General features: G+C 69.2%; 56 protein-coding genes (2 of these 56 only partly in view). 25 read left to right on the forward strand and 31 right to left on the reverse strand.

The genetic code is table 11. From position 1 onward, the window contains the following. Positions 1-1,830: the 5' portion of a DNA polymerase I gene (polA, locus tag ACTWQD_RS11440; protein WP_443196417.1), read on the reverse strand. It extends 810 nt beyond the left edge of the window; only the first 1,830 of its 2,640 coding nucleotides appear in the window; its start codon is at positions 1,828-1,830; its stop codon lies beyond the left edge, outside the window. Between the two features lie 241 nt (positions 1,831-2,071). On the opposite strand from polA, the gene ACTWQD_RS11445 reads away from it, so the two are divergent. Further along, positions 2,072-2,536 carry a hotdog fold thioesterase gene (locus ACTWQD_RS11445; RefSeq protein WP_443196246.1) on the forward strand — a complete coding sequence of 155 codons (465 nt, stop codon included), beginning with the start codon at positions 2,072-2,074 and terminating at the stop codon, positions 2,534-2,536. Positions 2,537-2,562: 26 nt separating this feature from the next. Here ACTWQD_RS11445 and ACTWQD_RS11450 read toward each other — a convergent pair whose 3' ends face one another. From ACTWQD_RS11450 to ACTWQD_RS11470, 5 genes are all read right to left on the reverse strand, one after another. Further along, positions 2,563-3,114 carry a dihydrofolate reductase family protein gene (locus ACTWQD_RS11450; RefSeq protein ID WP_443196247.1) on the reverse strand — a complete coding sequence of 184 codons (552 nt, stop codon included), beginning with the start codon at positions 3,112-3,114 and terminating at the stop codon, positions 2,563-2,565. An 18-nt stretch (positions 3,115-3,132) separates the two neighbouring features. Beyond that, positions 3,133-3,354, reverse strand: a complete 222-nt coding sequence (locus ACTWQD_RS11455; protein WP_443196248.1) for a hypothetical protein — start codon at positions 3,352-3,354, stop codon at positions 3,133-3,135. Further along, on the reverse strand, positions 3,354-4,568 hold the full coding sequence (locus ACTWQD_RS11460) for an inorganic phosphate transporter (protein WP_443196249.1): 1,215 nt from the start codon (positions 4,566-4,568) through the stop codon (positions 3,354-3,356). Before ACTWQD_RS11460 ends, ACTWQD_RS11455 begins: the two co-directional genes overlap by 1 nt. A gap of 207 nt (positions 4,569-4,775) precedes the next feature. Then, on the reverse strand, positions 4,776-5,456 hold the full coding sequence (locus ACTWQD_RS11465) for a hypothetical protein (protein WP_443196250.1): 681 nt from the start codon (positions 5,454-5,456) through the stop codon (positions 4,776-4,778). A 145-nt stretch (positions 5,457-5,601) separates the two neighbouring features. Further along, a complete protein-coding gene (locus ACTWQD_RS11470; protein WP_443196251.1) occupies positions 5,602-6,471 on the reverse strand; it encodes a universal stress protein in 870 nt (289 codons plus the stop codon). Positions 6,472-6,672: 201 nt separating this feature from the next. Here ACTWQD_RS11470 and ACTWQD_RS11475 point away from each other — a divergent pair, with 201 nt between their 5' ends. Beyond that, on the forward strand, positions 6,673-7,413 hold the full coding sequence (locus ACTWQD_RS11475; RefSeq protein ID WP_443196252.1) for a hypothetical protein: 741 nt from the start codon (positions 6,673-6,675) through the stop codon (positions 7,411-7,413). Here the strand turns inward: ACTWQD_RS11475 and ACTWQD_RS11480 are convergent. Together ACTWQD_RS11480 and ACTWQD_RS11485 are read right to left on the reverse strand one after the other, a co-directional pair. Continuing rightward, positions 7,410-8,723 (reverse strand): erythromycin esterase family protein, encoded by a 1,314-nt coding sequence (locus ACTWQD_RS11480; RefSeq protein WP_443196253.1) that lies wholly within the window; start codon positions 8,721-8,723, stop codon positions 7,410-7,412. The genes ACTWQD_RS11475 and ACTWQD_RS11480 overlap by 4 nt on opposite strands. Next, a complete protein-coding gene (locus ACTWQD_RS11485) occupies positions 8,720-10,102 on the reverse strand; it encodes an MBL fold metallo-hydrolase RNA specificity domain-containing protein (RefSeq protein WP_443196254.1) in 1,383 nt (460 codons plus the stop codon). The genes ACTWQD_RS11480 and ACTWQD_RS11485 overlap by 4 nt, the downstream gene beginning before the upstream one ends. Positions 10,103-10,363: 261 nt before the next feature. Between ACTWQD_RS11485 and ACTWQD_RS11490 the strand changes: the two genes are divergently transcribed. Continuing rightward, entirely contained in the window at positions 10,364-12,139 is a 1,776-nt protein-coding gene (locus tag ACTWQD_RS11490) for a long-chain-fatty-acid--CoA ligase (protein WP_443196255.1), read from the forward strand. 64 nt (positions 12,140-12,203) lie between these two features. Here the strand turns inward: ACTWQD_RS11490 and ACTWQD_RS11495 are convergent, their stop codons facing one another. Together ACTWQD_RS11495 and ACTWQD_RS11500 are read right to left on the reverse strand one after the other, a co-directional pair. Continuing rightward, positions 12,204-12,710, reverse strand: coding sequence for a TspO/MBR family protein (locus ACTWQD_RS11495; RefSeq protein ID WP_443196256.1), 507 nt, complete (start codon positions 12,708-12,710; stop codon positions 12,204-12,206). After that, positions 12,707-13,534 carry a dienelactone hydrolase family protein gene (locus ACTWQD_RS11500; protein WP_443196257.1) on the reverse strand — a complete coding sequence of 276 codons (828 nt, stop codon included), beginning with the start codon at positions 13,532-13,534 and terminating at the stop codon, positions 12,707-12,709. Before ACTWQD_RS11500 ends, ACTWQD_RS11495 begins: the two co-directional genes overlap by 4 nt. A 258-nt stretch (positions 13,535-13,792) precedes the next feature. Here ACTWQD_RS11500 and ACTWQD_RS11505 point away from each other — a divergent pair, with 258 nt between their 5' ends. Beyond that, positions 13,793-16,144: an FdhF/YdeP family oxidoreductase gene (locus ACTWQD_RS11505; protein WP_443196258.1), complete on the forward strand. Its 2,352-nt coding sequence runs from the start codon at positions 13,793-13,795 to the stop codon at positions 16,142-16,144. Between the two features lie 180 nt (positions 16,145-16,324). On the opposite strand, the gene ACTWQD_RS11510 is transcribed toward ACTWQD_RS11505, so the two are convergent. Beyond that, complete coding sequence (locus ACTWQD_RS11510; protein WP_443196259.1) at positions 16,325-16,642, reverse strand: DUF6457 domain-containing protein; 318 nt, start codon at positions 16,640-16,642, stop codon at positions 16,325-16,327. A 121-nt stretch (positions 16,643-16,763) separates the two neighbouring features. Then, positions 16,764-17,744, reverse strand: coding sequence for a LysR family transcriptional regulator (locus ACTWQD_RS11515; RefSeq protein ID WP_443196260.1), 981 nt, complete (start codon positions 17,742-17,744; stop codon positions 16,764-16,766). A 120-nt stretch (positions 17,745-17,864) separates the two neighbouring features. Between ACTWQD_RS11515 and ACTWQD_RS11520 the strand changes: the two genes are divergently transcribed. From ACTWQD_RS11520 to ACTWQD_RS11565, 10 genes are all read left to right on the forward strand, one after another. Beyond that, positions 17,865-18,755, forward strand: coding sequence for an FAD binding domain-containing protein (locus ACTWQD_RS11520; protein WP_443196261.1), 891 nt, complete (start codon positions 17,865-17,867; stop codon positions 18,753-18,755). A gap of 4 nt (positions 18,756-18,759) precedes the next feature. Continuing rightward, on the forward strand, positions 18,760-19,320 hold the full coding sequence (locus ACTWQD_RS11525; RefSeq protein ID WP_443196262.1) for a (2Fe-2S)-binding protein: 561 nt from the start codon (positions 18,760-18,762) through the stop codon (positions 19,318-19,320). Further along, positions 19,317-21,710, forward strand: a complete 2,394-nt coding sequence (locus ACTWQD_RS11530) for an aerobic carbon-monoxide dehydrogenase large subunit (RefSeq protein ID WP_443196263.1) — start codon at positions 19,317-19,319, stop codon at positions 21,708-21,710. Before ACTWQD_RS11525 ends, ACTWQD_RS11530 begins: the two co-directional genes overlap by 4 nt. A gap of 1 nt (position 21,711) precedes the next feature. Continuing rightward, a complete protein-coding gene (locus ACTWQD_RS11535) occupies positions 21,712-22,659 on the forward strand; it encodes an XdhC family protein (RefSeq protein ID WP_443196264.1) in 948 nt (315 codons plus the stop codon). After that, complete coding sequence (locus ACTWQD_RS11540; RefSeq protein ID WP_443196265.1) at positions 22,643-23,293, forward strand: nucleotidyltransferase family protein; 651 nt, start codon at positions 22,643-22,645, stop codon at positions 23,291-23,293. The genes ACTWQD_RS11535 and ACTWQD_RS11540 overlap by 17 nt, the downstream gene beginning before the upstream one ends. Next, positions 23,290-24,213 (forward strand): AAA family ATPase, encoded by a 924-nt coding sequence (locus ACTWQD_RS11545; protein WP_443196266.1) that lies wholly within the window; start codon positions 23,290-23,292, stop codon positions 24,211-24,213. The genes ACTWQD_RS11540 and ACTWQD_RS11545 overlap by 4 nt, the downstream gene beginning before the upstream one ends. A 7-nt stretch (positions 24,214-24,220) precedes the next feature. Continuing rightward, on the forward strand, positions 24,221-25,486 hold the full coding sequence (locus ACTWQD_RS11550; RefSeq protein WP_443196267.1) for a vWA domain-containing protein: 1,266 nt from the start codon (positions 24,221-24,223) through the stop codon (positions 25,484-25,486). Beyond that, positions 25,477-26,328, forward strand: coding sequence for an SRPBCC family protein (locus ACTWQD_RS11555; RefSeq protein WP_443196268.1), 852 nt, complete (start codon positions 25,477-25,479; stop codon positions 26,326-26,328). Before ACTWQD_RS11550 ends, ACTWQD_RS11555 begins: the two co-directional genes overlap by 10 nt. Further along, positions 26,321-27,448: an XdhC family protein gene (locus ACTWQD_RS11560; RefSeq protein ID WP_443196269.1), complete on the forward strand. Its 1,128-nt coding sequence runs from the start codon at positions 26,321-26,323 to the stop codon at positions 27,446-27,448. Before ACTWQD_RS11555 ends, ACTWQD_RS11560 begins: the two co-directional genes overlap by 8 nt. Positions 27,449-27,542: 94 nt before the next feature. Next, on the forward strand, positions 27,543-28,163 hold the full coding sequence (locus tag ACTWQD_RS11565) for an L-threonylcarbamoyladenylate synthase (protein ID WP_443196270.1): 621 nt from the start codon (positions 27,543-27,545) through the stop codon (positions 28,161-28,163). 15 nt (positions 28,164-28,178) lie between these two features. Here ACTWQD_RS11565 and ACTWQD_RS11570 read toward each other — a convergent pair whose 3' ends face one another. The 4 genes from ACTWQD_RS11570 to ACTWQD_RS11585 form a co-directional block, all read right to left on the reverse strand. Continuing rightward, positions 28,179-28,475 carry a hypothetical protein gene (locus ACTWQD_RS11570; protein ID WP_443196271.1) on the reverse strand — a complete coding sequence of 99 codons (297 nt, stop codon included), beginning with the start codon at positions 28,473-28,475 and terminating at the stop codon, positions 28,179-28,181. 217 nt (positions 28,476-28,692) lie between these two features. Then, positions 28,693-28,848: a hypothetical protein gene (locus ACTWQD_RS11575; RefSeq protein ID WP_443196272.1), complete on the reverse strand. Its 156-nt coding sequence runs from the start codon at positions 28,846-28,848 to the stop codon at positions 28,693-28,695. Position 28,849: 1 nt separating this feature from the next. Then, on the reverse strand, positions 28,850-29,323 hold the full coding sequence (locus ACTWQD_RS11580) for a DUF6325 family protein (RefSeq protein WP_443196273.1): 474 nt from the start codon (positions 29,321-29,323) through the stop codon (positions 28,850-28,852). A gap of 124 nt (positions 29,324-29,447) precedes the next feature. Next, complete coding sequence (locus tag ACTWQD_RS11585) at positions 29,448-30,521, reverse strand: DNA polymerase IV (protein WP_443196274.1); 1,074 nt, start codon at positions 30,519-30,521, stop codon at positions 29,448-29,450. Positions 30,522-30,694: 173 nt separating this feature from the next. Here ACTWQD_RS11585 and ACTWQD_RS11590 point away from each other — a divergent pair, with 173 nt between their 5' ends. Then, positions 30,695-31,126, forward strand: coding sequence for a LexA family protein (locus ACTWQD_RS11590; RefSeq protein WP_443196275.1), 432 nt, complete (start codon positions 30,695-30,697; stop codon positions 31,124-31,126). Next, positions 31,119-32,456, forward strand: a complete 1,338-nt coding sequence (locus ACTWQD_RS11595) for a Y-family DNA polymerase (RefSeq protein WP_443196276.1) — start codon at positions 31,119-31,121, stop codon at positions 32,454-32,456. The genes ACTWQD_RS11590 and ACTWQD_RS11595 overlap by 8 nt, the downstream gene beginning before the upstream one ends. Before the next feature lie 7 nt (positions 32,457-32,463). On the opposite strand, the gene ACTWQD_RS11600 is transcribed toward ACTWQD_RS11595, so the two are convergent. Beyond that, complete coding sequence (locus ACTWQD_RS11600; protein ID WP_443196277.1) at positions 32,464-33,387, reverse strand: AfsR/SARP family transcriptional regulator; 924 nt, start codon at positions 33,385-33,387, stop codon at positions 32,464-32,466. A 723-nt stretch (positions 33,388-34,110) separates the two neighbouring features. Between ACTWQD_RS11600 and ACTWQD_RS11605 the strand changes: the two genes are divergently transcribed. Beyond that, positions 34,111-34,608 carry an HtaA domain-containing protein gene (locus tag ACTWQD_RS11605; RefSeq protein WP_443196278.1) on the forward strand — a complete coding sequence of 166 codons (498 nt, stop codon included), beginning with the start codon at positions 34,111-34,113 and terminating at the stop codon, positions 34,606-34,608. Positions 34,609-34,641: 33 nt separating this feature from the next. Here the strand turns inward: ACTWQD_RS11605 and ACTWQD_RS11610 are convergent, their stop codons facing one another. Further along, positions 34,642-34,920 carry a hypothetical protein gene (locus ACTWQD_RS11610; RefSeq protein ID WP_443196279.1) on the reverse strand — a complete coding sequence of 93 codons (279 nt, stop codon included), beginning with the start codon at positions 34,918-34,920 and terminating at the stop codon, positions 34,642-34,644. Between the two features lie 224 nt (positions 34,921-35,144). Between ACTWQD_RS11610 and ACTWQD_RS11615 the strand changes: the two genes are divergently transcribed. Then, positions 35,145-35,447, forward strand: a complete 303-nt coding sequence (locus tag ACTWQD_RS11615; RefSeq protein WP_443196280.1) for a DUF4193 domain-containing protein — start codon at positions 35,145-35,147, stop codon at positions 35,445-35,447. A gap of 22 nt (positions 35,448-35,469) precedes the next feature. Here ACTWQD_RS11615 and ACTWQD_RS11620 read toward each other — a convergent pair whose 3' ends face one another. Further along, on the reverse strand, positions 35,470-36,468 hold the full coding sequence (locus ACTWQD_RS11620) for a pirin family protein (RefSeq protein ID WP_443196281.1): 999 nt from the start codon (positions 36,466-36,468) through the stop codon (positions 35,470-35,472). 70 nt (positions 36,469-36,538) lie between these two features. On the opposite strand from ACTWQD_RS11620, the gene ACTWQD_RS11625 reads away from it, so the two are divergent. Next, positions 36,539-37,210 (forward strand): alpha/beta hydrolase family protein, encoded by a 672-nt coding sequence (locus ACTWQD_RS11625; RefSeq protein ID WP_443196282.1) that lies wholly within the window; start codon positions 36,539-36,541, stop codon positions 37,208-37,210. Between the two features lie 13 nt (positions 37,211-37,223). Here the strand turns inward: ACTWQD_RS11625 and ACTWQD_RS11630 are convergent, their stop codons facing one another. Beyond that, positions 37,224-38,507 (reverse strand): class I SAM-dependent methyltransferase, encoded by a 1,284-nt coding sequence (locus tag ACTWQD_RS11630; protein WP_443196418.1) that lies wholly within the window; start codon positions 38,505-38,507, stop codon positions 37,224-37,226. A 140-nt stretch (positions 38,508-38,647) separates the two neighbouring features. Between ACTWQD_RS11630 and ACTWQD_RS11635 the strand changes: the two genes are divergently transcribed. Beyond that, positions 38,648-38,998 (forward strand): spore germination protein GerW family protein, encoded by a 351-nt coding sequence (locus ACTWQD_RS11635; protein ID WP_443196283.1) that lies wholly within the window; start codon positions 38,648-38,650, stop codon positions 38,996-38,998. A 38-nt stretch (positions 38,999-39,036) separates the two neighbouring features. Beyond that, positions 39,037-39,927 carry an amidohydrolase family protein gene (locus ACTWQD_RS11640; RefSeq protein WP_443196419.1) on the forward strand — a complete coding sequence of 297 codons (891 nt, stop codon included), beginning with the start codon at positions 39,037-39,039 and terminating at the stop codon, positions 39,925-39,927. A gap of 17 nt (positions 39,928-39,944) precedes the next feature. On the opposite strand, the gene ligD is transcribed toward ACTWQD_RS11640, so the two are convergent. The 4 genes from ligD to hrpB all read right to left on the reverse strand — a co-directional run bounded on the left by ligD (position 39,945) and on the right by hrpB (position 44,475). After that, positions 39,945-40,967, reverse strand: coding sequence for a non-homologous end-joining DNA ligase (gene ligD / locus ACTWQD_RS11645; protein WP_443196284.1), 1,023 nt, complete (start codon positions 40,965-40,967; stop codon positions 39,945-39,947). Positions 40,968-41,118: 151 nt separating this feature from the next. Next, a complete protein-coding gene (locus ACTWQD_RS11650) occupies positions 41,119-41,439 on the reverse strand; it encodes a hypothetical protein (protein WP_443196285.1) in 321 nt (106 codons plus the stop codon). After that, positions 41,436-41,708 (reverse strand): hypothetical protein, encoded by a 273-nt coding sequence (locus ACTWQD_RS11655; protein ID WP_443196286.1) that lies wholly within the window; start codon positions 41,706-41,708, stop codon positions 41,436-41,438. Before ACTWQD_RS11655 ends, ACTWQD_RS11650 begins: the two co-directional genes overlap by 4 nt. Before the next feature lie 103 nt (positions 41,709-41,811). Then, positions 41,812-44,475 (reverse strand): ATP-dependent helicase HrpB, encoded by a 2,664-nt coding sequence (gene hrpB / locus ACTWQD_RS11660; protein WP_443196287.1) that lies wholly within the window; start codon positions 44,473-44,475, stop codon positions 41,812-41,814. Positions 44,476-44,565: 90 nt separating this feature from the next. On the opposite strand from hrpB, the gene ACTWQD_RS11665 reads away from it, so the two are divergent. Further along, a complete protein-coding gene (locus ACTWQD_RS11665; RefSeq protein WP_443196288.1) occupies positions 44,566-46,080 on the forward strand; it encodes a CYTH and CHAD domain-containing protein in 1,515 nt (504 codons plus the stop codon). 59 nt (positions 46,081-46,139) lie between these two features. Here ACTWQD_RS11665 and ACTWQD_RS11670 read toward each other — a convergent pair whose 3' ends face one another. The 4 genes from ACTWQD_RS11670 to ACTWQD_RS11685 all read right to left on the reverse strand — a co-directional run bounded on the left by ACTWQD_RS11670 (position 46,140) and on the right by ACTWQD_RS11685 (position 49,425). Then, positions 46,140-46,331, reverse strand: coding sequence for a hypothetical protein (locus tag ACTWQD_RS11670; protein ID WP_443196289.1), 192 nt, complete (start codon positions 46,329-46,331; stop codon positions 46,140-46,142). Then, entirely contained in the window at positions 46,265-47,626 is a 1,362-nt protein-coding gene (locus tag ACTWQD_RS11675) for a DUF222 domain-containing protein (RefSeq protein WP_443196290.1), read from the reverse strand. The genes ACTWQD_RS11670 and ACTWQD_RS11675 overlap by 67 nt, the downstream gene beginning before the upstream one ends. Before the next feature lie 415 nt (positions 47,627-48,041). Beyond that, on the reverse strand, positions 48,042-48,323 hold the full coding sequence (locus tag ACTWQD_RS11680; RefSeq protein ID WP_443196291.1) for a hypothetical protein: 282 nt from the start codon (positions 48,321-48,323) through the stop codon (positions 48,042-48,044). An 88-nt stretch (positions 48,324-48,411) separates the two neighbouring features. Next, entirely contained in the window at positions 48,412-49,425 is a 1,014-nt protein-coding gene (locus ACTWQD_RS11685; RefSeq protein WP_443196292.1) for an isopenicillin N synthase family dioxygenase, read from the reverse strand. Positions 49,426-49,722: 297 nt separating this feature from the next. Between ACTWQD_RS11685 and ACTWQD_RS11690 the strand changes: the two genes are divergently transcribed. Beyond that, positions 49,723-50,694, forward strand: coding sequence for a dienelactone hydrolase family protein (locus tag ACTWQD_RS11690; protein ID WP_443196293.1), 972 nt, complete (start codon positions 49,723-49,725; stop codon positions 50,692-50,694). 103 nt (positions 50,695-50,797) lie between these two features. On the opposite strand, the gene ACTWQD_RS11695 is transcribed toward ACTWQD_RS11690, so the two are convergent. After that, the gene (locus ACTWQD_RS11695) at positions 50,798-51,751 is read right to left on the reverse strand and encodes a hypothetical protein (protein WP_443196294.1); all 954 of its coding nucleotides are present in this window, start codon (positions 51,749-51,751) and stop codon (positions 50,798-50,800) included. A gap of 55 nt (positions 51,752-51,806) precedes the next feature. Then, on the reverse strand, positions 51,807-52,109 hold the full coding sequence (locus ACTWQD_RS11700) for a DUF4193 domain-containing protein (protein ID WP_443196295.1): 303 nt from the start codon (positions 52,107-52,109) through the stop codon (positions 51,807-51,809). Between the two features lie 433 nt (positions 52,110-52,542). Between ACTWQD_RS11700 and ACTWQD_RS11705 the strand changes: the two genes are divergently transcribed. Together ACTWQD_RS11705 and ACTWQD_RS11710 are read left to right on the forward strand one after the other, a co-directional pair. Continuing rightward, on the forward strand, positions 52,543-52,881 hold the full coding sequence (locus tag ACTWQD_RS11705; RefSeq protein WP_443196296.1) for a YnfA family protein: 339 nt from the start codon (positions 52,543-52,545) through the stop codon (positions 52,879-52,881). Between the two features lie 78 nt (positions 52,882-52,959). Next, positions 52,960-53,655, forward strand: a complete 696-nt coding sequence (locus ACTWQD_RS11710) for a DsbA family protein (protein WP_443196297.1) — start codon at positions 52,960-52,962, stop codon at positions 53,653-53,655. Between the two features lie 3 nt (positions 53,656-53,658). Here the strand turns inward: ACTWQD_RS11710 and cls are convergent, their stop codons facing one another. Beyond that, a protein-coding gene (cls, locus tag ACTWQD_RS11715; protein ID WP_443196298.1) for a cardiolipin synthase crosses the window boundary here: on the reverse strand, positions 53,659-54,583 show its 3' portion. Its footprint extends 542 nt past the window's final position; 925 of the gene's 1,467 nt are visible here — the last part of the coding sequence; the start codon falls outside the window, past its right edge; the stop codon is at positions 53,659-53,661.

Raw genomic sequence — 54,583 nt, forward strand, 5'->3', positions numbered from 1 at the left:
CTGCGCGTACGTGGTGTGGATGCGGCCGTCCTCGGCGACAGATTTTTTCAGTGACTCCAGCATCTGCCGCAGCTTGGAGGACTCACGGTGGGCCATGAGCTGGACCAGGAACTCGTGCCCGGTCTTCTCCAGCAGGTTCTTGAGCGACGCGGCGTCGGTGGTGTAGCCGGACTTGATCTTCTTGGTCTTGGGGAGCCCCAGCTCCTCAAAAAGCACGGTCTGCAGCTGCTTGGGCGACCCGAGGTTCACCTCGTGGCCGATGGCCGCGAAGGCCAGCTCCTGGGCGTTGTCGATCACCTTGGCCAGATCCGCCAGCTGCTCGTCCATCCGCTGCATGTCGATGGCGATTCCCGCGAGTTCCATGTCGGCGAGGACGCGGCTGACGGGCAGCTCCAGGGTGGTCAGCAGGTCCTGGGCCTTGCGCTCGGCCAGTTCCGTCTCGAAGTACCGGCTCAGGGCCTGCACGACGGCGGCGACGTGCACCAGCGCGCCCGCGGCGGCCGCGTCATCGCCGTCGAACGCCAGCTCCAGCTGGCCGGCCTTGGCCGCCTCGGTGGAGACGCTGATGTTGAGGTGGTGCTGGGCCAGCTCGGCGAGTTCGTAGCTGCGGCGGTCCGGCTGGATCAGGTAGCCGGAGATGGAGGTGTCATCCACCACGCCCTCCAGGCCCAGGCCCCGGCTGGAGAGCGCCTTGAGGGCGGCTTTGTAGCCGTGCATGACTTTGGCCGCACCCGCGTCCTTCAGCCAGTCGGCCAGGACGTTCTCGGCGGCGGCGTCCTGGCTGGCGAGGTCGATGTAGGCGGCCCCCTTGTCGTGGACGATGGCCACGGCCGCGGCGTCTTCACCGATGCGGCCCGGCACAACGTCGACGGCGACGGCCGCGCGGGTGCCGGCGCCGGCTGCCAGGAAGTCGGACAGCTCGGCAGCGCCTGACGGGGTCACGAAGTCCGGGGTGTCCAGGCTTTCCCGCTCAGCCTCGGTGACTTCGCTGCCGTAGAGCGCGAAGAGCCGGGTGCGGATTGTCTTGAATTCGAGCGCGTCGAACAACTCCTCGAGGGCAGCCTGGTCCGGCCGCGGGTCCGCGAGATCCTCCAGTGCCACCGGAAGCTCAAGGTCCGTGTGGAGCCGGTTCAGCCGCCGGTTGCGCTTGACGTCCTCCACGTTCTCGCGCAGGGCATCGCCCACTTTGCCGCCGATCGAGTCGAGGTTCTCCAGGACGCCTTCCAGCCCGCCGTACAGGTTGATCCACTTCGCCGCCGTCTTGGGCCCGACGCCGGGGACGCCAGGGAGGTTGTCTGCCGACTCCCCCACCAGGGCGGCGAGGTCCGAATACTGCGCGGGGCTGACAAAGTACTTGTCCTGGATGGCGTCGGCATCCATTTTGGGAATGTCGCTGACGCCCTTGCGCGGGTACAGGACAAAGACGTTGTCCGTGATGAGCTGGAAGGCGTCGCGGTCGCCCGAGACGAGGAGCACCTCGAAGCCCGCCTTTTCCCCCATGGCGGCGAGGGTGGCCAGGATGTCGTCGGCCTCATAGCCGGGCATTTTGATGGTCTTGATGCCCCAGGCGCCCATGACCTTGTCGATGAGGTCGATCTGGCCGCTCATCTCGCGGGGGGTCTCGTTGCGGCCGCCCTTGTACTCGCTGTACTCGGCCTTGCGGTGGGTGGTGTCGTCCGAGACGTCGAAGGCGACGGCGACGTGCGTCGGCTTCTGCTCCTTGATCAGGTTGATGAGCATGGACGTGAACCCGTGGATCGCGTTGGTGTGCTGCCCGGTGGAGGTGGAGAACTTGTCCGCGGGCAAGGCGAAGAATGCCCGGAACGCCATGGAGTGCCCGTCCAGGACCAGGAGGCGGGGCTGGTCCGTCAGGGGAATCACGGGCGCCTCGGTGGCGGAAACCGGTTCCGCTGCCCGGGCGGACTTCCGGGCGGGCTTGCCTGCACCCGCTGGCGCAGCCGCCGGTGCCGGGAAAATGTCCGCTGCAGTGTCGGCGGACCCCGCAGTGTCGGCAGGCAGGGTGGAAAGGGCCGGTTTGGTAGTTTCGCTCACAGGTGCCAGCCTAGTTGCCATGACGGACAATTTCACGCCGGGCCCGTACGCGGCCGAGCTGGCGGCCGCCGGGATTCCCGAGCACATGCACGATTGGCTGGGACAGTACGGCGTGGGCGCCCTGGTGGTGAAGATGGGCATCCATTTCCTGGAGATGAGTCCCGAACGGACGGTCGGCACCATGCCCGTGGAGGGCAACACGCAGGTGGCCGGCATCCTGCACGGCGGCGCGCACGTGGTCCTCGCCGAAACGCTGGGTTCCTTTGCCGCCGGAATGCACGCCGGGCCCAAGCGGCAGGCGCTGGGGATCGACGTCAGCGCAACGCATCACCGCGCCGTCACCGCGGGCACCGTGACCGGCACCTGCACGGCCATCCACCTCGGCCGCACCCTCACCACCCATGAAATTGTGATGACGGACGAGCGGGGCCGCCGGCTGTCCACGGCGCGGATCACGAACCTGATCCGCGACATCGCGCCCTAGCCACGCGCGCCCCAGTCACGCCGGCGCTACGCCGGGCCGGACCCCAAGCGGTAGCGGAGCTCCACGATGCCGCGGCCCATGGTGTGTGAAGAGACCAGCTCCAGCGGCGCCGTCGGGCCGGCCAGCGGCAGTACCGCTTTGCCGCGGCCCAGCACCACGGGAATGATCGAGATGATGATCTCGTCCAGGGCGGACGCGTCCGCGAACTGGGCTGCGAGGACGCCGCCGCCGACGATCCAGACGTTCCGGCCCTTCGCGGCGGATCTCAGGTCCTCCACGAATTCGGCCACCGGCCCGCGGACAAAGGTTACGTCCGCGCCCCGGGGCACCGAGTACTCATGGTGGGTGAACACCCAGCACGGCGTCGCCGGATACGGCCAGGAATCCGGTTCGTGTTTCCGCAGCCAGGCGTAGGTGTCACCGCCCATGACGATGCAGCCGACGTCGGCCATAAAGGCGTTGTAGCTCTCCTGTCCGCCGGAGAACCCGTCAAACTGGAGCAGCCAGTCGAGATTGTCATCACCCGTGGCGATGAACCCGTCCAGCGAGGACGCGACAAAATACTGGAATCCGGCCATGGCCCCAGCGTACGCCGGTTACCCGCTGAAGTACGGAATGATCAGGTACAGCCCGAACAGCACGGCGGCACCGCACAGGCCGAAGCACACGTAGGCGAGGGGCCGCAGCCAGGACGGCTTTTGTTCACTCACGTCGCCGGCGATGGCGGTCAGGCGGACCCCCAGGGAGTACAGGACCACAACGGTCACTGCCGCGACGAGCGTTGCGCCCGCCACCTGCACCAGTTCCAGCCACTTCATTACAGTTCGTCCTTCGGCTCGTCGTTGGCCGTGCTCGCAGACATGGCTTTTTTCTTTTTCCGGAAACGCACAGCCTGGCCGGCTTCCTCGACCTCGACGGCGTTGTGGTGCCCCACATGGGACTTCTTCGAATGCAGGAACATGTACAGCACAGCCGCTGTCCCGGCCACCGCGGCGATGATGACGCCCACGACGCCGGTCATCACCAGCAGGGCGGTGAGTGCACCCACGATGCCGGCGGCAGGGAGGGTGAAGAGCCAGCCAATCGCGATCCGTCCGGCGGTTCCCCAGCGGACGCTGGTGCCGCGCCGGCCCATGCCCGAGCCAATGACGGAGCCGGAGGCCACCTGCGTCGTGGACAGGGCGAAACCGAGGTGCGAGGAGGCGAGGATGGCGGAGGCGGTGCTGGATTCGGCGGCGAAGCCCTGGGCCGGCTTGACTTCAGTCAGGCCGGAACCCATGGTGCGGATGATCCGCCAGCCGCCGGAGTACGTGCCGATGGCAATCGCGAAGGCGCACGAGGCGATGACCCAGAACTGCGGTCCGGTCCCGGGTGCCTGGGTGCCCGCGGCGATCAGCACGAGCGTGATGATGCCCATCGTCTTCTGCGCGTCGTTGGTCCCGTGGGCCAGGGCTACCAGGCTGGAGGTGAAGATCTGGCCGGTGCGGAAGCCGCCGCGCTTCTGGGTGAGCTTGGTGCCCGATTCCGGGTCGTGGCGGGCCGTCAGCGCGTAGGCCAGTTTGGTACACAGGTACGCCACGCCGCCGGCGATGATCGGGGCGAAAATCGCGGGGAGGATCACCTTCTGCATGAGGCTTTCGAAGTTGATCGAGTGGATTCCGATGCCGGCAATGGCGGCGCCGATCAGCCCGCCGAAGAGCGCGTGCGAGGAACTCGACGGCAGGCCCTTCAGCCAGGTGATCATGTTCCAGAGGATGGCGCCCATCAGCCCGGCGAAGATGATGTCCGGGGTGATCTGGACCCCGTCCGATCCTTCCTTGATGATGCCGCCCGACACCGTCTTGGCCACCTCCGTGGAGAGGAAGGCGCCCACCAAGTTCAGCACTGCCGCGAGGGCGACTGCCGTTTTCGGTTTGATGGCGCCGGTCGCGATGGGCGTGGCCATCGCGTTGGCGGTGTCGTGGAATCCGTTGGTGAAGTCAAAGAAAAGTGCCAGCGCTATTACCAGCGCCACCATGATGGTGATTTCCACCTGTTGCCCAATCTGCAGAGTTGACGGTCAGCGGTCTCGTTCCCCGTTGCCGGCGATGGTCATCCAGAATTTACCGGGAGGACGTGCGGCGTTCAGCAAAGCAGCCTGACGCGTTAAAGCGTACGTGCGAAAGGCAATGCGGCAAAAATGGGGCAAAACAAGCGCCGGCGCGGGCGGGCGGGCGCGTCAGCCGGGAAGGCCGCCACGTCAGCCGGGACGGCCTGGCATTCTTCCGACATCGATCATCCCGGCGATCCTGGCCTCCAGCGCAGCCAGTGTGGCATCCGGCAGCACGATCAGGCCGTCCAGCTCGCGCCGTGCACGCTTATAGGCGGTCTGCCGTTCCGCCGGGGTCGCCGCGGCGTCCGAGGCGATCCTCAGCAGCTTCCGGGCCGTTGCCAGCCGCTCCCGTTCCGGTCCGGTGAAGTTGCCGTCCTTGATCCGCCGGGCCTCCCGCTCGGCGACGTCGAACGCCAGTTCATAGCTGTGCACGGCCTCGCGGTATTCAGCGACGCCGGCCGCCGTCGTGATGCTTTCCGGGGCTTCCGGACGCAGGCTGTCCGCCAGCCGCTTGGCGCGGAGGAAGGCCACCGTGAGTGGTTCCCGGACGTCGGTCATGACCGGAAAATCGATGAGCTTTCCCACGTCAAGCTCGTAGTCAAGCCACCGCCGGTCGACGGAGTCGTGGCTGTCCATGAGGCGCCGGACCTGGGACCGGCTGGCGTGTTCCACCTCGGCGGCCCGGTTCCGGAGCTGGTAGAGCTCCACCCGGCGGCGGTGCCGGCGTTCGCTGGCTTTGGACCACGAACGGGCCCAGCCCCCGAACAATCCGCTCAGCGGAAAGATGAGCCACCAGAAGTTGCCGGCAAAGTCGAAGAAGGGCTCCACCGTCTCATCCTCCCATCGGCCCGGCACCGGCTCAAGGGTCCGGCCGCGGGCTGCGCCCCCTTCCCTGCGGCCCCTTCCCTGCGGCCCCTTCCCTGCGGCCCCTTCCCTGCGGGGCACTGCCCGCGGCCTTCACCCGTGCGGTACTTCAGTCCTCGTGCTTGACCTTGTGGACCCGCGTCACGATGGTGGGGCACGGGACGTTAAGGAGGACGGCGTGGGCCGTGGAGCCGAGCATCATCCGGGAGAAGCCGCCGCGGCCGCGGCTGCCGATCACGAGGAGGCGGGCGTCCTTGGCGGCGTCGACCAGTGCCCTGGCAGGATCGGTGTCGGTCTCGAGCCGCTGGTGGACCACGACGTCGGGATACTTGTCCGCCAGGCCCGCGACCGACTCGGCCAGGACAATCTTGTCCTCCTCGAGGATCGATTCCGCGAGGCCGCTTTTCGGCAGCTGGTTTTCGACCCAGCGGGCGGGCCGGCGGAAGGCGAGCACAACGGTGAGCTCGTCGCCGCCTTTATCCGCTTCGACCGCGGCGAAGTCGACCGCCTGGAGGGATTCCTCGGAGCCGTCCACACCCACCACCACGCCGCGGTTCCCGGCCTCGCGCTTCAACGGGATCACGGCCGCAGGGATTTCGGCCGCAGCGGCGATCTGCAGCGCACGGTCGGCCAACGGGCCGCCGTCCATCCAGTGCTTGTCGTGTTCGCCGACCACCACCATGGAGGCTTCCTTGGACACCTCCCGCAGGACGGAGCCGCCGCTGCCGTGACGCAGCTGGATGTCCACCTCCACGCCGGGGGCCTGCCCGCGGGCGTCGGCCTGCGCTTTCTGGAGCAGTTCCATGCCCGCTTGCCGGATCAGTTCGTGGTACTGGAAATCCGGGGAGGTCCACCTGTCGTCCACGGCATGGATGATGGTGACCGGCCGCTTGTCCGCGGCCGCCCGCTCCAGAGCCCAGGCCAGGGCGGCCTCGCTGCCGGCCGAACCGTTGAACCCGACGACGATTGGTTTGCTCATTCTGATTCCTGACCTTAACGTTTTGCGCCTTTTCGGTGCGCCCTTTTCCGGCACCCAGTCCGGTGCGGTGGATCCTGCGTCGCATGACACGGGCGGCAGCGCTGCAGTCCGCCGGCACACTCAGTGTGCTCCGCGGGGTTTTACGCCGGTTAGGGCCTTAAGCCCCTCACCGCGGGTTGCCCCAATGCCTAGTTTCGGGCCATGGAGCTCAACGCGGGACTGAGGGGCGCGGCCCGGCACCCGGGCGCCGGGGTGTTCCTCCGCACTGGGGCCGTGAGCGGCCTGCTCGCGGCCGGCCTGGGAATCGCCGGCGGGCTGCTGGAAGGCGCCCTGACCGGCCCGTGGCCGGACGCCGCGGACTCCGGCTACGCGCAGTACCTGGCGGCGAACCGCGCCCCGATCCTCGCGCAGAGCCTGCTGTTCGTGTTCAGTTCCGCCGCTCTGCTCTGGTTCCTGGGCTTCGTCCGGGCGCGCCTGCGGTGCGCCGAGCCGGCGCCCGGCACCCTCTCCGCGATCGCCTTTGGCGCCGGGGCGCTGGCTGCGGGCCTGAACATCCTGGGCCAGGCCGCGCAGATCACCCTGACCCTTCCCTCCCAGGACCGCGTTCCACCCGACGTCGCCGCCGCCGTGGCCGACCTGTGCCTGGTGATCTTGAACCTGGCGAATCTGCCGGCGGGTGTGATGTTCCTGGCCATCGCGCTGGTGTCCTTGCGGCTGCGGGCCTATCCGCTGTGGCTGGGCTGGACGGCGGCCGCGGCGGCCGCGGCGTCGTTCCTTTCGGCGTTCTCCCTCGTCCCGGCGGACGGCCCGTTGTCCCCGACCGGTGGCCTGACGACGGCCCTGCGGCTGGTGCCGCTGCTCTGGTACGTTCCGGCCGCCGTCGTGATGCTGCGCCGGCCCGGCACCCCGCCACAGGCGCCGGGCCAGACGCCGGCGGGCTAGAAGCCGGTCGGCTCGGTCTCGAACTCCGGTTCCCGCGGCGGCCCTTCATGGTGGACTGGCCGCAGCGCGGCGGTCTGTTCGAACCAGATCAGCGCATCGTAGCGGTCGCCGATCCGGGTAGGGACGTAGTTACCCAGCTCCCGCTCCGGGTGATAGACCACCCCGATCGCCCGGTGGCCAAGCCACGTGGAAAGCCACGGCCCCGATCTGTCCTCGCCGAACTCCAGCACCGACGCCACGCCCAGGGCCTCGTGCAGGAAGTCTTCGTGGCTGCCCGGGCGCGCCGGCGGGACCGGGAGGATCCGCTCGGGGCGGCCCCAGGCGTCCGCCGCGATCACCTCGCCCCGGTGGGAGGCGAGCCCCACCAGCAGCACGCCCTCCGCGGCGTGCCTTTCGCGCAGCAGTTGCCCCACGTTGACCAGGCCGTCCTGGGCCATGTCGGTGGCCCGGGCGTCCCCCACATGGGTGTTGTGCTCCCAGATGATCCCCTTGGACTCCGGTCCGAGGTGCCTGCTCAGCCGGTCGATGGTGTCCGCCATGTGGTGGTCCCGGACATTCCAGGACTGACGGTCGCCGCGGACCATGATCCGGTAGTAGTGCTCGGCGTTCGCCGCCACTTCCGCGTTCTGCACCGCCCCGAACGCGGCGTCGTCGTGGCCGCCCGGGGCCGAGGCCCGGTACCTGACTTCGGTGAGGAGGGCGATCACGGCGGGCTCGCACGACTGCGGCACCAGCCTCGTGCTCCAGGCGTACTGGTGCGGGTCCTCATGGTGGGGCTGGAAGCACTCCCAGGCGCGCAGGGCCGCGGGCACTGCGGCGGGGTCGTTCTCCTTGAGCCAGCGGATGATTTCGCGGAGCGAATCCCACAGCGAGTACACGTCCAGCCCGTAGAAGCCGACCCGCCGGTCCGCCGGCCGGGCGAGGTTCCAGCCGCGCAGCCAGTCCAGGAACGCGGCGACTTCCTCGTTCGCCCACATCCACGTGGGCCAGCGCCCGAATCCGGCCAGCAGGGCATGGACCCCTTGGTTCCGCCCTGTTTCGCCGCGCACCCAGCTGTTGATCCGCCAGCAGTCGGGCCAGTCCCCTTCCACCCCGATCCAGGTGTAGCCGTCCTCCTCGATGAGGCGGCGGCTGAGGGTGTCACGCCAGGTGTAGAACTCGTGTGTGCCGTGGGAAGCCTCACCGACGGCGACGAACCGGCAGTCGGCGGCGCGGCGGACCAGCCCGTTGAGGTCCCGGTCCGATCTCAGCGGCCTGGCCAGGGAATGGATCTCGGCCAGGACCTGGGATTTCCTGACGCCGGAGGTCACCGCGGGTCCTCAAGGGAGACATTTTCGAGGTGTTCGGGTACCCGCGCACGCCAGCCCAGCTCGTGTTTGATCCTCAGCCGCAGGGCATCCGACGCCTCCGGTTCGCCGTGCGTGATGTAGGTCATCCGGGGTTCCCTCTCCGCGGTCCTGAGCCAGGCGATGATCCCGTCCGCGTCGGCATGCGCCGAAAGGTTCTCCATCTGGATCACTTCCGCCCGGATCTTGACGTCCTCGCCGTAGATGCGGAGTTCACGCGCGCCGGCCGCGAGGGCCGCGCCCCGGGTGCCGCCGGCCTGGTAGCCGCTGAGGACCACGGCGTTCTTCGGGTCGGGCCCGTAGGCGGCGAGGTGGTGCAGGATCCTGCCGCCGGTGAGCATTCCGCTGGCGGAAATGATGACCATCGGGCCGCCGCGCAGGTTCAGCAGCCTGGAGTCGTCCACCGAGCGGGTGAGGCGGGCCAGTTTGTACATGTTCCGGTATTCCTGCTCCTTGAGCCGGTGTTCCTCGGGGTGGCGCTGGTACATGCCGGACGCATCAATGGCCATGGGGCTGTTGAGGTACACCGGGATGTCCGGGATCAGGTGCTTGGTGCGGAGGCGGGACAGGTGCAGCATGAGGGTCTCCGCGCGGCCGACGGCAAACGCGGCGAACAAAACCACGCCGCCACGCTTCGCGACCCGGCTGATGATCTCCCCCAGCTGCTGTTCGGGGTCGACGGGCGAGTGGACACGGTTCCCGTATGTGGACTCCGTGACCAGGACGTCGGCCTGCCCCAGGGGCCGGGGCGGGTGCATCAGCGGATCGTCAGTCCGGCCCAGGTCGCCGGTGAAGTGCACGGAGTGCGGGCCGACGCGCACCCGGACCTGGGCGGCGCCGAGGATATGGCCGGCCGGCAGGAACGTCACTTCCATGCCGCTGCCCAGGTCCAGCGGATCATCGAAATCGCGTACTTTGAAACTGTTGAGGGACTTCACGGCGTCGGCCGCGGTGTAAAGCGGCAGGGCCGGGCTGTGCCTGGTTGATCCCCGGCGTGTGGCGTACCTGGCCTCCTCCTCCTGGAGGTAGCCGCTGTCGGGCAGGAGGAGCTTGCACAGGTCCGTGGTGCCCTCCGTGGCGATGACGGGCCCGCCGAACCCGTCCCGTACGAGGGCGGGAACGTAGCCTGTGTGGTCCAGGTGCGCGTGGGTCAGGACCACGGCGTCGATGGAGTGCGGCGGGACGGGGAAGGGCTGCCGGTTCCGGTCGCGGCTCCGTTTGTAGCCTTGGAAGAGCCCGCAGTCCACCAGCACCCGTTTGCCCCCGGCCTCCAGCAGATACCGGGAACCGGTGACGGTGTCGGTGGCGCCGAGGAACCGCAGGCTCGGCTGCTGATGCTTCATGGTGCGCCCGCTTCCGCATGGAATGACCTGCATCGACACGCAGGATCACTGCTGGCCCGCGCACGTGAGGTACCCCCAGCTTCCGCCCGCGTCTCCTGCCGCCCCTAGGGCCGAAAGTCACGAAGGCCGTGGCCCCGCCGGTGTCCGGCGAAGGGCTCGGGCCGGGGCCGTCGCCGCACACCCGCCCCGGCACCGGTAGGCTTTTCCGGCGGGCTGTTTGGCCGGCGACCACCCTGCGGATTCCAGCGGCAAGGACTGACAATGAAGAAGAAATCCACGCGGACAGCGGTCAGCGCAACCTCCGCCACCCCGGCGTCCGGCGGCTGGGCTGACCGGCCGTGGACCCGGTCCTACGGGCCGGGGGTCCCGGCCAGCCCGGCCCTGCCCGAGGGCTCGCTGGTGGACCTCATGGACCGCTCCGTGCGCCGCTACGGGTCGAAGACCGCGCTGGAATTCTTCGGCGCCCGCACCAGCTACCGCGAGCTGGGGACCCAGATCAGCCGGGCCGCAGCCGGCCTGCAGAAGCTCGGCCTCAAGGCGGGCGACAGGGTGGCCCTCGTCATGCCGAACTGTCCCCAGCACGTGGTGGCCTTCCATGCGGCCCTGCGGCTCGGCGCCGTGGTGGTCGAACACAATCCGCTGTATACCGACCGGGAACTGCGCCACCAGTTCGAGGACCACGGGGCCGTCGTCGCGATCGTCTGGGACAAGGCGGTGGAGCGGGTCCGGCAGCTGCCGGCCGACGTCGGGCTCCGCACCATCGTGTCGGTCGGGCTGATCCCCGAGATGCCGCTGGCGCAGCGGCTGGCTTTGCGGCTTCCCGTGCCGGCGGCCCGGAAGGCCCGCGGCGCCCTGACCGTCGGCAAAGGCGAACCGCACGGCGGCCCGGCCCCCGCGGTGCGCCCGGTGCTGCCGTGGCGGGACCTCCTCGAAGCCGGAGAGCTCAGGAAAAAGCACCCGCGTCCGGCGGCGTCCGACCTCGCCGTCCTGCAGTACACCTCCGGCACCACGGGCCTGCCCAAGGCCGCCATGCTCAGCCACGCGAACCTGCAGGCCAACGCCGCCCAGGGCAGGGCCTGGGTGCCGGGGCTCCAGGACGGCCGGGAAACTGTGTACGCGGTGCTGCCGATGTTCCACGCTTACGGGCTGACCCTGTGCATGACGTTCGCCCTGAGCATCGGCGCGAAACTGGTGCTCTTCCCCAAGTTCGACGTCGATCTGGTGCTGAAGGCGATGAGGAAATCCCCGGCGACTTTCCTCCCGGCCGTGCCGCCCATCTACGACCGGATCGCCGCCGCGGCGGCGGAGCGGGGCATCGGGCTCGGGAGCATCCGGTTCTCCATCTCCGGCGCGATGAACCTGCCGGTGTCCACCGTGGAAACGTGGGAGAAAGCCACGGGAGGCTATCTGATCGAGGGCTACGGCCTGACCGAAACGTCCCCCATCGCGATCGGCAACCCTTTCGGCCCCACCCGCAAGCCGGGCACCGTCGGCGTGCCGTTCCCGCTGACCGACATCCGGGTGGTGGACCCGAAGAACACCGCGCTGGACCGGGCGCCGGGCGACGAGGGGGAACTCCTGATCCGCGGGCCCCAGGTGTTCGCCGGCTACTGGAACCGTCCGGAGGAGACAGAGGATGCGCTGCTCGACGGCGGCTGGTTCCGGACCGGGGACATCGTGTCCGTGGACGACGACTACTTCGTGACGATCCGGGACCGGATCAAGGAGCTGATCATCACGGGAGGCTTTAACGTCTCACCGAGTGAGGTGGAGGACGTTCTCGCCACATTCGCCGGCGTTTCGGAAGTCTCGGTGGTCGGGCTGCCCCGCCCCGGCGGCGGCGAGGACGTGGTGGCTGCCGTTGTGCCGATCCCGGGAACCACCCTCGACCCGGACCAGCTCCTGGCGTTCGCCCGGAAGAACCTCACCGCCTACAAGGTGCCTCGCAGGGTGGTGGTGCTGGATTCCCTGCCCCGCTCGCTCATCGGCAAGGTCCTCCGCCGCGAAATCCGCGACACACTGGTGGCCGGGGGCTGACCGGGGCTTACCGGTCGGGGCCCCGCCGTCCTACCGCCCGCCGCGTCCTACCGCCCGCCGCGTCCTATCGCCCGCTGCCGGGATTGAGCCTGGCGATTGCCGTTGACAACACGGTGGCGAAGCCGCACCAGAGCGCGTACGGGGCAAGGGCGGCTCCGGCGCCGCGGTTCAGGCGGTACGTCCGCCGCACCAGGTCCGCGCTGCTCGCCGTGAGGAGGGCGCACTCCGCGGCGGCCAGCCACGGCCGGCGGGCGCGCCAGAAGAGCCAGCTCCATCCCGCGTTTAGCACCAGATTGGCGGCCAGGGCGCCCCGGTACGCGGCAATTTGCCCGGCCCGTGCCCCGTCGCCGCCGGCTTCATCGGCAGAACCGCTGTCCAGGGCGGCGGCGGAACTCACCGCCAGGTCCGCGTAGAGCGCCGTCCACACCACGGGGAACGCCAAGGTGGGCGGCTGCCAGTCCGGTTTACGCAGCCTCCGGTACCAGTGGCTCTCCGGATCCGTGGCAACGCCGCCGGCAGCAGCCGTGGCCGCCGTCGCCGCGGCCGTCCATAGGACTGTGGTCAGTTTCATTCCTGCTCCTTCGTTTCCGTCGCCGCGGCCTCCGGCCGCAGGCGCTCGCCGATAAATTCGATGGTCCGGTCCAGCGCTGCCCGGGTCGGGTGCCCCGGGGTGTCAACAAGGTCAACGGTGAGGACGCAGTGCGCGGACTGGGCAATGCCAAACGGATTGCCCGGCGATGAGTCGATCTCGATGCTCTCGAATTGCCCGCCGAATTCACGCCGCATCGTGGCAAACCGCTCCGCCGGGCACGCCCGGTCGTTGCTGAAGCGCAGGCCGAGCAGCCGGAGGCCCTGGTTGGCCCGGGCCTTGACCTGCGCCAGTTCCGCCGCGTCGAGCCCGACGGCGGCCCGCCGCCGGGCCGTCAGGCCGGCCGGCAGCGCGGGCTGGCTCATGACCGGCGCCAGTACCGCCGTTTCCAGGGCCATCGCGAGGGCGAAGCTGCCCGTCATGCACATGCCGATGGCGCCCACCCCCGGGCCGCCGCATTCCCGGTGCGCGCTGGCGGCCAGGGCGCGCAGCCAGCTGGTGGCCGGGCTGCTCCGGTTCGCCAGCACGGAGAATTCGCGGGAGATGCAGATCCTGGCGATCGACTTCGCGATGGCACGGCCGCCCGCCGCTTCGCCGGGTTTCCCGAACATCGAGGGGAGGTACACGGTATAGCCCCTGGTGATCAGGCGGCGCGCAAGATCCAACACCCCGGGATGGATGCCCGGCACCTCGTGGATGAGCACCACGGCCGGGCCCGCCCCGGCCCGGTAGACCTGATGGCGGATGCCGCCGTGGCTGAAGTCCGACTCTGTGAAGCCTTCCAGCGTTTCCCGCTGCTCCGGCATGGCTACCCCCTGGATTCCGGGACGGCGTCAGGTTTGTCTGTGTCCAACCCTGTGGGTCCGATCCTGTGGGCCCGATCCTGTGGGCCCACTCCGGCCGCCGCGCGTACCGCACATGCTACGGAACGGCGGCGCCGCCGTCGACAGATTCCTTGCGGACCCCGGGTCCAGCTGATAGGCCTGAGATGGGCCAAAAGGTAGGGTGCTTGGTAAGAGGACGCGCCGGCCCGAGCGGGCGGCGGTTGACGAAGGGAAGTTCACGTGACGCGCAAGAATCCCCAGGTCGAGGAAAACGACGAGAAGGACCTCGTGGTCGGCGACGGCCCGAAGGACTGGGCCGCCGGCATTCCCGGTGTGCTGCACTCCATGAAGCCTGCGATCGAGCACATGGGCCTGAACCGCACCCGCAAGACCGTGTTGGCCATGAACCAGAAACGCGGTTTCGACTGCCCCAGCTGCGCGTGGCCGGACCCGAGCCACCGCAAGGCGTTCGAGTTCTGCGAAAACGGCGCGAAGGCCGTCACCTGGGAAGCAACGCCCGTGGTGATCCCCAGCGAATTCTGGGCCGAGCATTCCGTGAGCGAACTGCGGAAACACTCCGAGTACTGGCTGGGCATGCAGGGCCGGCTCACGGAGCCGGTGCACAAGCCGGCCGGGGAGGACCACTACAAGCCCATTTCGTGGCCTGACGCTATCCGGATCATCGCGGACAAGCTCAAGGGCCTGGACTCTCCTGACGAGGCCGCCTTCTACACCAGCGGCCGCACGTCCAACGAGGCTGCCTTCCTGTACCAGCTGATGGTCCGCGGCTACGGCACGAACAACCTGCCGGACTGCTCCAACATGTGCCACGAATCCTCCGGCTGGGCGATGGGCCAGACCATCGGCATCGGCAAGGCAACCGTCAACTTCGATGACTACGCCCGCGCGGACCTCATCATCATCATGGGCCAGAACCCCGGCACCAACCATCCGCGCATGCTGACCGAACTCGAGGCGTGCAAGGAGAACGGCGGCGAAATCGTTGCCGTCAATCCCCTGCCGGAGACCGGGCTGCGCCGCTACAAGAACCCGCAGAAGGTCAAGGGCATCGTCGGCCACGGCACACAGATCGCGGACCAGTTCCTGCATATCCGCATCGGCGGAGACATGGCGCTGCTGCAGGCCCTGTCCAAGCGCGTCCTCGACGCCGAGTCCCGGAACCCGGGCACCGTGCTGGACCACGCGTTCCTCGAAGAGCACTGCGAGGGCCTGGAGGACCTGAAGGAACACCTCAGCCTGCTGGACGAGGATGCCGTTCTCGAGGCCACCGGCCTGCGGGCCGAGGAAATCGATGAGCTCGCCGCCCGCTACCTGAAGGCCGACAGGGTCATCATCACCTGGGCCATGGGCATCACGCAGCAGAAAAAGGGCGTGGCCACCATCAAGGAGATCATCAACCTGCTCCTGCTGCGCGGAAACATTGGCAAGCCCGGCGCCGGCGCGTCCCCCATCCGGGGACACAGCAACGTCCAGGGCGACCGGACCATGGGTATCTGGGAGCAGATGCCGCAGTCGTTCATGGACGCCCTGGGCGATGAGTTCGGCTTCGAGCCCCCGCGCGAACACGGCGTGGACGCTGTGGAAACCATCAACAGGATGCGCGACGGCGGCATCAAGGCTTTTGTGGCCCTCGGCGGCAACTTTGTAGGCGCGATCTCGGACACGAACGCGGCCGAAGCGGCCATGGAGAACACGGAATTGTCAGTGCAGATCTCCACGAAGCTCAACCGGTCCCACACGGTGACCGGCGCGGAAGCACTGATCCTGCCCACCATGGGCCGGAGCGAGATCGACATCCAGGAATCGGGGCCGCAGTTCGTCTCCGTCGAGGACACCGTCTGCGCCGTGCACCCCTCCTGGGGCAGCGTTGAACCGGTCTCCCACCATCTGCTCTCCGAACCGGCGATCGTCAGCCGGCTCGGCAAAGCGGTGGTCGGGGATAAGGTCAAGGCCGACTGGGACGGGTACGAGAAGAATTACGACCTCATCCGCGACCACATTTCGCGGGTGGTGGGCGGCTGCGAAAACTATAACGAGCGCATCCGGCAGGAGGGCGGCTTCATTCTGGCCAACGGGCCGCGGGATTCCCGCACCTTCCCCACCCCCACCGGAAAGGCCGTGCTCACCGTCAACCAGCTGGAGCGGGTGGAGCGGCCGGAGGGAACGCTGATCCTGCAGAGCATGCGCTCGCACGACCAGTTCAACACCACCATTTACGGCCACAATGACCGTTACCGTGGCATCAAGAAGGGCCGCCACGTGGTGTTCGTCAACCCCGAGGACATTGCTGAACTGGGGCTGTCGGACGGGATGTTCGTGGACATCCGGGGCGAGTACCAGGACGGCGAGGAACGTATGCTCCGCAAGTTCCGGGTGGTCTCCTACCCCACCGCGCGCGGCTGCGCGGCCGCCTACTACCCGGAAGCCAACGTGCTGGTGCCACTGAACCACACTGCAGAGGGCAGCAACACCCCGGTGTCCAAGGCAGTGATCGTGCGGCTGGAACCCAGCGCGGACCAGACCCCCGACAGCTCGGCCAACCTCGCATCCAGCCCGGCACGGACAAGCTAAACCCTTGTAACCCGGAACCGGGCGGCAAGGCCCCGGATCCCCAGGGGGCATGCCCGGTCCTGACGGCGGCCGGTGGACATAATGCCACTATGTCCGGTCCCGGGCACAAAGGAAGGGCATGTCCCGCGGAGCCGGTAGAAGCTCCACGGGACATGCCCATTCTTTGCTCGCGCGGCGGGACTACTGGGCGCGCTTGGCCCAGCCCTTTTCGTCGGGGCCGCCGGATTCGCCCTGCTCGCACAGCTCCAGCACCTTGTTCGACGCCGCCAGCACCGCCTCATGCGTGCTTTTCCGCCCCTCGGTGGACGCGGTACCCGCGGCGTAGCCAACAATGAACGCACTGATGGCATCCGCATGCGGCCCCACGGCCTTCAGCGACTCGTCCGCGACCTGCACGATCTTTTCGTGGTCCATTTCGAGGTCAAGGATCTGCAGCGCCTGGATCAGGCGTGCGCTCCAGTGCCGCAGCGCGCTGTCTTCGTCCCGGGGCAAAGTCATGGTGTCTCCTCTTCGTAGCGGTGCATCTGGCGATGTCCTGTCCCCCAAGGGTTAGCACCGTCACCTCCGATCCGCAACGCGACACAGGGGAATCAGCCCGCGCCGCCGGCAACAGGGCGGTTCAGCTCCACAGCGCGACGTGGAACTTCGATCCGCGGCGCTCAAGGCCACGTGAGCCGCCGGGGGCGACCATCGCCGAGGTGGCGTCGGCCGTGCCCGCGAACCGCTGCAGCGTCCGGGCCATGGAAGTGGTCCGGCGGTGGTCCAGCGTGGTGGCCCACCACAGGCCGGTGACCGGGGTGCCGGCGACGGGCAGCCGGGCAAGGACCCCGCTCTGGAGTTCGGTCCGGACAATGTGGCCAAGGGCCAGCATGATGCCCTCCCCTGCCCGCACCGCCGCCAGGGCCTCGGTCTCGCTGCTCAGCCGGATGATGTCCGGCATCAATCCTGCCGATGCCAGCCAGCGGCCTTCCTCCGAGCTGCCCTGGATCCCCGCTGGCCCGGCAAACCAGGGCCGGTCCAGCAGCCGGGCGGCTGGCACCGGGCCGGGCAGCCGGGCCAGTGGATGCCCGGCCGCCGCCACCACAACCCGCTGGTAGCGCAGGAACGCGACGCTCTCCAGCCCGCGCTCTGCCACCCCGTTCCCGGCCGGCGCCGCCGGCCGGGCGCCGAGGGCGATGTCGTACGCCCGTTCCTGCAGGAGCGAGGCAAGGTCCTCCGCGGACTCGACCACCACATCCACCGCCGCCCCGGGGACGCGCTTGGTGAAGAGGTCCAGCAGCCGGCCCGCCGCATGTTCGGCAAAAGGCGCCGTCGAAGCGATCTTCAGCCGGCCGGCGTCGTTCGTGGCGTTGGAGACTTCCCAGCGGGCCTGGTCCGCCAGCCCCACAATGTCCTGGGCGTAGTCGGCCAGCGCCCGGCCGCCCGGGGTCAGCGCGATGCCGCCCGCGGCGCGCACGAACAAAGGGTCACCAAGGTCCTGGCGGAGCGCCGTCAGGGCCGCGGACACTGCCGGTTCGCTGACCCCGAGGCTCTCCGCGGCAGCGTGCAGCGACCCCAGCCGGGCGACCAGGGCGAACGTGCGGAGCTGGCTCAGCGTCATCGGCACAGCGTCATAACCTTTCGCTTATGTCGATATTGACACTCCGTATCAGGCGGGGCAACACTTGCCGCACACCGGTGCTGCGCGACGTTGCCAGCGCCCTGGAGTGAGGTGGGGACTATGCAGATTCCGGCTCCTTTCGACTACGTGCGGGCCACATCGGTGGACAACGCGCTGGAGCTCCTCTCCCGGCACGGGCCGGAGTCGCGGGTGGTCGCCGGGGGCCACAGCCTCCTGCCGATGATGAAGCTCCGGCTCTCCCGGCCCGAGTGGCTGATCGACATCAACGACCTGTACGAACTCGATTTCATCCTGCGCGACGGCGGCAAACTGCGCATCGGCGCCCTGACCCGCCACACCACCCTCCTGGAGTCGGAGGAGGTCGCGGCCCTCTTCCCCATCGTCCGGGACGCCGAAGCTGTGATCGCCGATCCGGTCGTCCGGAACCGGGGCACCATCGGAGGGTCGCTGTGCCAGGCGGACCCGGCCGAGGACCTGTCCACGGTCTGCGATGTGCTGGGGGCCGAAGCCGTGATCCGGGGGCCGGCCGGCGAGCGCACGCTGGCGATGGCCGATTTCCACCGCGGCCCCTACGAGACGGCGGTGGGCCAGGACGAACTGCTGTGTGAGGTCCGGGTCCCCATCCGGCCGCGTTCCGGCAGCGCGTACGCCAAGGTCGAGCGCCGGGTGGGCGACTGGGCGGTGGGGGCCGCCGGCGCGGCCGTCACCCTCGCGGAGGACGGCAGCATTGCCGATGCCGCCGTCGGACTGACTGCCCTGGGTCTTGACCACACTGTTCCGGGGACTGCGGAACTGCTCCGCGGCCAGCAGCCCCGGGAGGACCTGTTCGTGGAAGCCGGACGGCTCGCCGCGGACGCCTGCGACCCTGTGGCCGACCAGCGCGGCCCGATTGACTACAAGCGGCACCTCGCCGACGAACTCACCCGGCGGGTCCTGCGACAGGCCTGTGCCCGCGCCGCCCAGGCAACCGCCCAGAAGCAGGAAGGCTGAAGAGATGCAGATCAGCATGACCGTCAACGGCAACGACGTCACCTCGGAGATTGAACCCCGTGTGCTCCTGGTCCACTACATCCGCGAGGTCCTCGGCCTGACCGGCACCCACTGGGGCTGCGACACAAGCAACTGCGGGACGTGTGTGGTCCTCCTGGACGGCCAGCCGGTGAAGTCCTGCACCGTGCTCGCGGCCATGGCCGCCGGGCACGATGTCCGCACGGTCGAAGGCCTGGCCAGCGGAGGCACGCTGGATCCGGTCCAGCAGGGCTTTATGGAGGAACACGGTCTGCAGTGCGGGTTCTGCACCCCCGGCATGATGCTGACCGCGCGGGCCCTGCTCGACAAGAACCCGCATCCGGACGCCACCGAGATCCGGCAGGCCATTTCCGGCCAGATCTGCCGGTGCACCGGGTACGCCACGATTGTCCGCTCCGTGCAGTGGGCCGCCGCCCATCCGGCGGGCGGCGACAGCGACGCCGCGGCGGACGAGGTTCTCGACGGAACGGACACCGTCATCACAGACATCCCAGCGGAAACGCATGACGCGGAGGTGAAGGCATGACCGTCATCCACGACCGGCCCGGCAACCCGGCGGCCGGCGACGAGGACCGCCCGATCGGCTTCGGCCGGATCCAGCGGAAAGAGGACCCGCGCTTCGTCCGCGGGAAAGGCAACTACCTCGACGACATCGTGCTGCCCGGCATGCTGCACGGCGCCATCCTGCGGGCCCCCGTAGCGCACGCCCGGCTCGTCTCCATCGACACCACCAACGCGCTCGCCCACCCCAAGGTCCACGCCGTCATCACCGGCAAGGACCTCCTGGGGCTCAAGCTCGCCTGGGCGCCGACCCTCTCCGCGGATGTCCAGGCCGTCCTGGTGACCGACAAGGTGCGCTTCCAGGGCCAGGAAGTCGCGTTTGTGGTGGCGGAGGACCGCTACGCCGCCCGCGACGCACTGGAACTGATCGACGTCGAGTACGACGTCCTGCCCCCGGTCATTGACGCCCGGAAGGCCCTCGACCCCGATGCCCCCGTGATCCGCGACGAGATCGAGGGCCGCACGGACAACCACATCTTCGACTGGGATATGGGCGCCAAAGCCGAAACCGAGGCGGTCTTCGCGAGCGCCGACGTCGTCGTCTCCCAGGAAATGGTGTACCCGCGCGTGCACCCGGCCCCCATGGAGACGTGCGGTGCGATTGCCGACTTCGACGCCGTCGACGGCAAACTGACCCTGTACGAGACCACGCAGGCACCCCACGCGCACCGGACGCTGTTCGCGATCGTCGCCGGGATCCCGGAACACAAGATCCGCGTGGTCTCCCCGGACATCGGCGGCGGCTTCGGCAACAAGGTGGGCATCTACCCCGGCTACATCCTCGCCGTCGTCGGCTCGATCGTCACCGGGAAACCGGTCAAATGGGTGGAGGACCGCTCCGAGAACCTGATGTCCACCTCCTTCGCCCGCGACTACATCATGCAGGGCGAGATCGCGGCCACCAGGGACGGCAAAATCCTCGCGCTGCGCACCAACGTGCTGGCCGACCACGGCGCGTTCAACGCCACCGCCCAGCCCACCAAGAACCCCGCCGGATTCTTCTCCATCTTCACCGGCAGCTACGACCTGAAGGCCGCATACTGCAGCGTCACCGGCGTCTACACGAACAAGGCGCCGGGCGGGGTGGCCTATGCCTGTTCCTTCCGCGTCACCGAAGCGGTGTACCTCGTGGAGCGGATGGTGGACATCCTGGCCCGCAAGCTGGAGATGGACCCGGCCGAACTGCGGCTGAAGAACTTCATTAAGCCCGAGCAGTTCCCCTACGCCAACAAGACCGGCTGGGTCTACGACTCCGGCAACTACGAACCGGCCATGCGGCTGTCCATGCAGCTGGCCGGCTACGACGACCTCCGCCGCGAGCAAAAGGAAAAGCGGGAGCGCGGCGAACTGATGGGGATCGGCATCTCCTTCTTCACCGAGACCGTGGGCGCAGGCCCCCGCAAGCACTTCGACATTGTGGGCCTCGGCATGGCCGACGGCGCCGAACTGCGGGTCCATCCCACCGGCAAGGCCGTGGTCCGTCTCTCGGTGCAAAGCCAGGGCCAGGGCCACGAGACCACCTTCGCGCAGATTGTCGCCGAGGAACTCGGCATCCCGCCGGAGGACATCGACGTCGTCCACGGCGACACGGACCAGACGCCGTTCGGCCTGGGCACGTACGGCAGCCGTTCGACGCCGGTGAGCGGCGGCGCCGTCGCGCTCGTCGCCCGGAAGGTGCGGGAGAAGGCGAAGCTGATCGCGGCGGCCATGCTGGAAACCCGGCCGGAGGACCTCGAGTGGGAAAAGGGCCGCTGGTACGTCAAGGGCGATCCCAGCGCAGGGAAGACCATCTCGGAAATCGCCATGGCCGCCCACGGCACCATGACGCTGCCGGAAGGGGTCGACGGCAACCTCGACGCGGAGGTGACCTACGACCCGCCGAACCTGACGTTTCCCTTCGGCGCGTACATCTGCGTGGTCGACGTCGATCCGGGCACCGGGCACGTCAAGGTGCGCCGCTTCATCGCGGTGGACGACTGCGGCACCCGGATCAACCCGATGATCATCGAAGGCCAGGTGCATGGCGGGCTGACCGACGGCGTCGGGATGGCCCTCATGGAGATCATCGAGTTCGACGCGGACGGCAACTGCCTGGGCGGGTCCTTTATGGACTACCTGATCCCCACCGCCATGGAAGTCCCGGACTGGGAGACCGGCTTCACGGTCACCCCGTCGCCGCACCATCCCATCGGGGCCAAGGGCATCGGCGAGTCGGCCACGGTCGGCTCACCGCCGGCGATCGTGAACGCCGTCGTCGACGCGCTGGCGCCCTTCGGGGTGGTGCACATGGACATGCCCTGCACCCCGGCCCGGGTCTGGGCGGCCATGCAGGGCCGGGCAAGGCCACCGATCTGACATGGCGCCGACCGGAGAATCCCTCGCGGCCCTGGCCGATGACCTGGCCTCCCGCCGCGAGCCGTTCGTGCACGCCACCGTGGTCCGCGCCCAGCGCCCCACCAGCGCCCACGCCGGCGACACCGCCCTGGTGCTGGCCGGCGGCGACATCCGGGGCTTCGTCGGCGGAAACTGCGTCGAGTCCTCGGTGCGGGAGTACAGCCTGCAGGTCCTCGCATCCCAGGAGCCGCTGCTGCTGCGGGTGGTGCCCGGTGAACCGTCCCGGAGCGCCGGGGAAGGCGCGGTGGAAGTGTCCAACCCCTGCCTGAGCGGCGGGGCGATCGACATTTTCCTCCAGCCGCGCGTTCCGGCGCCGCGGGTGCTGGTGGTGGGCACCACGCCCGTGGCGCAGGCCCTCGGGACGCTCGGCGCCGGTGTGGGCCTGGCCATGGAACTCACCGACGGGGACTCCGCAAAACCCCGGCCGGATGATGCCGCGCTGATCGTGGCGTCCCACGGCAAGGCCGAGGAGACCGCGCTGGAGGCGGCCCTCCGCGCCGGAGTGCCGTACGTCGCGCTGGTGGCCAGCGGAACCCGGGGCGCCGCGGTGCTGGAATCCCTCGACGTCGACCCGGCGCAGCGCTCGCGGGTGTTCACCCCGGCCGGGCTGCCGCTGGGTGCCCGCACCCCCGGGGAGATCGCGCTGTCCATTCTGGCGCAGCTGGTCCAGGAGAGGGCCAAAGCCCGGCCCACCACCCCGCTGCCAGTGCCGTCGCCCGTGCCCGCGGCAGCGCGTCCTCCGGCGGAGGATGCCCCGGCGACGGCGACCGACCCCGTCTGCGGCATGACGGTCACCACAGGGGAATCCGCCCTGCAGCTCGAGCACAACGGAGTTACCGTGTACTTCTGTTGCCCCGGCTGCCGCGCCGCCTTCCGCAAAGATCCGGAGCGCTATGCCCTCACTCCCTGAACATCCGCCCGCGCAGCACGGGACGGCAGGGCTGATCCTGGCGGCCGGGGCCTCGTGGCGCCTCGGCCGGCCCAAGCAGCTCCTCCCCTACGGGCGGGGCGTGCTCCTCGATGCCGTGCTGGCGACCGCCCGGGACTGCGGCTTCGACCAGACGGTACTGGCCCTCGGGGGCTCGGCCGCGAAGGTGCAGCGCACGGTCGACACCACCGGCTGCGACATCGTGCTCAATCCGGACTTCGGCGAGGGCTGTTCCTCCTCGATCGCCGCAGGCATCGCCGCGCTCCACCCGGACACGGACGCCGTCGTCCTTCTGCTCGGGGACCAGCCGGAAGTCCGGGCGGCCACCGCTCGGGCGCTGGCGGAGCTGCTGTTCGCGGCAGGCGCCGACGCCGGCCAAGGCGCACCCGGCATCGCCGTCTGCCGGTATGACGACGGCGTCGGGCACCCGCTCGCGTTCACCCGGCGGATGTTTCCGGAGCTGGCCGCCCTGCACGGCGACAAGGCGGTCTGGAGGTTGCTGGCGCAGCGGGCGGGCGACGTCGTCGAACTCCCCGTGCCGGGAACCGTGCCCCTGGACGTGGACACGGACGAGGACTACCGCCGGATCCTGGCCGCGCTGGAGGGGGCCCAGTGAGCACAGCGGCGCGCATCGGCGCGGAGGAGGACGTCCGGCGGCGGATTCCCGACGTCGACACCCTGGTCTCGGCGCTGGAGCGCAACGACTACCTTGCCGACGTCGGACTGGCCACAGCCCTGTTCCTGGCGGTCCGGCTGCCGCAGCCCATCCTGCTCGAAGGCGAGGCGGGCGTGGGCAAGACCGAGGCGGCGAAGGCCCTGGCCGGACTGCTGGACACGCCCCTGTACCGGCTGCAGTGCTACGAGGGAATCGACGCCGGCGAGGCCCTCTATGAGTGGAACCATCAGCGGCAGCTGCTCGGGATCCGGCTGGCGGAAGTGCGTGACGCCGCGGTCACCGAAACGGACCTCTTCGCCCCGGAGTACCTGCTCCGCCGGCCGCTGCTGCAGGCCATCGAGCATCCCGGCCCGCGCCCGGCGGTCCTCCTGCTGGATGAGATCGACCGCGCCGACGCCGAATTCGAGGCGTTCACCTTCGAACTGCTGGCCGAGGCCGCGGTGACCATTCCGGAACTGGGCACCATCCGCGCCACCCACCCTCCGATCGTGATCCTGACGTCCAACCGCACCAGGGACCTGCACGACGCCCTGACCCGGCGGTGCCTCTACCACTGGATCGACTACCCCGGCCCGGAACGGATCGCCGAAATCGTCCGCCGCAAGGTGCCGGCCAGCAGCGGCCCGCTCGCGCTGCAGGCCGCCGCAGTGATCACCAAGCTGCGCACCCTGGACCTTGCCAAGCCGCCCGGGATCTCCGAGGCCATCGACTGGGTGTCGGCGCTCGCCGTGCTGGGCATCAAACGCATCGACGCCGCGACGGCGGAGGCGACCCTCGGCTCGATCGTCAAGAACCGGGACGACCTGGAACTGGTCGGCGCCCGCGGGGCCGGCTGGCTCGTCGCCGGCACGGACGGGTGAGGCGCTGATGGCCGGGACCCAGCGCACCCGGGCCGCGGCCGTCCCGGAGGTGAAGGCGGCCGCCTTGTCTGCGGCGTTCGTCACGGCCCTCCGCCGGGCCGGGCTGACCTGCTCGCCGGACCGGGCCGTGCGGCTGGCCGAGGCTCTCCGCCTGGTCCCGCCCTCGGACGTCGGGAAGCTCTACTGGGCGTCCCGCGTGGTGCTGGTGTCCGCGCGCGACCAGCTGCCGGTGTTCGACTCCGTCTTCGCCGCGGTCTTCCGCGGCGGCTTCGACCCCGCCGCACCGCACCCAGCCGCTGCGGCACCTGGGTCCCCTCCAGCCGTCCAGGCGGACGCCCGCACCCGCCCGTCCCCGGCCGAGGACCGCGCCCCCGGACGGGCTCCCGCGCACCCCCGGACCACGCCGGCGGTTGCCTCCGCCGGAGCGGACAGCAGCGGGGACCACACCCCCGGGCGGGAAGCCGTACTGGCCATGGCATCCCCCGAGGAACGGCTGCACGCGACCTCGTTCGCACAGCTCACCGGCGAGGAAGTCCTGGAAATCCGGCGGCTGGCTGCCCGGCTGCTGCTCGCCACACCAACGCGCCGCAGCCGCCGCACCCGCAAATCTGCCCACAGCAGCGCCCGGCTGGACGTCCGGGCCACGGTCCGCGCCGCCCGGCGTTCAGGCAGCGACACCACCCGGCTGCTGTATGCCCGGCGCCGCGAGCAGCGCCGCAAACTGGTGCTGCTGTGCGATGTGTCCGGTTCGATGGAACCGTACGCGCGGATCTTCGTCGCACTGTTGCAGGGCGCCGTGGCCACCGCCGGCGCCGAGGCCTTTGTGTTCTCCACCCGGCTGACCCGCCTGACCCGGCAGCTGGCGCTGCGCGACCCGGACGAGGCCCTGGCCCGGGCAGCCGACGCCGCGCCGGACTGGTCCGGCGGGACCCGGATCGCGGACAGCATCCGGCGCTTTGTCGACGAACACGGCCGCCGCGGGCTGGCACGGGGAGCGGTGGTGGTGATCTTCTCGGACGGCTGGGCGCAGGAGGATCCTGGCAACGTCGCGGCGCAGATGGCCCGGCTGCGCCGCCTGGCGCACACCATCATCTGGGTCAATCCGCGCAAAGCCGCACCCGGGTACCAGCCGCTGGCCGGCGGCATGGCGGCGGCCCTGCCGTTCTGCGACACATTCGTGAGCGGGCACAGCTATGCGGCGCTTGCTGAAGTGGCGGCCGCAATCCGCGGCGGCGGGACATCACTGAAAGAAAGAGGGAACTCATGCAGATAGACAGCGCTTTTTCGGTGGTCGCACCGATCGACACCGTCTGGGACACCATCATGGACTTCGAACGCGTGGCCGGCTGCGTCCCGGGCGCCAAGATCCTGAACAAGCTTTCCGACGACGCCTACCAGGTGGGGATGACGGTCAAGCTGGGCCCCGTGAACATGCAGTACAAGGGGCTGCTCAACGTCATCGAGCGCAACGCCGCCGACCACCGCGCCGTCCTCGGCGGCAAAGCCCAGGAAACCCGCGGGCAGGGCACGGCGGAAGCCACGGTGACCCTGCAGCTGGCGGAGGAGGCCGGCGGCACCACCCGCGGAACCGTCAGTGCCGACCTCTCCCTGTCCGGCAAGGCCGCCGCCATGGGCAAAGGCGTGATCGGCAGCGTGACCGAGCAGATGATGGCCCTGTTTGCACAGAGCCTGCAGGCCATGATCGCTTCCCCTGGCACGGGGGAAGGAGCCGCCGCGGGGGGAGGACCGGGCGCGGGAGGAGGACCGGAAACAGCCGTGCCGGAGCCTGTGCCGGCGTCGGAGGCTGCCGCAGCGCAGGCCGCGTCGGCCAAGGTGGCCGCACCAACTCCCCCGGCGCCGGCCGCGGAACTGCCGGGCGTGCCGCCGGCGGCTGTGCCCGCGCCTGCAGTGGCCCGTACTGCGGGCCCGGCCGCCCCCGCGGGCAGCCTGGATGCCCTCAGCCTCGCAAAGTCAATGGCAGCGGAGCAGTTGGCCAGCCCCGGGAAAGTCCTGGCGCTTGTGGCCGTGGTGGCCTGCGTGTCCTACTGGGCGGGCCGGCACTCCGCGTTCCGGCTGGTGCGGGCCGTCGGGAGGCTGAAGACCGACCGTGCGTGACGTCCTGGCAGCCCTGATGCCGGGCTGGCGGAAGGGTGACACCGCCGGTCTGGCCACCGTGGTGGACACCTTCAAGTCAGCCCCGCGGCTCCCCGGCGCGTCCATGCTGGTCACGGCCGGCGGGGAAGCGGTGGGTTCGGTCTCCGGCGGCTGCGTCGAAGGCGCCGTGTTCGAGCTGGCCACCCAGGTCAAGGCGGACGGCACGCCCGTCCTGGTGCGCTACGGCATCAGCGACGACGATGCGTTCGCCGTCGGGCTGACCTGCGGCGGGATCATCGACATTTTCGTGGAACCCGTCTCGAAGCGGAGCTTCGCCGAACTCGACGCCGTCCGGGCGGATATCGACGGCGGGCACCGCGTGGGGGTGGCCACGGTCATTGAACACCCGGACAGCAGCTGGCTGGGCAGGCACCTGGTGGTGCGGCCGGACGGCTTCGAGGGGAACCTCGGGTCGGAGCGGGCCAACCATGCCGTGGGCGATGACACCCAGGGACTCCTGGCCGCCGGGCGCTCAGGCATCCTGGGCTACGGCCCCGACGGGGAGCGGCTGGACGAGGGCATGCGGGTCTTCTTCGCCAGCTACGCCCCGCCGCCGCGGATGCTGGTCTTCGGCGCCATCGACTTCGCCTCCGCGCTCGCCCGGCTCGGCACCTTCCTGGGGTACCGGGTCACGGTGTGCGACGCGCGGGCCGTTTTCGCCACGTCCGCCCGCTTTCCCGACGCGGCTGAAGTGGTCAACGCCTGGCCGCACCGCTATCTGGCCGAGCAGGAGGAACAGGGCCTGGTGGACGAACGCACTGTCATGTGCGTCCTCACCCACGATCCGAAATTCGACATCCCGCTGCTGGAGGTGGCCCTCCGGGGCCGGCCGGTCGCCTTCATCGGGGCCATGGGATCGCGCCGGACGCATGCAGACCGCATCTCCAGGTTGCGCCAGGCCGGGCTGGGCGACGAGGAGCTGGCGCGGCTGCACAGCCCCGTGGGCCTCGATCTGGGGGCCCGGACCCCGGAGGAGACGGCGGTGTCCATCGCCGCGGAATTCATCGCCAAGCAGTGGAGCGGCAGCGGGGAGCCGCTGCGGCACCTCGACGAGCGCATCCACCACGACGAGCAGCACTGACCGCCGCCGCTGACCGGGCCGCCCGTGGTCAGCCACGAGGCCCTGCGCCGGCCGCCTGGGGCTCCTGTACCGCCGTCGGGCGTAAGCTCGTCCCATGGCGAGATATTTCGACGTTCACCCTGACAATCCCCAGCCGCGCTCCATCAGCCAGGCGGTGGAAATCCTCCGTTCCGGCGGGCTGATCGCCTATCCCACCGATTCCTGCTACGCGCTGGGGGCGCAGCTCGGGAACAAGGAGGCCCTGGACCGGATCCGGGCCATCCGCCAGCTCGACAGCAAGCACCACTTCACCCTGGTCTGCAAGGACTTCGCGCAGCTGGGCCAGTTCGTGCAGATCGACAATGACGTGTTCCGCAGCATCAAGGCCGTGACCCCGGGGAGCTACACGTTTATCCTGCCGGCCACCAAAGAGGTTCCCAAGCGGCTCCTGCACCCGAAGAAGAAGACGGTGGGCGTGCGGATCCCGGACAACAAGGTGGTCCAGGCCCTGCTGGCAGAGCTCGGCGAACCGCTGCTCTCCAGCACGCTGCTGCTGCCGGATGAGGAAGAGCCGCTGACGCAGGGCTGGGAGATCAAGGAACGGCTGGAGCACGTGGTGGACGCCGTGATCGACTCCGGTGACTGCGGCGCGGAACCCACCACCGTGGTGGACTACTCCAGCGGGACCGCGGAGGTCGTCCGGCGCGGCATGGGAGACCCGGCGCGGTTCGAATAGCCCTGCCCGGTGCCGCTACGCGGACGCAGTCCCTGCCTCGGCAGCACGGGACGCCCGGTTCCGCAGCCAGCGCCGGGTCAGGTCCGCCACGGCCAGGAGCCCTGCCAGGGGCGTGAGCACGGCCGCGGCGTAGACGAAGAGCAGCCAGCTGAGCGTGGTCAGCAGCGTCTGGTGGTCGCTCAGGAGGGACAGCCCGCCGAAGAACCCGAGACCCCAAAACAGCACCACGCCGGCCAGCACGGCCGCGGCGGGAAAGTACTCGTTCCTGACGGTACGTTTCACGGTGTTCTGCAGAATCATCAAGGTTTTCATGGCCCCTCCTCACGCCGGGCGGTGGGAAGAATCCGCCGGGGTCATTCCAAGTATGGGGTCCGCCGCGCGCTCATTTTGCCCGAAAACCCGGCACGTGACCAAGCTAACACCGCGGTGCCCAACGGCGGACTACGGCCGCACGAAGCAGGTGCGCCTGATCCGGAAAGAATCAAGCGCACCTGCGTGGACCGGGAGCCGGCCCTGTCGTGAAACGGTGTCAGTCGCGGCGGTCGCGGCGGTCTTCCCGCCGGTCTCCGCGGTCGTCCCGCCGGTCGTCCCGCCGGTCGTGCCGACGGTTGATCCCGTGGGCGACGACGATTGCTCCGCCGACGGCGGCGGCGGTCCTGCGCCTGCGTCGTGCTGCCAGTGGCATGTCAGGCTCCTTCCTTCGTTGCTTCGGGTGACTCGGCATCGGCGTCGGCCTGGAAGGCGGCGATGACGGCCTGGGTGGGTATCCTGCCGCTGGCCACGAGCTGTCCGCCGGCTTTGCGGATGGCCGCGCCGAACGGGGCAGCCCATTGGTTCTCCCAAACAAGAACCGCGGCGGAGTGGCCGGGCTCGATCGTCTCGGCCAGGTCCATGACGTCCTGTTCGGAGAGCACCATGGCCAGTTCGGCCTCGGCCATGCGAATCTCGCCGAGTTGGCTCTCGTCGAGGTCGGAGATTTCCGCGGTCTCAAGCGTGCCGTCCTCGGTCTTCCGCAGGAACACCATGTCGAGCACCCTGATGAGGTCACGCTGGACCAGGTCCGCCAGGAACGGGGCGATCTGGCCGTTGCCGAAGTTCGGCCCGGGGAACTCCACAACGAGCCAGTCCACCGGCCCTAGTTCGTCCACTGTCTCAGCCATGCTGGTGGCCTCCGTTCTGGTTGGTTTTGAGGCGGCCGGACGGACCGCCGCAGTCCCATCTTGCGTCCGCGGTGCGGCGCGGCGCCTCACCCGCTCCGGGTGACCTCAGGCGGCCCGGTCGCCGTCACCACCCGCCGCGCGTTGGCGTGTGCCCCTTGCGGGCATCGTCGGGCATTGCCATTTCGGCCCTCAGACCCAAGAGCCGGACCGGACGGTCCGCCTCGATCCCGGCTGCGAGGTCCACTGCCCGTGCGAGGATCTCATCCCGGTCGAAGGTCCCGGGAATCTTCCGTGCGTGGGTCCTGGTGATAAACGGCGCATACCGGACCTTCAGGGTCAGCCCGATGACGGGCCGCCCTTCAGCGGCAACATCCTCAAGGACACGCGCTGCCAGCTCCCGCACGGCGTCATCCACCTGGCCGGGCTCGGTCAGGTCCCGCTGAAAGGTGGTCTCGCGGCTGTGCCCGCGGGCAACCCACGGGGTGTCGTCCACAACACTGGCGCCGTCCCCGCGTCCCAGTTCCGCGTACCAAGGCCCCATTTTGGGGCCGAACTCCGGCACCAGGCCCTGGGGATCGGCCGCGGCGAGCTCGGCGACGGTGTTAATGCCGAGCTTGGCCAGGCGGGCCGACACCCGCGTTCCGACACCCCACAAATCCTTGGTGGGCCGGCCGCCCATGACCTCAAGCCAGTTCGCGGCCGTGAGGCGGGAGACGCCGGCCGGCTTGCCGAAACCGGTGGCGTTCTTGGCCCGGACCAGGGTGTCGCCGATGCCCACGCTGCAGTGCAGCTGCGTCCGTTCCAGGACGGCGGCCTGCATCTGCCGGGCATAGGCTTCCGGGTTCTCTGCCTCAACGCCGACAAAGGCCTCATCCCAGCCCAGCACCTGCACGGTGGCGCCCGGCTGCGAGCGCAGGACGGCCATCACTGTCTCAGACGCCGCCAGGTAGGCCTCCTGGTCGACGGGCAGGATCACAGCGTCGGGCACTTTCCGGGCCGCAATGCGCAGGGGCATGCCGGAACCGACGCCGAATGCCCTCGCCTCGTACGATGCGGTTGACACCACCGCGCGTTCCGTGGGGTCCCCCCGACCGCCGACGATGACCGGCTTGCCCGCCAGTTCCGGCCGCCGGAGCACCTCGACCGCCGCGATGAACTGGTCGAGATCCACGTGCAGCACCCACCGGATTCCGCTCACGCCACCAGTCTGCCCCAAACGCCCCCGGCAGGCATCAGTCTGCCGGATGTCCGGGCTCAGGACTACACTGGACGTATCGAATATATGTTCGAATATCGCGGGTATGTTGTTGCGGTGCTTTATCGCGGCGTGGAGTTGCGGCGTGGAGTTGCGCTGTGTTGTGGAGGTGGGTTGTGGGCGTCATCATCGGGCCCCGTGTGATCGACGCGGGCACTTCCCTTCTGTCGGTCCTGATCTCTCCGGTCCCGGTTGCCGCCGGCTACCCGTCCCCCGCGCAGGACTACTTCGACGGCCGCATCGACCTCAATGCGCACCTCATCAAGGACATCACCAGCACCTACGTCGTGCGGGTTTCCGGGGACTCCATGGACGGCGCCGGGATCAGCGACGGCGACGAGCTGATTGTGAACCGGGCGCTCGAGCCACGCGACGGCTGCGTCGTCGTCGCGGTCCTCGACGGGGAGCTCACCGTCAAGCGGCTGAGCCTCACGGCGTCGGGCGTGGTGCTGCGGGCGGAGAACCCCCGCTACCCGGACATCAGGGTGCCTGACCTGTCGGACCTCGTCATTTGGGGCGTTGCAACCCGCTGCCTGCACCATGTCTAGGACAGCGCGTTCCAGGACACCGCAGTCCGGGCCAACGCACTCCAGGGCCATCGCCGGTCCGGGCAGCATCGCGCTCGTCGACGTCAACTGTTTCTACGCCAGCGCTGAACGCGCCTTCGACCCTGCCCTGGAAGGCCGCCCCCTGGTGGTGCTCTCCAACAACGACGGCTGCGCCGTCACCCGCTCCCCCGAGGCAAAGGCACTCGGCATCCCCCTCGGCGAACCGTGGTTCAAGCTCGCACCGAGGGCGAAAGAATGGGGCCTGGTGGCCCGTTCCAGCAACTACGAGCTCTACGGTGACATCAGCGCCCGGGTGATGGAACTCCTGGGCCGCTACTCGGCATGGCTGGAGATGTACAGCATCGATGAGGCGTTCCTCGGCGTCAAAGGCACCCCGGAGGAACTGCAGCGGCAGGGCTTCGCCATGAAGACCGCCGTGCGCCGGAACATTGGAGTCCCCGTCTGCGTGGGCATTGCCGGCACCAAGACCCTGGCCAAGCTGGCAAACAAGTGGGCCAAGCACAATCCGGCGTTCGACGGCGTCTGCCACTGGGACGCTGTGCCCGCCGGCCAGCGGGAGAAGCTGATGGCGGGATTGTCCGTCATCGAGCTCTGGGGCGTGGCTGCGCGGCTGACCAAACGGCTGAACGGGCAGGGAATCCACTCCGTCCTGGATCTGGCGCGGGCGGACCCCGTCCGGATCAGGGACCGCTTTTCGGTGGTGCTGATGCGGACCGTCTTGGAGCTCCAGGGGACTCCGTGCATCCCGTTGGAAGAAGAACGGATCGGCCGCGACCAGCTCATCTTCAGCCGTTCCTTCGCCGCCCCGATCACCACCGGCACCGCGCTCCGCCAGGTCCTCAGCGTCTACGCCCAGCAGGCCAGCGCACGGCTGGCGAAGCACGGGCTCCAGGCAAAGGTGCTGACGGCCTTCGCCGCCACGTCCGCCTATAACCCGCTGGGGAGCGTGTACCCCTCCGTGTGCGTCACCTTGCCGATGCCCACCGCCGACCCCGTCCTCCTGGCGCGGGCGGCCCACACCCTGCTCCCCCGGATTGACGACGGCGTCAGGTATGCCAAGGCCGGGATCATGGTGACCGATCTGCGTCCCGCCGGCCAACAGGCACCCTTGGCGGTCTTCGCGAACCCGCACGAGGAACGCGGCATCGGTCCGCTGCTGGAAGACATCAGCCGGCGCTACGGCCGCGGTTCCATCGGGCTGGGCCACGCCGGGCTCCGCAACGGCCCGGACTGGACCATGAAGCGCGGCATGATGTCCCCCCGGTACACCACGGACTGGACCGAGCTGCCGGTGGTCAAAGCCATGTGAACTGCGGTCAGACGGCGGCTGCCAGGGCCTGCTGCAGGAAGGCGTCGAGGACCTTGCCTGCGTTCTCCTGCATCCGCCGGGATTCCTCGGCGGCATGCTGCGTGCATTTGGGGCCGTGCAGGCGTTCGCCCAGGTAGAGGAGGGCGGCCAGGACTTCCGAGAGTTCGGTGTTTCCCTCGGCGCGCTGTCGCAGCAGCCTCAGGTGGGCGGCCTGCAGGGCGGGACCGGGAGTGCAGCCCAGGTCGCGGTCGAAGAGCCGGCGGCAGCGTTCGTAGGCGGCAAGCCCCTCCACCGGGAGGCCGGCCTGCTCGTACCCTGCGACCAGGATGGTCCAGGCACGTTCGTTCAGCGGCTCGGACTGGACTGCGGTCTGCGCCAGGGAAATGGTCAGCTCGGGCTTGTCGAGGAAGGCCGCGGTCTCGGCCGCAAGGATCTGGGCTGCGACCTTGTCCGCAGCGTGCCGGGCCCGCGCCTCTTCTGCCCAGTCGGCCACGAGTTCAAATCCCAGCAGGGGCTCGGCCGCCAGCTCCAAGGCCTCCATTGACAGGGCGTGGGCCTCGGCCGGGGCAGCGTGGCGGGCTGCGAGGAGCCGCTGGCGGAACGCCGAGAGGTCCAGTTCCACGAGCTGCGGGTCCAGCACGTAGCCGCTGTTCGCGGTGCGAAGCGGGCCGGTCTTGGTGTTGCCGGGCTGGATTGCCCTGCGGATGCCGCTGACGTAGCTCTCCAGGGTCGCCACGGCACCGCCGCTGGCCTGCGGTCCCCACAGGATCTCCACGAGCCGGGTCTTGGAAACAGGTGTCCCAAGATTCAGCAGCAGAATTTCCAGGATGTGCCGGGGCTTGCAGCCGCCCATGTCTGCGGCCGTCAGCACTGCGCCGTCGCGCCGGATTTCGAACGTTCCGAACAGCCGAACAGAAATCCCGGGCGTCATTCCACCCAATTTGTCCACGTTGGTCTCCGATTTCCCCATTTTTAACCTTTTTGCCTTTTCGGAGAGCCGGAAGAAATTAGATGAAGAACGCTCTGAGACTCTCTTCCCTCCGGCTTTCTAGGAAAACCGTGACACGCAAATCAGGGGCCAACAAGCAATGGAGCTACCCGATCCTTTACCGTGAGAAAACTCGGGTACACCCGGGATTGGCACCAAGTATTTGACACTGGCAATGTGAGTACCGGGGCCCGGGGGCAGGTATCGGCGCCGCTGTCCTGCAACGCCGCATCGAGTACGCACATCAGGGCCCCGACAGGACCAAACAGCGGCTGACGCGGGCATCGTCGCAGATCAGGCGCTGCCCGTACCCACAGGCCGGGCAGCAAGGGCAGCGGTCCGCCCTGTACGGCTGTGGCCGGCCAGGGCCGCGCGTTCGCAGCAGCCAGATGCAGGCCGGCCCGTGTGGACAGCCTGTTCCGCGGGCCCGCCCCGCCCGGGTAACGCCGCCGGATAATGCGTGTATTTCCCCCAGTGAATTTATACGACGCCGGCGTTCCGGCCCGTTTCCGGGCATGTTCGCCGGGCGCAATTCTGCCTGCCACTGCCCCTGGCCCTGACCCGGGGTGGATAACCGGATGTCACACTCACCGGCGGCAGTTCATCAGAGGGGCAATCCGCCGATATGCTCAGAGAGATCTGCTTTTCAGTCACAGGAGAACTTACGTGCACCCAGCGACCGCTTCCCCCGATCCGCTGCCCCCGCTGGGCCTGGGTTGGGCCATCAAGCGCAGCTTCCTGGACTACATCGGGAGCCTGCCGGACGGGTCCGTCTCAGCGACCGGCGGGGCGACCGTCTCCGCGACCTCCGGCTTCTGCTTCAGCTTTGAATCGTCCGACTACGACGCCGGCCGCGGCACCGGTGTGATCCGCTTCCGGGGGGACGTCCGGCTCGCCGGGCACCATGGCATGCTCCTGGTCCGGCTGCTGAACCCGTGGATCACCTTCACCAGCGGCAGCGGCGTGCTGAGCATCAGCACCGGCGACGGCCCGGACCGCACCGCCGTCGGCTTCCTCAGCCCTTCGACGCCCCGGCCCGTCGACGGGTCCCTGGTGTGGGAGCACGTCGGCGTGGTCATTTCTCCGGAGGGATCCGAGCTCTTCGACGGGCAGTACGCCGCCGGCCAGCCGATGGATCCGCTCACCATCCGGATTGCCAGCTAGGCCAGGTACCGGGGACCTGCAGCGCAGCGCCCGCTACGGCTCCCGCTGCGATTCGGGCACTTCGGGTACCGGGGACGAAGCACCGAACAGCCAGCCCGAGACGTCGCTGCGCAGGACAACGTGCGGTCCCCCGGTGGCACTCACGCTGCCCGTGGGAACGTAGTAGCCGCGTCCTGCGCCCGGGCCGCCGGCCGCACGGTCCAAGGCCTCCGTCAGGTGCCTGGGCAGGTGCCCCGACGGGCCGAGGGCCCGGAGTCCGTCAAATTCTTCCGGCGTCAGCCGCCCGAGCACTGTCGCGATGTCGGCCATCATGCTTCCCTTCTGGCGGAGGATGACTAAGGGACCAGCCTAGGCCGGGGCCGTGAACGGCACATTAAATCCCGACGACGGTTCCGGAACACCTGCCAGGCACCCGAAGCGTCGCCAGCAGCCGTCCCGTGTCACAGCCCATTTCCCCGCACCCAGCAAGTTCACGGTTAGATGCTGTACCGTTCAATCCCGGCAACCCTAGACCAACGGAATCGAGAATCAACCAGGTGGCAACCGACTACGACGAAGTCCGATCCGATGTTGCGGAATCACGCAACGCCTCGCTGGAGGCCGTCCGCTCCGCGAATGCGCCGGACGCCCGCAGCGTCATCCGTGAGCTTGATGAGGCGGACACCTCCGAAGGCGTCGAACTTCCGGGCGCCGACCTGTCCGGCGAGGAACTGACGGTCACCGTCATTCCGCAAAAGGACGACGAGTTCACGTGCTACTCGTGCTTCCTGGTCCGGCACCGCTCGCAGCTCGCCCGGGAGAAAGCCGGGCACTCGTACTGCGCCGACTGCCTGACCTAACCGGCGCTAAGCCCCCGCACTGTCAGCCCCGGGGGCGGAGCCTCGCGTTGGGAAGCGCGGGGGCGGGCAGCGGAGCCGGCTCGCCCGGCGGAAAGACGCCAAACCGAAGACCGTCCGCGCCCGCACCGGCGGCCGGGGCCGCGTCGCAGGCACCGATTTCTGCCTGCCATTCGGCCCGGAACCCCACGATCTCTTCGTGGCTGCGACCCACGAAGTTCCACCACATCACGATCTGCTCGCCTAAAGGTTCGCCGCCGATCAGGAGGATCCGCACGGGTTCGTCGCCGGCCGCCAGCGCCAGCGACGTGCGCCCGTCTGGCAGGTACGCGAGGTGGTCCTTGCCGACCGGACGCCCATCGACCATGAGGGTCCCGGCATCCACCAGCACCCCGTACTCAAAGGCCGGGTCCGTGTCTAGGTCCAGCGTGGCCCCGGCATCCAGCAGCAGTTCGGCGCCGAGCAGCGGCGTGTGGACGGTGACCGGCGAGCTGGCCCCGGCGAGGGAGCCCAGAAAGACCCGCAGGGTCCAGCCCCTGCCGGCCAGCGGCTCAGGGCGGAAATGCTCAAAAGTCGGTGCCATATGCCGGGCCCGGTCCGGGAGTGCCACCCACAGCTGTGCCCCGTGCAGCACCTGGGTTCCGGGCATGGAAAACTCCGAGTGGCTGATGCCGCGTCCGGCGGTCATCAGGTTCACTTCGCCCGGCCGCACGGCGGCGTGGAATCCGGCCGAATCCCGGTGCTCGATCTCTCCGGTGAACAGCCAGCTGACCGTCTGCAGCCCGGTGTGCGGGTGGCGCGGCACGCGCATCCCCGCGGTATCCCCCACCCGGTCCGGTCCGTAATGGTCCAGGAAGCACCATGCGCCGATCAGGCTTCGCTGGCGCTGCGGCAGCGTTCGCCGCACGCTCATGGCCCGTGGTCCGCCCAGGGGAACCTCGCGCGGCACTAGGATTTCGACGCCGGCGCACTCGACGTCGGCTCCGCACACGATCTCCTGGGGGGCCAGCTCCGTATTGCTCATGACCACAGCCTAGTCATCCGGCCTGTTCTCCCGCAGCACCTGCAGCTGCCGGAGGCGTCATGATGGTGGTATGACCACCCCCGAGTCGCCCCTCACCATCGCCGTCGGTGATTCCGCCGTTTCCGGCGCGTACGCCCGCCCCGACACACCGGCTGCCACTGTTGTGGTGGCCCACGGCGCCGGAACCGGCATGGAGCACCCGTTTTTGGCGGGCTTCACCCGCGCCCTGAATGACATGGGCATCGCCACGCTCCGCTTCAACTTCCCCTACCGGGAGGCCGGGCGGAAATTCCCGGACAGGCCGCCGGCCGCCGTCGCCGCCTGGCGCGCGGCGATGGCGGAAGCCGCCGCACGGTCCGGGGGTGAGCCGCTCTGGGCCGCGGGCAAGTCCTTCGGCGGGCGCATGGCCTCCATGGCTGTCGCCGAGGGGATGCCCGCGGCCGGGCTGGTGTACCTCGGCTACCCGCTCCATCCGCCGGGCAAGCCGGAGAAGCTGCGCGACGAGCACCTCTACGGGCTGACGCTGCCCATGCTTTTCCTGCAGGGCACCCGCGACCCGTTTGCCACGCCCGAACTCCTGGAAGCTGTGGTGGCCCGCATCGGACCATCCGCCAGCCTCGAATGGCGCGAGGGCGGCGGCCACACTTTCGACGTCGCGGGAACCAAGCGCAGCGCGGACGAAGTGGGCGCGTCGCTGGCGGGTCCAGCCGCTGCTTTCATCGCCGCCCACGCCTCCGGCTGAGGCGCCCGCAGCCTCAGACCCAGGCGTTCCGGCGCAGCGGCGGCTCGGCGCCGCCGGGCCGCTGGACCAGGATCTGGTTGACGCCGGTCAGTCCGGACTCAAATCCCAGGGCGCTGGCAGCCATGTACAGCCGCCAGACCCGGGCACGCCCGGCCCCGGCGAGCTGTACGGCGTCGTCCCAATGGTCCTCAAGGTTCTGCACCCAGGCCCGGAGGGTCAGCGCGTAGTGCCGCCGCAGGGCCTCGACGTCGAGCACTTCCAGCCCGCCCGCTTCAAGCGCCCCGACCATCTCGGCGAGGCCCAGCATCTCGCCGTCCGGAAATACGTAGCGCGGGATGAAAGAGTCCGGATCCGGCGCGGTGGACCCCGCGTTCCAGGAGATCGCGTGGTTCAGCAGGCGGCCGCCCGGCCGGAGCAGCCCGTGCAGCTTCGCGACGTACGCGGGCATCTGTTCGCGGCCCACATGCTCGGACATGCCAACGGAGCTGATCGCGTCAAACGGCCCGTCGTCCACGTCGCGGTAGTCCTGGACGCGGATGGCCACGCGGTCCGTCAGGCCGGCGTCGGCCACGCGTTTGCCCGCCATGGCCGCCTGTTCGGCGGACAGCGTCACGCCCACGACGTCGACTCCGTAGCGCTGGGCTGCCTGCAGGGCGAAGCTCCCCCACCCGCATCCGACATCCAGCACCCTCATGCCCGGCTGCAGCCCCAGCTTCCGGCAGACCAGGTCGATTTTCGCGGCCTGCGCGGCTTCGAGACCGGTCCGTTCGTCCTCCCACACGGCGCAGGAATAGACCATGGACGGTCCAAGCACCAGGGCGTAAAAGTCATTTCCGACGTCGTAGTGGTGGGAGATCGCCGCGGCGTCGCGCTGCCGCGTATGCCGCCGGCCGGCGCGGACGATCCTGGCTTCCTCAGGCGGCGGGGCGGGGTTGGGGCCCAGGGCCCCCAGCAGCGCGGCATTCTGGAGAATAGTGGCGGCCTCGCGGAGTGTGGGCCGGCGGAACGGCCCAGGTTCCGCGAACTTTCCCACGGAGCTGAGCGCGGCGAAACTCGCGAAGACGTCGCCCGGGGCGTCAATGTCACCGGCAACGTAGGCGCGGCTCAGCCCCAGCTGGCCCGGCGACCACAGCATCCGGCGCAGGGCCCGCCGGGAGCGGAACTCGATGACAGGGGCGCCGGCGGGCCCGGCTTCGGAACCGTCCCAGGCTTTCAGCCGCAGCGGGATGCTGTCCGTACCAAGGACAATCGCGAGCACTTCAGCCAGCCGCGGCGCCACACCGGCAGTTTTCGTCATCATCGGGCCCCTCTCGTCCCCAGCGGTTCTGCCTCTTAACCTATTTCGGTGTCCGGCCCGAAAAAAGGGGCCGGACGGCCCTGCCGCCCGGGGCCATTGCCTCTGGCGTTCCCGCCGGGCGCGTGCCTATCGTCGTACCCATGACTGAAGCACTTTCATCCCTCGCAGAGACCTTCAAGAATGTCGGTGTAGGCCGGGCCTACGGCCCCGCTGTCACGGTGAACGGGGAGGAACTGATCCCTGTCGCCCTCGTGTCCTTCGGCTTCGGCGGCGGTGGAACTGACGCGGGAAGCGCGTCCGCCCCCGGCGAGGAGAACGCTGCCGGCGGTGGCGGAGGAGGCTTTGTGCTGCCGCTCGGCGTCTACGGCCGCAGCCCAAGCGGCCACGTGGTGTTCCGGCCCAACACTATTGCGCTCCTGGCCGCCCTGACGCCCCTGGTCTGCGCCGCCGGCTACACGGTGCGTGGCGTCCTCCGGACCCTGCGGGGGTAGGATTTCCGGGACGACGACGGGCAGGAGATCGGGTGGAGATGATGCGGGACACCGACGTACCGCAGTGGTGGGCCAAGCTGGGACTTCCGGGCCTGATCGACATCCACACGCATTTCCTCCCCGAACGCATGCTCCAGCGGGTGTGGGCGCACTTCGACGAGGCCGGCCCCCTGATCGGCCGTCCCTGGCCCATCACGTACCGGGCCGATGAGGCCAGCCGGCTGGCCCAGGTCCGCCGGCTTGGCCTGCGCCACTTCACCGCGCTGACCTACGCCCACCGCCCGGGCATGGCGGCCGACCTCACCAACTTCGCCCTCGACCTGGCCGCAGCCGAGCCCGATTGTGTTCCCAGCGCCACCTTCTACCCGGAAGAGGGAGTCCTGGACGAGGTGCACTCGGCGCTGGAACGCGGCGCACGGGTGTTCAAGATCCACGCGCAGGTGGGCGGATTCGATCTGCGCGAACCGGTCCTGGACCCGGTCTGGGGCCTTTTGGCGGAGTCCGGCGTCCCTGTCGTGGTGCACGTGGGCAGTGGCCCCGTGCCGCGGCCGGGCTTCACCGGACCGGACAAGCTTGAAGGGGTGCTGCGCCGCCATCCGCAGCTGACCGCCGTCGTCGCCCATCTGGGGGCACCCGAGTACGGCGAGTTCCTGGACCTGGCGGACCGGTATCCCCGCGTCCATCTGGACACCACCATGGTCTTTACGGACTTCTTTGAGGCGGCCGCACCGTTCCCGCCGGAGCTACTGCCCCGCCTGGCCTCGATGCCGGAGCGGATAGTGCTGGGCAGCGATTTCCCCAACATCCCGTACCCGTACGCCCATCAGCTGGAGGCGCTGGAGCGCCTCAGGGACAAGGAACCCGCGCTCGACGACGAGTGGCTGCGCGCCGTCTGCTGGTCCAACGGCAAGCGGCTGCTGGGCGTCTGAGGCGCGCGCCGCGGGGACTAGTCCTGGCTCTTTGCCCGGCTGGGCTGCACCCGCATCGGCTCGCCTGGCATCTTCGGGAAGTCCGGCGGAAAGGGCAGCTCCCCCAGGCCTGCGGCGAGGTCCCGCTCCCACCAGCCGAGGAGGACGTCGATGGTGCCCGGCTTCGCATGCATGCCGGCCCATGGATCTCCCGTGTCCTGCAGCCGCTTCGGCACCGTGACGATGGTGAAGTCCTTCGGGGTGACGTGATCGAGCTCCTCCCAGCGGACCGGGCAGGACACGGTGGCGCCGGGCAGGGCGCGCGGGCTGTAGGCCCCGGCGATGGTCCGGTCGCGGTTCGCCTGGTTGAAGTCGACAAAGATCCGCTCGCCCCGTTCCTCCTTCCACCACGCTGTGGTGACCTTGTCCGGCATTCGGCGCTCCAACTCGCGGGCGGCGGCAATCACGGCGTGGCGCACTTCGAGGAACTCCCGGCTGGGTTCGATCGGGCAGTACACGTGCAGGCCCCGGTTTCCGGACGTCTTGAGAAAAGCCTCCAGCCCGGCCTCCGTGAGGACGGAGCGCAGCTCCCGCGCGGCGGGGATGGCGTCCTCGAAGCCCGTGCCGGGCTGCGGGTCGAGGTCGATCCGCAGCTGGTCGGGATTGTCCGGGTTGCCTGAGCGCGATGCCCAGGGATGGAAGACCACGGTGTTCATCTGCACCGCCCAGACCGCGGCGGCGATCTCGTCAATGACCAGCTGGGGGTGCGACCGCCCGCTGGGATAAACCACGCTCACGGACCGCACAAAGTCCGGGGCGCCCCTGGGCGGGTTTTTTGAGAAGAACTGTTCCCCGTCCACGTCCCCGCCGAACCGCTGGAGCGTCACGGGACGGTCGCCATTGGCCGCCAGGAAGGCATCCCCGACGTCGACGATGTACCGGGCGAGGTCCAGCTTGGTGAGCCCGAGCTGGGGCCACAGGACCCTGCCCGGGCTCGAAATGCGCATCTTCCGGTCGCCGCTGGGGCTGCTGACAGTGAGGGTCGCTTCTTCCTTGGCCATGGGGACAAGGTACTCCCGGACCGGAAACAAACTGAAGAGGCAGCCCCGCGCCGGGGCCGGCACGCCGCAGCCGCGGCCAAACTGCCCGACGTCGTGGACCGGCCCCGGCGGGGCGGCCCCGCCGTCCCACCGTTTATGCGTGAGGGTCCGTTTATGCGTGAGGGCGGCGCCGGGCCTGCCGGAACCCGGGCCGCAGCGCTGCCGGCCCGGCCGACGGGCCGGTGCGGCGCTCCAGTTCGTCCGTGACGAGCTGGAGGAGCTTTCCGGCGGACTCCGAGAGGTCCCTTCCGTTGTCCGGAGAAGCCAGCTCCACGCACTGCAACAAGGCGGAGCGGAGCCGCACCAGCTGCGAGGAGGGCACCAGCGGCCAGCGGCGGAAGGAATCGAACATCAGCCCCGCGCCGTGACCCTGTGCAAGGGGGCCGTGGCCCTGTGCAAGGGCGCCGTAGCTGACGGCCATCTGGGCCCTCATGCGGCACGCACCCAGCCGGCCTTGCCGGCTCCCACCAGATGCCTGCCCTGCCAGCCTGATGCGCGGATCATCGCCACGGCCTCGGGATCGGCGGCGGTGAGCTTCCGCAGATCCACGACGATGTCCAGTCCATAGCCAACGGAGCCCGCCCTGCGGGCGACCGCGATCAGGCTTGGCGCGTTGCGGACGGTGAGTTGCCCCTCCGGTGCCACGAGTGCAGATTCCGAACTGAGGTCGACAGCGACGGTGATGTCGAGTTTGCTCGTCATATTAAATATCCCCTGTGAAGCATGAGTGGCCGACTTCATGACCGCTAACAGGATATCCAACACACCGTGAGCCACGTCACAATGCCGTAACAGCCACCCTGAATCAGCCCCTGACCTTGGTCCGAGCCGTCGCCGGCGCTGTCCACGGATCCTCCGGCCAGGGGTGCCGGGGATACCGGCCGCGCATCTCGGAACGGACCTGGGCGTAGGGTCCGGACCAGAAGGAGGCCAGGTCATCGGTGACGGCCAGGGGACGCCGGGCCGGTGAGAGCAGATGGAAGAGGACCGGCACCCTGCCGTCCACCAGCCGCGGCGTCTGGGCCCAGCCGAAGCATTCCTGAAGCTTGACGGCCACCACGGGACGGCCGCCGTCGTCCACGTCCGGGTAGTCGATTTTCACCCGGGATCCGCTGGGCACCTCAAGCCGTTCAGGCGCCAGCTCGTTGAGCCGGCCCGCTTCGGGCCACGGCAACAGACGGCGCAGCGGTTCTTCCAGATCGATCCCGCTGGCGGGCGCGCCGCCTGCCAGCGCCTCAAGCTCCGGTGCCAGCCACACGTCAAGGCAGGCCAGCAGCGCCGGTTCGGACACGTCCGGCCAGGGGTCGCCCAGTTCCCGGCGCAGGAGGGCAAGACGGCGGCGCAGGCCGTCCGCCGCCGTCGACCAGCCGATCCCTCCCAGGCCGACTTTTTCCAAGGCCCGGGACACCGCCGCCCGGCCTTCCGCGGCTGAGGGACGCACAGGGGTGGAGGCCAGCACGATGGCCCCCAGCCGGCGCTCTTTGCGGGCGGTAACCCGGCCCTGGCTGAATCGTGCCTCCACGGTGTCGCTGAGGAGGTGCCGTGCCGCGGTCTCGGCCGCATCAGCCGTCAGCGGCGCCGCGGAACGGATGACGGCGCCGGTGCCGGCAGCGTCGCGCCCCTGGGCACGGGAGACGTCGGCGACGGCGAGCCAGTCGTGCCCGGACAGGGAGCTGCCGGCCGGCAGCCCGGCCCGCGTCCCGGAGGTGAGGAGGTAGCGCTCCGGCCCTTCGCCGGGGACCCTGCGCGCCACGCGGTCCGGGAATGCGAGGGCGACGACGAACCCGGGCGCCCCTGCAGCGGCCACCGGGCCGGCAGCGGCAGCGGCGGGCCTCTCGTGGCGGGCGATCGCCTCCATCCGCCGGACATCGTCCGCCCAGCGCCGGGACGCCGGGTCCTTGCCGGCGCGCAGTGCGGCCAGGAGCCGCGGAAGGTCGGCGCCGGGGGCGCGCTGGTCCCCGGCCACCAGGGCGACGGCTTCCGCAGCGTTGCGGACGCCCACGGCATCGGCTCCGTCCAACAGGGCCCGGGCCAGCCGGGGGTCCGCGGGAACCCGCGACAGTGCCTTGCCGAGATCGGTGGCAACGCCGTCCGCGTTGACCGCACCGAGTTCCCGCAGCACCTCCACCGCCTCGTCCATTGCGGACTGCGGCGGGTCGTCGGGCAGTGCCAGTCCGCGGCCGCCGGGCGAGCCCCAGCAGGCAAGGATCAGGGCGGCACCGGTGAGGTCTGCAACGGCGATCTCCGGTGTCGGGTGGGCCGGCGCGGCACCGAACGTCTTCTGGTCGAAGCAGCGGACCACCCGCCCCGGGCCCTGGCGCGCCGCGCGCCCGGCCCGTTGCTCGGCGGATGCCCGGGAGCAGGACACGTTGACAAGGCCGGACATGCCGCGGCCGGCGTCCCGCCGCGGCTCCCGGGACAGTCCCGAATCGATCACCAGCCGGACGCCGGGGACGGTCAGGGAGGACTCCGCCAGCGACGTCGACACGATGATCCGCGGGCTGCCGCCGGGTACCCGCCCGGAGACGGCGCGGTCCTGTTCCGCGGGACCGATCTGCCCGTGCAGTTCCAGGACCTCCGCGTTCAGGGCCCCAGCGCGCTGGCGCCCCCGCAGCCGGCCGGCAACGTAGGACACCTCCCACGCCCCCGGAACGAACACCAGCGCGTCGCAGTCCCGGCCGGACGCGAGGTCACGCGCGTGTGCTGCGGCGGCCGTGTCCGCCACGTGGTCCAGGAACGCGCGCGTCACGCCCCGTTCATCCAGCCGGGCGGCCGCTGCCGGCACCCATTCGACCTCCAGGGGGTGCAGCGCAGACGGACAGTCAACGACGGGCGCCGGGCCGCCGCCGTCGGAGTCCCCGGCATCCGGGCCCTCCGCGCCCTCTCCGATCAGCGCGGCGAACCGCGGAGCGTCGAGGGTGGCGGACATCGCGACGAGCGCGAGGTCGCCGCGCAGCTGGCGGACCTCATGGAGCATGCCGAGCAGCAGGTCCGTCTCCAGTCCCCGCTCGTGGACCTCGTCGACGATCACGGCGCCGGCCGTCTCAAGTCCCGGGTCTGCCAGCAGGCGGTTCAACAGGATGCCGGGCGTGACGAACTCGATCAGGGTGGCAGGACCGGCCTGGCGTTCTCCGCGGACCGAATACCCCACGCGGTCCCCCAGCCGGCTGCCGTCCAGCGCCGCGAGGCGCCGGGCCGCGGATCGTGCAGCCACCCGCCGCGGCTGGGTGACGATGATGCGCTGCCGCTCTGCTGCGGCCCCCAGAGTGAGGTTGGCGAGCAGCGGCGGGACCAGCGTCGTCTTGCCCGTGCCCGGCGGCGCCTGCACAACGGCAGCGCCACCGGGCGCGCCGGCCCGCAACGCGTCTGCCAGCTCGGCCAGCGAGCGTGCAAACACCAGGCCCGCCCCGATGGCCTCCAGGTCAAAGGGCGCAGGGGCAGGGGGCAGCGGATCGGGCGGAAAAGTCACGCTTCCATTGTGCCTACAAAGCCGGAGCCGCGGCGCCGGCCGGGACCTTAGACTCGTGCTGTTCCGGGGACCGGCGGCCTAGGCTAAGACATGGCCGGCCCGGAGACGCTCGAGGTGGAACGGAAGTACGACGTCGGCGCAGGCGACGAACTCCCGTCCCTGGCCGCGTTGCCGGGGGTGGATCGTGTGGGCCCTCCCGAGGAAGAGAGCTTGGACGCCGTCTACTTCGACACCGAGGACCTGGCCCTGGCATCGCGCGGGGTCACCCTGCGGCGCCGCACCGGCGGGCACGACGCCGGGTGGCATCTGAAGCTTCCGGTGGCAGCCGGGGAACGCCGCGAGGTGACCGACGCATTGGGAGACGATCCCAACACGGTGCCTGCCAGGCTTCAGCAACTGGTACGGGTCCATACCCGGGCCAGCGACCTGATCCCGGTAGCCCGGCTGCAGACCCGGCGCACGGTACACCGTCTCTTTGCTGCCGATGGCACCGCGCTCGCAGCCTTCAGCGATGACCGGGTGGAAGCCCGGACCTTCCTGGAGCCGGCGGGACACTCGGCCTGGCGGGAATGGGAGATCGAACTGATCGAGGGGCCCAGGCGCCTGCTCACGGACGCCGATGCGGCGCTGGCCGCGACGGGACACCGCCCGTCGGCGCTGCCCTCAAAACTCGCCCGCGGCCTGGGGGCACACTACCCTCCCGGCAGGCCGCCGATGCCCGTGCCGGAGCCCGCCGGCCCCGCCTCCGCGGTCCTGCTGTCCTACTTGGGCAAAGAGCTTGAGGCACTGAAAAGGCACGACCCCGGAGTCCGGGAGGACGCGCCGGACTCCGTGCACCAGCTCCGCGTGGCGGCGCGGCGGATCCGCTCCGCCCTGGCCACGTTCCGCCCCCTGACCGATGCCGGCACGGCACGAACGCTCCGGTCCGAACTTCAGTGGCTCGCAGGGACCGTTGGGGCTGCCCGGGACAACGAGGTGATGCAAGACCGGCTGTTGCGGCTGATCCGCGCAGAACCGCCGGACGCACTCCTGGGTCCGGTTGGCCAACGGATCGAGGAACACCTGGGGGCCGTCGCCGAGGAGGCCCGCGCGGCCGGACTGGCGGCGTTGGACAGCGACCGTTACTTCCGTCTTCTGGACGCTCTCGACGTCTTCCTCGCTGAACTGCCCCGGACCGAGGCCGCCGAAACCGAAGCCCGCCGGACCGTGGGCAAGCTCCTCGCGAAGGAGCGCAAGCGGCTGGTCCGCGAGGTGGAGGCCCTCGACGTCGACTCTCCAGGGACAACCCCCGATGCTGCCCTTCATGAAGTCCGCAAGAGCGCCAAGCGGTTGCGCTATGCGGCAGAGGCCGCGGTCCCGATTTTCGGCGAACAGGCCGCCGGCCTTGCCCGGGCGGCGGAGGAGATCCAGGAGAGCCTGGGTGACCATCATGACAGCGTGGTCAGCCGGGAGGTCCTGCGCGGGCTGGCCGCCGGCGCGACCGGAGCCGACGCGTTCACCTACGGCAGGCTGCACGCCCTGGAACAGCTGGCCGGCGAGCAGGCCCGTGCCGCCTTCTTCCGCACGTGGCAGGAGACTCCGCCGGTGCCCGTCCAGTGGAAATAGCCTCCGGAAGCAGCCGCCGCTGCGCGGCTGAGGGGGACGCTATTTCCATTGGACTGGCGTCAGGTCCTCAGGTGGGGAATCACCAGGACAGGCCTGGACTGCAGGCTGGTCAAGTCAGCGCTGACTGATCCCTCCAGCATCCGCGTCATCGCGGCGAAGCGTCCCGGGCGCTGCCCGCCTACGATCAGGAGCGAGGCGTCGGTGCTCTCCGCCAGCCGGTGCAAGGCCAGGGCAACGGCCCCGTTGAGCACCCGGAAGGACCATTCCCGATTAGTGGCGTTTCAGGCAGGTCATGGCCGGTGCGTGGTGTGCCGGGCAGCGTTGACCCGGCGGGCGGGGTGCCGGGGAGTGGTGGTGCGGTGGAGTGGTAGGTGTGGCCGGTGGGCGTGGTGACGTTGAGGGTGTGTCTGGGGCCGGGGCGGGGTTGGGCCCGCCAGCCGGGGGTTTCTTTGGTGTGGTTGCAGGCTTCGCAGAGTCCGGCGCCGTTGGTGGCGGTGGTTTCGCCGCCGTCGTGCCAGGGGTTGATGTGGTCCAGGTGCCTGATGGGCGCGTCGCAGTAGGGTGTGCGGCAGGTGGCGTCCCGGGCGGTGATGAAGCGGCGGAGTCCGGGCGGGAAAATCCTTGCGCGGGAGTCGAGTGCGACCAGATCCCCGGTGCCGGGTGCGGTATAGAGCCTTCGGAGCCAGATGCGCAGGTCCTCGCGGGGGTCGGTGCCGGTGTTGGCACCTGTATCCGGTTCCGGTGCGGTTCCGCCACTTGTGAGCAGTTCCCGGGCCCAGCCGGCGGGGACGATGCCGTAGCCGGGGAGGCGGGCGGGTTCGGCGTCTGCCTGGAGGAGGGTGCGGTCGGTCATGACGAGCTGGATTTCGATGCCGGTGATCCCGCCGGGGGCGCCGGTGGTTTGTTGGACGAGGGCGTCGGCTTTGAGCTGGCCGCGGGTTCTGGGGTCTCCGGCGGCGCGGGCGGTGTCGGCGTGCCGGGTCAGGGCGGCGTACACGGCGACGCCGGCGGAGGCGGGGAGCAGGGCGGTGAGGTAGCACATGGTGTCCGGGGCCGGGCGGAGGGTCACGGTCCGTTCGGTGGCGGCGTGGGCGGCGCGCTGGGTGACGGTGCGCGGGTCCCGGCGGTAGGCAGCGGCCCGCGCGGCGGCGATGATTTGCCGGTCCCCGGCGCCGTCGAATGTTCCGGTGTCGGCGGCGAGTTCTTCATCGACGGCGGCCCGGTCCTCCGCGGACAGGGTGGCGGTTTCGCGCACGAGGAGGGTGGCGCGCCATTCGTTGAGCTGCCCGGCCTCCAGTGCCGCCAGGGTGCGGGGCATTTCGGTGACCAGGGCTTTCGCGAGGCCCAGGAGCCGGCCGCCTTTGGCGGGGGACTCGCGGCGGGCCAGGGCGATCTGCGCGGCGACCCCGGCCCCGAGCTGGTCCGCGGGCATCCCGGCGGCGGCCTGTTTCCGGCGCTGGATCAGATCGAAAGCGACGGACAGACGGGCCTGCCGGGCAGACATCGCAGACTTCTCGTCCTCGATTTCCCGGATCTCAGCAATCAACGCGGCACTCTCACGGTCGAAACTGTCACTGGCGGCGCCCTCGTGTCCGGCCCGGCCCAGTCCAGTCCCGCCTCCAACCCCGCCCGCCTGGGCATTTTCTGGCCCAACGCCGCCTGGATCCGGCACGTCCTGACGGCCGACGGCCACCCGGGGCACGTCCGCGACCGCCCCGCCTTTCGGCTGAACTGCCTCTGGATCCCGCCTGTTCTCCATAATTCAAGGCTACTTTCGACCTACGACAGTAATAGTCGAACCAACGCTGGCGGACTGGAAACAAGTCGCGGCCTCCGCCGCAGGGAACCAGCGGGCTCCCGGCCAAGTCCGCCCGACCGCACGGCCCCCGATTATTAAGCCACGTCATTCTGAGGCCCGGCGGCACACACGGCCTCATGAGAAACAAATAGATCTCTAGGCGCTAGGGATCAGCCGGGCCGCGGCGGCGCCAGCCGATGAACAGCAGTACCAGTCCGATGGGGATCAGCGCGGCCGCCAGGTAGAAGAAGATCCGGTCGGCCGCCGTCGGCGCGACCAACTGGCGGAACAGCTCCGGGCCCACGGCAGGATCCACATCCAGGCCGAGGTCTTCGAGGTGCATGTACCGGGCGAAGGATAAGGTCCGCACGGCGAATGCCACCGCCGCCCCCACGGCAACCAGGATGAGACCCAGCACCATCGTGGCCTGACTGCGGTTTAGCACACGTCCCCCAAACAGTGTCGCCGATCCGGAACCCACAGCCTACCGTGGCCGGCGGCGCAGTCAGCCTGTGGCAGGGGCTGGCTGCCGGTCAGCCGTTCAGCAGATCCGCGTGGTGCGCTTCAACAACGTTGGGGTGCGCCCGCAGCCTGTAGCGCAGGGCGTTATCGCCGTAGGTTTCGAGGATGGGGCTGTTCGTCGGATCCACGGACAGCCCGCGGGCCTTCTCCTGGAACTCCGGGCTCACCGCGAGCTGCGGCATGGTCGCGTCCAGCGCAGGGTTGTAGAAAAATGGGAGCGAAATGCGGTCGGTGCCGCGCAGCGGCGAGATCACGCGGTGCAGCGTCGCCTTCAGGTATCCGTTTGTCGCCAGTTCAAGCATCTCGCCAATATTCACCACGAAGGTTCCCGGCACCTGCGGGGCGTCGATCCACTGCCCCTGGTATTCCACTTGGAGTCCGCCTTTTCCTGGCTCCACGAGCAGCAGTGTCAGCACTCCGCCGTCGCGGTGGGACCCAACACCTTGCTTGGGTTCGGGGTTCGACTCCCCCGGGTACCGCACTATCTTGAGCACCGGGAAAGCCCGCGCGGCGAAGGCCTCGTCGAACGCATCCTCGCGCGCCCCGAGAGAGACCGCCAGCGCCCGCAGGAGCGTCAGCGAGATCTCGCTCAGCTTTTCCGTCCATTCCGACACGATCCCGCGCATTTCCGGAAGCGCGTCGGGCCACAGGTTGGGCCCCTCGAGGCGCCAGTAGTCCGCCACGCCAGGCCCGGGCTCGACGGCGGCACGCTCGACGCCGATATCGATCTGTTCACGCCAGTCGACCGCACCGTCGGTGAGCTCGCCGCCCACCCGGGTGTAGCCGCGGAATTGGGCGCTGTGGATGTTCTCGACAGCGAGCTTCTGCTCTTCGGGCAGGTCGAAGAAGCGCCGGGAGACGTTCAGCATGGCGTCCGTCAACTCCTGCGGAATTCCATGTCCGGCAAGATAGAGGAACCCCACCTCGTGCATGGCGATGCGGAGTTCGGTGCGGAACTGCGAGGCCTCCGCCGGTCCGGCACTCAAGAGGGAGTAGTCCAGGACGGGCAATGATTCGAGTGGCAACCTATTAGTCCTTTACGGTGAACCTGGCAAGCTGAGAGCCCTAATTGCTTCAATGTTACGGAGCAATCGGCGGCAGCGGTCATTCAGATGTCGAATTAAGACATTCGGACCGGTGTGCGGTGCATCCTGGCGGGCAGGGCACCCCGCGAGCGGCATTCGGGAGCGGCATTCGGGAGCCGGCAGGCCAGGCTGCACCGCCACTGACCGGACCGAGGCGGGCCTGCCTGTCACCAAGTCAGGCTCTTGCCCGCGCGCGGACTTTGGAGGAGGATATGCGCACACTCCGGGAGGGCCGCCATGACCAAGCTTGGCAAGTTTGAGAAGTACCTGATCGAGGAATTCTTCGACGATTACCGTGCCGGGGCCCTGAGCCAGCGCACGTTCACGCGCCGGGTGGCCTTCATCACCGGAAGCATGGCGGCGGCGTCGGCCGCGATGCTGCTGGTGGGCTGCACGCCCGAGGAGGTCCCGCGCAGCACCGACCCCATGCCCACGCCCAGCCCCTCGCCGTCGGGCACAGGCACCGCGTCCGGGGGCGCCGTTCCGGGGGCCAAGAGCCCGCTCTCCGTTCCGGTAGGCGCGCCGGGACTGGTCACGGAAACGGTGCGTTTCCCTGCCGACGGAACCAATATCTACGCCTACCTCGCCCGTCCCGAGTCGGGTGCGCCCGGCCCGGCCGTGCTGATCTGCCATGAGAACCGCGGGCTGACCCCGCACATTGAGGATGTGGCGCGCCGCTTTGCCACCGCCGGCTACGCCGCCTTGGCGCTGGACCTGCTCAGCAGGGAAGGCGGCACGGCGAGCCTGGACCGCGACGCCGTCCCGGGGGCGCTGACCGCCGCAGGCGCCCAGCGCCACGTCTCCGATTTCGCCGCGGCCTTCGACTACCTGCAGGCGCAGGACTTCGTCGCCGAGGGCCGGATTGCCATGACCGGCTTCTGCTTCGGCGGGGGCATCACCTGGCAGGCCGCGACGGACCTGCCCGGCCTGAAAGCGACCGCGGCGTATTACGGCCCCTCCCCCGACCTCGACAAGGTGCCGGCCATCCAGCCGGCGGTCTTCGGCGTCTACGCCGAGCTGGACCAGCGGATCACCGGCCCCCTCCCTGCGTTGAGGGACGCGCTGGCGGCGACGGACGTCCGCCATCAACTCACCGTCTATCCCGGCGTCGACCACGCGTTCCACAACGACACCGGCCCGCGCTACGTTGAGGCGCAGGCGACCGCGGCGTGGAACGACACGCTGGCCTGGTTCGCCAAGTACGTCTAAACCCGTTGTTCCACGGCTTTGGAACCATCCGGAAGGCCGCGACGGCGCACAACTGGTCCGCGCGGCGTAGGCAGCCCGGACAGGGACGGCCCGCATGCGGGTCTCAGGGGAGCGTTCTGTCCCCGTACCACCGCAGGACCCGCAGTGCCCGCAGAGTGTTCCACCGGCTGGACCGTCCGTCACCGTCCTCCAGCGCGAAGTGGACCTGCCCGGGATGCGTGTTCTCCAGCAACCATGTGCCGTCCGGCTGGCGCTTGGAGCGGACCACTTCGATTGCTTCGGCCACCCGCGGGTCGGGCGGGTCGCCTGCAGCGCGGAAATACTCCAGGGCCCGCAGTAGGTCGTAGTGCCACCGGGTGGGAAAGCTGAACTTCAGCCAGTCGGGGTCAATGATGCCCCCAGTACTTTTGCGCCGGAACAGCCTCCGTTCGAGGAGGTATTCCTCACCCCGCCGCCGCGCCGCGACTGATTCCGCTAAACCGCCCGTTGTCTGCTCATACGCCAGTAGGCCCTCGAGCACATTGATGGTCGTCGCAAGGGATGACACCACCGCGCCGTCGCCGGCCCAGCAGTTCCACCCGCCGTCGTCGAGCTGCCCACTGAGAAGCCGCGCCACGACGCCGTCAACATCCTGGTTGAAGTAGGCTCCAAGGCCAACGGTCATGCCGTTGATGCAGGGCTCCACCTCGCCACTGAAAAACGGCTGCCCGCCCTCCTCCCAGCGGCAGTTGTCCCGCACCAGGGCCACGGTCCTGCGCATCTGCCGGCTGTCCGGGTCTATGCCGAAGGCCTGGAGCAGCAGGAGGCTGTAGGTGGTTGCTGTCCACGGCTGGCTGCCGTCGTCCGGAGCATCGGACCCGCCGGCCGCCGGGAAGTACGCTCCTCCGGCCCACTGGCCGTCCTCGCCGCGCAGGGCCAGCAGCCTGGCACCCCACCCCTCGGTTGCCACCCGTGCCCGTTCCGCGGCGACGTCGCCGGCAGGGGGCCCCGCGAGATCCCGGAGTACCTGCCAGCGGACGGACGGATCAGAATCCAGCAGCCAGTCCACTAAAGCCATGCCGTGAGTGTAGTGCCCCCGGCGTCACATGACCTGGGTGATCCGCCGGAAGGCTTTAACCTTCGCAGTCGGTGCAGTAGGCGTGGCCGTTCTTTTCACGGGCGATCTGTGAGCGGTGTCGGACCAGGAAACAGGAGTAGCAGGTAAATTCATCCTCTGCCTGCGGGATGACCTGGACGGTCAATTCTTCAGCGACAATTTCTCCGCCGGGAATCATCGCCCCGTCCAGCGAGTCCGCTTCATCCAGCTCACGTACTACGCTGCGGGCGTCCGGGGCATTGGCGGACTGCAGCGCTTCAAGGGATTTTTCCTGCGATTCCTTGACGTCGGAGCGTACTTCATCGTAATCGGTTGCCACTGGGGTAAGTCCCTCTTCTTCGGAGTGCTTGGATAGCTCATCAACGGGGCGGACCGCTCCAGTATTCCCGATTTTCGGGAGCACCCCGGACCAGCCCCCGAAAACAAGTCCTTGGCTGCCCCGGGGCGCCGATAAACCAGCCGCTTCTCATTTGTACATTCGCTGGAGTTAAAGCTAGATTGGCGGGAGTTTTCTTGGGGGGAAATGATGAACAAGGCGCAACGCCGAGCACATGTGGAGCCGCCATGCCGCGAGTGCGGCTCAAGGGTCATTCCGATCTGGAAGGACGAACGCCCTGTTGCGTCCAACCAGCCCGTGTGGCGGGTTGCTGCCAGGCAATGCAGCCGCCAGGGGTGCCGGCTCAGTAGTCCCCGGGACCTGCAGGAATCCTAAGGCTCAACTGCAGTTCGGACCGCCCTGCAATGATGGGTCGGTGACAATCGCAAAATCCATCGTGCTGTTCGCCCTCGCCGCCGCCGCCGAAATCGGCGGTGCCTGGCTGATCTGGCAATCGGTCCGCGAAGGTAAAGACTGGTGGTGGGCCGGCCTTGGCGTCCTGGCGCTTGGCGCCTACGGCTTCGTAGCCACGCTCCAGCCGGATGCGCACTTCGGCCGCATCCTCGCCGCCTACGGCGGCGTCTTTGTCGCCGGGTCACTCGCCTGGGGCATGGCCTTCGACGGCTTCCGCCCCGACCGCTGGGACATCACCGGCACGGCAATCTGTCTGCTGGGCGTGGCCGTGATCATGTTCGCGCCCCGCAGCGGAAGCTGAACCCAAAAACGGCACGCACCCGACCTGCGCACGCCGGATTCCCTTGCCACGCCCCCACGACGAAGAAAGCAGTCACCCATGAAACAAACCGCAGCAGTACCCAACCGGGCCCGGGCCGATCCTGCACGCACAGTCCGCGTGGCCGTGTGGATCATCCTCGGACTGATCGTCGCGGCGGGCCTCATCTGGTACGCGGTTCTCACCACCACCAAACCCGCCCCGGCGGCTCCCCAACCGGCCGCCAGTGCGCAACTGGTGCGCGAGGACAGCCACCGCCTCACCTCCCCCGCCGTCGAAAAGGCCCAGCTGGTGGAGTTCCTGGACTTCGAATGTGAGTCCTGCCGGGCCGCCCATCCGCTCGTCGAGCAACTCAAGCAGGAGTACGGGGACCGGATCACGTTCGTGAACCGCTACTACCCCCTCCCCGGGCACCGGAACTCGGGGACGGCCGCCCTGGCCGTGGAAGCGTCCGCGCAACAAGGCAAATACGAGCAGATGGCGGCCAAGCTGTTCGAAACCCAGCCGGAGTGGGGCGGGAAGCAGGAGTCCCAGGCTGCGGTCTTCCGGGGCTTTGCCCAGGAGCTGGAGCTGGACATGGCCAAGTACGACGCCGCGGTGGCGGCCGAGGCCACCCGGGACCGCATCCGCAAGGACGCGGCGGACGGCGCGGCCTTGGGCGTCACCGGGACGCCCACGTTCTTCCTCAACGGCAAGAAGCTCACCCTGGATACGGAAGCGCAGTTCCGGCAGCTGCTGACCGACGCCGCCCGGTAGGCCCTACTGGAGGGAGGCGGTCAGCCGTGCCAGGTTGTCGAACGCCTTCTCGGCGACGGGCCGCCGGATCCAGTCCTCCAGCTTCAGCTCGATGCTGTTCGCCCGGTACCCGTCCTCGATGCCGCGGATCGCATCAACAAAACCGCGCCCATGCGCCAGCACGGACACCTCCATGTTGAGGCTGAAGGACCGGACGTCCATGTTGCTGGAGCCAATCACAGCAACCTCTTCGTCGATGGTGAAGTGTTTTGAATGCAGCACCTGCGGGGCCCGGTACAGGTAAACCCTGACGCCGGCGCGCAACAGCGCCTCATAGTAGGAGCGCTGCGCGTGGTACACCATCTTCTGGTCGCCGATTTCGGACACGAAGAGCTCGACGCTGAGCCCCCGGGCTGCGGCCGTCACAATGGCCATCAGGATGGATTCGTCCGGCACAAAGTACGGGCTGGTGATGCTGACGCGGCGTTCGGCCTTGTGGATGAGCGTTGCATAGAGCTTCAGGTTGTTGTCGTTGTCGAAGCTGGGACCGCTGGGCAGAACCTGCGCGTCGATCGGCACGGACCCCGGCCGGTGGACGACGGAGCCGTGTTCCAGCGGCAGTATGACGTCGGTCTCGCTGTACCAGTCGGTCGCGAACACCGCGTCCAGCTCGCGCACTACAGGGCCTTCGAGCCGCACCATCAACTCATGCCACTGGAGTCCGCGCTTCAGGTTTCCCTTCTTGTTGTAGCTGGCGTCGATGAGGTTCTGCGAACCGGTGAACCCTACCCGGCCGTCGACGACGACGATCTTCCGGTGGTTGCGCAGGTCCGGCCGCTGCCACTGGCCCCGCCACGGCCGCACGGGCAGCATCGGGTGGTACTCCGCCCCCGCGTCCTCGAGGTACTGCAGGGTTTCCTTCCGGCCCGGGAAGATCAGCCCGGACAGG

The sequence above is a fragment of the Pseudarthrobacter sp. 1C304 genome, assembly GCF_052245515.1.
Taxonomy (GTDB): Bacteria; Actinomycetota; Actinomycetes; order Actinomycetales; family Micrococcaceae; genus Arthrobacter.

Excerpts from the sequence above, each read along its gene's own strand:
- ACTWQD_RS11635 (WP_443196283.1), top strand. The coding sequence starts at position 38,648 with ATGACTGAAGCACTTTCATCCCTCGCAGAGACCTTCAAGAATGTCGGT.
- ACTWQD_RS11490 (WP_443196255.1), top strand. The coding sequence starts at position 10,364 with ATGAAGAAGAAATCCACGCGGACAGCGGTCAGCGCAACCTCCGCCACC.
- ACTWQD_RS11475 (WP_443196252.1), top strand. The coding sequence starts at position 6,673 with ATGGAGCTCAACGCGGGACTGAGGGGCGCGGCCCGGCACCCGGGCGCC.
- ACTWQD_RS11690 (WP_443196293.1), top strand. The coding sequence starts at position 49,723 with ATGACCAAGCTTGGCAAGTTTGAGAAGTACCTGATCGAGGAATTCTTC.
- ACTWQD_RS11600 (WP_443196277.1), bottom strand. The coding sequence starts at position 33,387 with ATGACGCCCGGGATTTCTGTTCGGCTGTTCGGAACGTTCGAAATCCGG.
- ACTWQD_RS11485 (WP_443196254.1), bottom strand. The coding sequence starts at position 10,102 with ATGAAGCATCAGCAGCCGAGCCTGCGGTTCCTCGGCGCCACCGACACC.
- ACTWQD_RS11650 (WP_443196285.1), bottom strand. The coding sequence starts at position 41,439 with ATGAGGGCCCAGATGGCCGTCAGCTACGGCGCCCTTGCACAGGGCCAC.
- ACTWQD_RS11450 (WP_443196247.1), bottom strand. The coding sequence starts at position 3,114 with ATGGCCGGATTCCAGTATTTTGTCGCGTCCTCGCTGGACGGGTTCATC.
- ACTWQD_RS11595 (WP_443196276.1), top strand. The coding sequence starts at position 31,119 with ATGTCTAGGACAGCGCGTTCCAGGACACCGCAGTCCGGGCCAACGCAC.
- ACTWQD_RS11565 (WP_443196270.1), top strand. The coding sequence starts at position 27,543 with ATGGCGAGATATTTCGACGTTCACCCTGACAATCCCCAGCCGCGCTCC.
- ACTWQD_RS11510 (WP_443196259.1), bottom strand. The coding sequence starts at position 16,642 with ATGACTTTGCCCCGGGACGAAGACAGCGCGCTGCGGCACTGGAGCGCA.
- ACTWQD_RS11630 (WP_443196418.1), bottom strand. The coding sequence starts at position 38,507 with ATGACGAAAACTGCCGGTGTGGCGCCGCGGCTGGCTGAAGTGCTCGCG.
- ACTWQD_RS11610 (WP_443196279.1), bottom strand. The coding sequence starts at position 34,920 with ATGATGGCCGACATCGCGACAGTGCTCGGGCGGCTGACGCCGGAAGAA.
- ACTWQD_RS11530 (WP_443196263.1), top strand. The coding sequence starts at position 19,317 with ATGACCGTCATCCACGACCGGCCCGGCAACCCGGCGGCCGGCGACGAG.
- ACTWQD_RS11625 (WP_443196282.1), top strand. The coding sequence starts at position 36,539 with ATGACCACCCCCGAGTCGCCCCTCACCATCGCCGTCGGTGATTCCGCC.
- ACTWQD_RS11515 (WP_443196260.1), bottom strand. The coding sequence starts at position 17,744 with ATGACGCTGAGCCAGCTCCGCACGTTCGCCCTGGTCGCCCGGCTGGGG.
- ACTWQD_RS11525 (WP_443196262.1), top strand. The coding sequence starts at position 18,760 with ATGCAGATCAGCATGACCGTCAACGGCAACGACGTCACCTCGGAGATT.
- ligD (WP_443196284.1), bottom strand. The coding sequence starts at position 40,967 with ATGGCCAAGGAAGAAGCGACCCTCACTGTCAGCAGCCCCAGCGGCGAC.
- ACTWQD_RS11620 (WP_443196281.1), bottom strand. The coding sequence starts at position 36,468 with ATGAGCAATACGGAGCTGGCCCCCCAGGAGATCGTGTGCGGAGCCGAC.
- ACTWQD_RS11455 (WP_443196248.1), bottom strand. The coding sequence starts at position 3,354 with ATGAAGTGGCTGGAACTGGTGCAGGTGGCGGGCGCAACGCTCGTCGCG.
- ACTWQD_RS11540 (WP_443196265.1), top strand. The coding sequence starts at position 22,643 with ATGCCCTCACTCCCTGAACATCCGCCCGCGCAGCACGGGACGGCAGGG.
- ACTWQD_RS11655 (WP_443196286.1), bottom strand. The coding sequence starts at position 41,708 with ATGACGAGCAAACTCGACATCACCGTCGCTGTCGACCTCAGTTCGGAA.
- ACTWQD_RS11520 (WP_443196261.1), top strand. The coding sequence starts at position 17,865 with ATGCAGATTCCGGCTCCTTTCGACTACGTGCGGGCCACATCGGTGGAC.
- ACTWQD_RS11570 (WP_443196271.1), bottom strand. The coding sequence starts at position 28,475 with ATGAAAACCTTGATGATTCTGCAGAACACCGTGAAACGTACCGTCAGG.
- ACTWQD_RS11665 (WP_443196288.1), top strand. The coding sequence starts at position 44,566 with ATGGCCGGCCCGGAGACGCTCGAGGTGGAACGGAAGTACGACGTCGGC.
- ACTWQD_RS11640 (WP_443196419.1), top strand. The coding sequence starts at position 39,037 with ATGATGCGGGACACCGACGTACCGCAGTGGTGGGCCAAGCTGGGACTT.
- ACTWQD_RS11500 (WP_443196257.1), bottom strand. The coding sequence starts at position 13,534 with ATGCCGGAGCAGCGGGAAACGCTGGAAGGCTTCACAGAGTCGGACTTC.
- ACTWQD_RS11710 (WP_443196297.1), top strand. The coding sequence starts at position 52,960 with ATGAAACAAACCGCAGCAGTACCCAACCGGGCCCGGGCCGATCCTGCA.
- ACTWQD_RS11555 (WP_443196268.1), top strand. The coding sequence starts at position 25,477 with ATGCAGATAGACAGCGCTTTTTCGGTGGTCGCACCGATCGACACCGTC.
- ACTWQD_RS11550 (WP_443196267.1), top strand. The coding sequence starts at position 24,221 with ATGGCCGGGACCCAGCGCACCCGGGCCGCGGCCGTCCCGGAGGTGAAG.
- ACTWQD_RS11695 (WP_443196294.1), bottom strand. The coding sequence starts at position 51,751 with ATGGCTTTAGTGGACTGGCTGCTGGATTCTGATCCGTCCGTCCGCTGG.
- ACTWQD_RS11580 (WP_443196273.1), bottom strand. The coding sequence starts at position 29,323 with ATGGCTGAGACAGTGGACGAACTAGGGCCGGTGGACTGGCTCGTTGTG.
- ACTWQD_RS11445 (WP_443196246.1), top strand. The coding sequence starts at position 2,072 with ATGACGGACAATTTCACGCCGGGCCCGTACGCGGCCGAGCTGGCGGCC.
- ACTWQD_RS11575 (WP_443196272.1), bottom strand. The coding sequence starts at position 28,848 with ATGCCACTGGCAGCACGACGCAGGCGCAGGACCGCCGCCGCCGTCGGC.
- ACTWQD_RS11495 (WP_443196256.1), bottom strand. The coding sequence starts at position 12,710 with ATGAAACTGACCACAGTCCTATGGACGGCCGCGGCGACGGCGGCCACG.
- ACTWQD_RS11470 (WP_443196251.1), bottom strand. The coding sequence starts at position 6,471 with ATGAGCAAACCAATCGTCGTCGGGTTCAACGGTTCGGCCGGCAGCGAG.
- ACTWQD_RS11535 (WP_443196264.1), top strand. The coding sequence starts at position 21,712 with ATGGCGCCGACCGGAGAATCCCTCGCGGCCCTGGCCGATGACCTGGCC.